Annotated in this window: 47 protein-coding genes and 2 tRNA genes (1 of these 49 cut by a window edge); 28 read left to right on the plus strand and 21 right to left on the minus strand. The window is 67.9% G+C overall.

Going from position 1 to position 57,671, the window contains the following annotated elements:
• The first annotated feature begins 53 nt into the window (after positions 1-53).
• The 9 genes from folP to phoR all read left to right on the plus strand — a co-directional run bounded on the left by folP (position 54) and on the right by phoR (position 9,785).
• The gene (gene folP, locus AB4Z48_RS23235) at positions 54-860 is read left to right on the plus strand and encodes a dihydropteroate synthase (protein ID WP_441618393.1); all 807 of its coding nucleotides are present in this window, start codon (positions 54-56) and stop codon (positions 858-860) included.
• 43 nt (positions 861-903) lie between these two features.
• Entirely contained in the window at positions 904-2,250 is a 1,347-nt protein-coding gene (glmM, locus tag AB4Z48_RS23240; protein ID WP_441618277.1) for a phosphoglucosamine mutase, read from the plus strand.
• 371 nt (positions 2,251-2,621) lie between these two features.
• Positions 2,622-3,656: a phosphate ABC transporter substrate-binding protein PstS gene (gene pstS / locus AB4Z48_RS23245; protein WP_441618279.1), complete on the plus strand. Its 1,035-nt coding sequence runs from the start codon at positions 2,622-2,624 to the stop codon at positions 3,654-3,656.
• Positions 3,657-3,923: 267 nt separating this feature from the next.
• A complete protein-coding gene (pstC, locus tag AB4Z48_RS23250; protein WP_441618281.1) occupies positions 3,924-4,889 on the plus strand; it encodes a phosphate ABC transporter permease PstC in 966 nt (321 codons plus the stop codon).
• A gap of 11 nt (positions 4,890-4,900) precedes the next feature.
• Entirely contained in the window at positions 4,901-5,788 is an 888-nt protein-coding gene (gene pstA / locus AB4Z48_RS23255; RefSeq protein ID WP_441618283.1) for a phosphate ABC transporter permease PstA, read from the plus strand.
• 96 nt (positions 5,789-5,884) lie between these two features.
• Positions 5,885-6,673, plus strand: coding sequence for a phosphate ABC transporter ATP-binding protein PstB (gene pstB / locus AB4Z48_RS23260; RefSeq protein ID WP_441618285.1), 789 nt, complete (start codon positions 5,885-5,887; stop codon positions 6,671-6,673).
• Positions 6,674-6,773: 100 nt separating this feature from the next.
• Positions 6,774-7,478: a phosphate signaling complex protein PhoU gene (gene phoU, locus AB4Z48_RS23265; protein WP_441618287.1), complete on the plus strand. Its 705-nt coding sequence runs from the start codon at positions 6,774-6,776 to the stop codon at positions 7,476-7,478.
• A 26-nt stretch (positions 7,479-7,504) separates the two neighbouring features.
• Positions 7,505-8,212 (plus strand): phosphate regulon transcriptional regulator PhoB, encoded by a 708-nt coding sequence (gene phoB, locus AB4Z48_RS23270; RefSeq protein ID WP_441618289.1) that lies wholly within the window; start codon positions 7,505-7,507, stop codon positions 8,210-8,212.
• 208 nt (positions 8,213-8,420) lie between these two features.
• Positions 8,421-9,785, plus strand: a complete 1,365-nt coding sequence (gene phoR, locus AB4Z48_RS23275; RefSeq protein ID WP_441618291.1) for a phosphate regulon sensor histidine kinase PhoR — start codon at positions 8,421-8,423, stop codon at positions 9,783-9,785.
• Between the two features lie 188 nt (positions 9,786-9,973).
• Here phoR and ppk1 read toward each other — a convergent pair whose 3' ends face one another.
• Positions 9,974-12,097, minus strand: coding sequence for a polyphosphate kinase 1 (gene ppk1 / locus AB4Z48_RS23280; RefSeq protein WP_441618293.1), 2,124 nt, complete (start codon positions 12,095-12,097; stop codon positions 9,974-9,976).
• A 143-nt stretch (positions 12,098-12,240) separates the two neighbouring features.
• Between ppk1 and ppx the strand changes: the two genes are divergently transcribed.
• Entirely contained in the window at positions 12,241-13,773 is a 1,533-nt protein-coding gene (gene ppx / locus AB4Z48_RS23285) for an exopolyphosphatase (protein WP_441618295.1), read from the plus strand.
• Between the two features lie 96 nt (positions 13,774-13,869).
• Here ppx and AB4Z48_RS23290 read toward each other — a convergent pair whose 3' ends face one another.
• The 4 genes from AB4Z48_RS23290 to AB4Z48_RS23305 all read right to left on the minus strand — a co-directional run bounded on the left by AB4Z48_RS23290 (position 13,870) and on the right by AB4Z48_RS23305 (position 16,870).
• The gene (locus AB4Z48_RS23290; RefSeq protein ID WP_441618297.1) at positions 13,870-14,724 is read right to left on the minus strand and encodes a GNAT family N-acetyltransferase; all 855 of its coding nucleotides are present in this window, start codon (positions 14,722-14,724) and stop codon (positions 13,870-13,872) included.
• 185 nt (positions 14,725-14,909) lie between these two features.
• Entirely contained in the window at positions 14,910-15,386 is a 477-nt protein-coding gene (locus AB4Z48_RS23295; protein WP_441618299.1) for a SixA phosphatase family protein, read from the minus strand.
• Positions 15,387-15,795: 409 nt separating this feature from the next.
• A complete protein-coding gene (gene infA, locus AB4Z48_RS23300) occupies positions 15,796-16,017 on the minus strand; it encodes a translation initiation factor IF-1 (RefSeq protein ID WP_017230249.1) in 222 nt (73 codons plus the stop codon).
• A gap of 776 nt (positions 16,018-16,793) precedes the next feature.
• Positions 16,794-16,870 (minus strand) — tRNA-Pro (locus AB4Z48_RS23305).
• A gap of 415 nt (positions 16,871-17,285) precedes the next feature.
• Here AB4Z48_RS23305 and AB4Z48_RS23310 point away from each other — a divergent pair.
• On the plus strand, positions 17,286-18,500 hold the full coding sequence (locus AB4Z48_RS23310) for a GGDEF domain-containing protein (protein ID WP_441618301.1): 1,215 nt from the start codon (positions 17,286-17,288) through the stop codon (positions 18,498-18,500).
• Between the two features lie 111 nt (positions 18,501-18,611).
• Positions 18,612-18,688 (plus strand) — tRNA-Arg (locus AB4Z48_RS23315).
• A gap of 123 nt (positions 18,689-18,811) precedes the next feature.
• Here the strand turns inward: AB4Z48_RS23315 and AB4Z48_RS23320 are convergent.
• Positions 18,812-19,411, minus strand: a complete 600-nt coding sequence (locus AB4Z48_RS23320) for a Fur family transcriptional regulator (protein WP_441618303.1) — start codon at positions 19,409-19,411, stop codon at positions 18,812-18,814.
• A gap of 305 nt (positions 19,412-19,716) precedes the next feature.
• Here AB4Z48_RS23320 and AB4Z48_RS23325 point away from each other — a divergent pair, with 305 nt between their 5' ends.
• Positions 19,717-20,277, plus strand: coding sequence for a helix-turn-helix transcriptional regulator (locus tag AB4Z48_RS23325; RefSeq protein WP_441618305.1), 561 nt, complete (start codon positions 19,717-19,719; stop codon positions 20,275-20,277).
• An 84-nt stretch (positions 20,278-20,361) separates the two neighbouring features.
• Here AB4Z48_RS23325 and AB4Z48_RS23330 read toward each other — a convergent pair whose 3' ends face one another.
• The 12 genes from AB4Z48_RS23330 to AB4Z48_RS23385 all read right to left on the minus strand — a co-directional run bounded on the left by AB4Z48_RS23330 (position 20,362) and on the right by AB4Z48_RS23385 (position 31,213).
• Positions 20,362-20,913, minus strand: coding sequence for a type II secretion system protein (locus AB4Z48_RS23330; RefSeq protein ID WP_441618307.1), 552 nt, complete (start codon positions 20,911-20,913; stop codon positions 20,362-20,364).
• Positions 20,914-20,915: 2 nt separating this feature from the next.
• Positions 20,916-21,338, minus strand: coding sequence for a type II secretion system protein (locus AB4Z48_RS23335; protein WP_441618309.1), 423 nt, complete (start codon positions 21,336-21,338; stop codon positions 20,916-20,918).
• A gap of 6 nt (positions 21,339-21,344) precedes the next feature.
• On the minus strand, positions 21,345-21,863 hold the full coding sequence (locus AB4Z48_RS23340; RefSeq protein ID WP_441618311.1) for a type II secretion system protein: 519 nt from the start codon (positions 21,861-21,863) through the stop codon (positions 21,345-21,347).
• Positions 21,860-24,205: a secretin N-terminal domain-containing protein gene (locus AB4Z48_RS23345; RefSeq protein ID WP_441618313.1), complete on the minus strand. Its 2,346-nt coding sequence runs from the start codon at positions 24,203-24,205 to the stop codon at positions 21,860-21,862. The genes AB4Z48_RS23340 and AB4Z48_RS23345 overlap by 4 nt, the downstream gene beginning before the upstream one ends.
• Positions 24,205-24,723, minus strand: coding sequence for a hypothetical protein (locus AB4Z48_RS23350; protein ID WP_441618315.1), 519 nt, complete (start codon positions 24,721-24,723; stop codon positions 24,205-24,207). The genes AB4Z48_RS23345 and AB4Z48_RS23350 overlap by 1 nt, the downstream gene beginning before the upstream one ends.
• Positions 24,720-25,379, minus strand: coding sequence for a hypothetical protein (locus AB4Z48_RS23355; protein WP_441618317.1), 660 nt, complete (start codon positions 25,377-25,379; stop codon positions 24,720-24,722). The genes AB4Z48_RS23350 and AB4Z48_RS23355 overlap by 4 nt, the downstream gene beginning before the upstream one ends.
• Entirely contained in the window at positions 25,376-25,924 is a 549-nt protein-coding gene (locus AB4Z48_RS23360) for a hypothetical protein (protein WP_441618319.1), read from the minus strand. Before AB4Z48_RS23360 ends, AB4Z48_RS23355 begins: the two co-directional genes overlap by 4 nt.
• Positions 25,921-26,727, minus strand: coding sequence for a hypothetical protein (locus AB4Z48_RS23365; RefSeq protein ID WP_441618321.1), 807 nt, complete (start codon positions 26,725-26,727; stop codon positions 25,921-25,923). The genes AB4Z48_RS23360 and AB4Z48_RS23365 overlap by 4 nt, the downstream gene beginning before the upstream one ends.
• Positions 26,720-28,408, minus strand: coding sequence for a GspE/PulE family protein (locus tag AB4Z48_RS23370; RefSeq protein WP_441618323.1), 1,689 nt, complete (start codon positions 28,406-28,408; stop codon positions 26,720-26,722). Before AB4Z48_RS23370 ends, AB4Z48_RS23365 begins: the two co-directional genes overlap by 8 nt.
• The gene (locus AB4Z48_RS23375) at positions 28,405-29,601 is read right to left on the minus strand and encodes a type II secretion system F family protein (RefSeq protein WP_441618325.1); all 1,197 of its coding nucleotides are present in this window, start codon (positions 29,599-29,601) and stop codon (positions 28,405-28,407) included. Before AB4Z48_RS23375 ends, AB4Z48_RS23370 begins: the two co-directional genes overlap by 4 nt.
• Positions 29,602-30,098: 497 nt before the next feature.
• Positions 30,099-30,521, minus strand: a complete 423-nt coding sequence (gspG, locus tag AB4Z48_RS23380) for a type II secretion system major pseudopilin GspG (protein WP_441618327.1) — start codon at positions 30,519-30,521, stop codon at positions 30,099-30,101.
• Positions 30,522-30,553: 32 nt separating this feature from the next.
• Positions 30,554-31,213, minus strand: coding sequence for a lytic transglycosylase domain-containing protein (locus AB4Z48_RS23385; RefSeq protein WP_441618329.1), 660 nt, complete (start codon positions 31,211-31,213; stop codon positions 30,554-30,556).
• A gap of 770 nt (positions 31,214-31,983) precedes the next feature.
• On the opposite strand from AB4Z48_RS23385, the gene AB4Z48_RS23390 reads away from it, so the two are divergent.
• From AB4Z48_RS23390 to AB4Z48_RS23430, 9 genes are all read left to right on the plus strand, one after another.
• Positions 31,984-33,630 carry a multicopper oxidase family protein gene (locus tag AB4Z48_RS23390; RefSeq protein WP_441618331.1) on the plus strand — a complete coding sequence of 549 codons (1,647 nt, stop codon included), beginning with the start codon at positions 31,984-31,986 and terminating at the stop codon, positions 33,628-33,630.
• An 88-nt stretch (positions 33,631-33,718) separates the two neighbouring features.
• The gene (locus AB4Z48_RS23395) at positions 33,719-34,309 is read left to right on the plus strand and encodes an SCO family protein (protein ID WP_441618333.1); all 591 of its coding nucleotides are present in this window, start codon (positions 33,719-33,721) and stop codon (positions 34,307-34,309) included.
• A gap of 201 nt (positions 34,310-34,510) precedes the next feature.
• Positions 34,511-37,030: a PKD domain-containing protein gene (locus tag AB4Z48_RS23400; protein WP_441618335.1), complete on the plus strand. Its 2,520-nt coding sequence runs from the start codon at positions 34,511-34,513 to the stop codon at positions 37,028-37,030.
• Between the two features lie 278 nt (positions 37,031-37,308).
• A complete protein-coding gene (locus AB4Z48_RS23405; RefSeq protein ID WP_441618337.1) occupies positions 37,309-39,309 on the plus strand; it encodes a cytochrome-c peroxidase in 2,001 nt (666 codons plus the stop codon).
• A 64-nt stretch (positions 39,310-39,373) separates the two neighbouring features.
• Positions 39,374-41,842 carry a PKD domain-containing protein gene (locus tag AB4Z48_RS23410; RefSeq protein WP_441618340.1) on the plus strand — a complete coding sequence of 823 codons (2,469 nt, stop codon included), beginning with the start codon at positions 39,374-39,376 and terminating at the stop codon, positions 41,840-41,842.
• A 178-nt stretch (positions 41,843-42,020) separates the two neighbouring features.
• On the plus strand, positions 42,021-44,249 hold the full coding sequence (locus AB4Z48_RS23415) for a multicopper oxidase family protein (protein ID WP_441618342.1): 2,229 nt from the start codon (positions 42,021-42,023) through the stop codon (positions 44,247-44,249).
• A gap of 72 nt (positions 44,250-44,321) precedes the next feature.
• Positions 44,322-44,813 (plus strand): hypothetical protein, encoded by a 492-nt coding sequence (locus tag AB4Z48_RS23420; protein ID WP_441618344.1) that lies wholly within the window; start codon positions 44,322-44,324, stop codon positions 44,811-44,813.
• A 12-nt stretch (positions 44,814-44,825) separates the two neighbouring features.
• Positions 44,826-45,791: an SCO family protein gene (locus tag AB4Z48_RS23425; protein WP_441618346.1), complete on the plus strand. Its 966-nt coding sequence runs from the start codon at positions 44,826-44,828 to the stop codon at positions 45,789-45,791.
• An 86-nt stretch (positions 45,792-45,877) separates the two neighbouring features.
• Positions 45,878-47,104, plus strand: a complete 1,227-nt coding sequence (locus AB4Z48_RS23430) for a DUF5666 domain-containing protein (protein ID WP_441618348.1) — start codon at positions 45,878-45,880, stop codon at positions 47,102-47,104.
• Between the two features lie 152 nt (positions 47,105-47,256).
• Here the strand turns inward: AB4Z48_RS23430 and AB4Z48_RS23435 are convergent, their stop codons facing one another.
• Positions 47,257-47,988: a hypothetical protein gene (locus AB4Z48_RS23435; protein WP_441618350.1), complete on the minus strand. Its 732-nt coding sequence runs from the start codon at positions 47,986-47,988 to the stop codon at positions 47,257-47,259.
• A gap of 108 nt (positions 47,989-48,096) precedes the next feature.
• On the opposite strand from AB4Z48_RS23435, the gene AB4Z48_RS23440 reads away from it, so the two are divergent.
• The gene (locus AB4Z48_RS23440; protein ID WP_441618352.1) at positions 48,097-49,038 is read left to right on the plus strand and encodes an alpha/beta hydrolase; all 942 of its coding nucleotides are present in this window, start codon (positions 48,097-48,099) and stop codon (positions 49,036-49,038) included.
• Between the two features lie 130 nt (positions 49,039-49,168).
• Here the strand turns inward: AB4Z48_RS23440 and fabI are convergent, their stop codons facing one another.
• Complete coding sequence (gene fabI, locus AB4Z48_RS23445) at positions 49,169-49,957, minus strand: enoyl-ACP reductase FabI (protein WP_441618354.1); 789 nt, start codon at positions 49,955-49,957, stop codon at positions 49,169-49,171.
• 239 nt (positions 49,958-50,196) lie between these two features.
• On the opposite strand from fabI, the gene AB4Z48_RS23450 reads away from it, so the two are divergent.
• The 5 genes from AB4Z48_RS23450 (at position 50,197) to AB4Z48_RS23470 (ending at position 57,030) form a co-directional block, all read left to right on the plus strand.
• Positions 50,197-52,077: an extracellular solute-binding protein gene (locus AB4Z48_RS23450; RefSeq protein ID WP_441618356.1), complete on the plus strand. Its 1,881-nt coding sequence runs from the start codon at positions 50,197-50,199 to the stop codon at positions 52,075-52,077.
• A 27-nt stretch (positions 52,078-52,104) separates the two neighbouring features.
• Entirely contained in the window at positions 52,105-53,154 is a 1,050-nt protein-coding gene (locus AB4Z48_RS23455; RefSeq protein ID WP_441618358.1) for a microcin C ABC transporter permease YejB, read from the plus strand.
• Positions 53,151-54,278, plus strand: a complete 1,128-nt coding sequence (locus AB4Z48_RS23460) for an ABC transporter permease (RefSeq protein ID WP_441618360.1) — start codon at positions 53,151-53,153, stop codon at positions 54,276-54,278. The genes AB4Z48_RS23455 and AB4Z48_RS23460 overlap by 4 nt, the downstream gene beginning before the upstream one ends.
• A gap of 98 nt (positions 54,279-54,376) precedes the next feature.
• Positions 54,377-56,017 carry an ABC transporter ATP-binding protein gene (locus tag AB4Z48_RS23465; RefSeq protein ID WP_441618395.1) on the plus strand — a complete coding sequence of 547 codons (1,641 nt, stop codon included), beginning with the start codon at positions 54,377-54,379 and terminating at the stop codon, positions 56,015-56,017.
• A 323-nt stretch (positions 56,018-56,340) separates the two neighbouring features.
• On the plus strand, positions 56,341-57,030 hold the full coding sequence (locus AB4Z48_RS23470; protein WP_441618362.1) for a C40 family peptidase: 690 nt from the start codon (positions 56,341-56,343) through the stop codon (positions 57,028-57,030).
• 88 nt (positions 57,031-57,118) lie between these two features.
• On the opposite strand, the gene AB4Z48_RS23475 is transcribed toward AB4Z48_RS23470, so the two are convergent.
• On the minus strand, positions 57,119-57,671 hold the 3' portion of the coding sequence (locus AB4Z48_RS23475; protein WP_441618364.1) for a patatin-like phospholipase family protein. 389 nt of this gene lie beyond the right edge of the window; the window shows 553 of its 942 coding nt (coding positions 390-942); the start codon falls outside the window, past its right edge; it ends in the stop codon at positions 57,119-57,121.

The following is a 57,671-nucleotide window of genomic DNA, read 5'->3' on the forward strand; positions in this document are numbered from 1 at the left end:
CGTATTTCCAGTGCGGGCGCTACCGCTTCGCGCTCGACCGTCGCCCGCTGGTAATGGGCATCCTCAACGTCACGCCCGACTCGTTCTCCGATGGCGGCCAGCATGCCGGGCGCGACGCGGCGCTGCGCCATGCCGAGCGCATGATCGCCGAGGGCGTGGACATCATCGATATCGGCGGCGAATCAAGCCGGCCCGGCTCGGCTGCATTGCCGCTGGACCAGGAGCTCGAGCGCGTGCTGCCGATGGTGGAGGCGCTGCGCGATTGCGGCCGGCCTTTGTCGATCGACACCTACAAGCCTGAAGTCATGCGTGCCGCGCTGGCCGCGGGCGCGGACCTGATCAACGATATCTGGGGCTTTCGCATGCCGGGCGCGCTCGAGGCCGTCAGCGAAGCGGCGGCCGGGCAGGCCGGGCTGTGTGTCATGCATATGCAACGCGACCCGCAGACCATGCAGGAACAGCCCCGCTACGACGACGTGGTCCGCGAGGTGACGGATTTCCTGGGCGAGCGGGTGGGCGCGCTGCGCGCCGCCGGCGTCGACGACGCCCGTATCACCCTCGATCCGGGCTTTGGCTTCGGCAAGACGCCGGATCATAATCTGCAGTTGCTGGGCCGGCTGCGGCAAGTGGCGGTAGAGGGGCTGCCGTTGCTGGTAGGCTTGTCGCGCAAGTCGACGCTGGGCGCCATCCTGGGCGGCCGGCCGCCGCAGCAGCGTGTCGCCGCCAGCCTGGCCGCGGCGGTCTGTGCGGTGGAGCGCGGTGCATATATCGTGCGCGTGCACGATGTGGAGCAAACCGTCGACGCCCTCAAGACATGGTGGGCGATCCGGCATGAATCGCTTTGCGCGGATGCCAGCTAGTACAAGTCGGCATCGCAAGACAGAACAACGGGAGAAAGAGCTTATGACACGCAAGTATTTCGGCACGGACGGCGTGCGCGGCAGGGTCGGCGAGGCGCCCATCACGCCCGATTTCGTGATGCGCCTGGGCTATGCGGCCGGCATGGTGCTGGCCCACGGGGCCCGGCAGCAGGAGCAGAGCCGTCCGACCGTCCTGATCGGCAAGGACACGCGCATTTCCGGCTATATGCTGGAAGCGGCGCTGGAAGCCGGCTTTACCTCGGCCGGGGTCAACGTGCTGCTGACCGGCCCGCTGCCCACGCCTGGCGTGGCCTATCTGACGCGCGCGCTGCGCCTGTCGGCCGGCGTGGTGATCTCGGCCAGCCACAATCCCTACTACGACAACGGCATCAAGTTCTTCTCCGCCGATGGCGACAAGCTGCCCGATGCGGTGGAGCAGGCCATCGAGGATGCGCTGGAAGAGCCGATGGTGTGCGTGCGCTCCGACGACCTCGGCCGCGCCCGCCGCATCGAGGATGCCGCCGGCCGCTATATCGAGTTCTGCAAGAGCACGTTCCCCTACGAGCAGGACCTGCACAAGCTCAAGCTGGTGGTGGATTGTGCCCATGGCGCCGCCTACCACATCGCGCCGCACGTCTTCCATGAACTGGGCGCGGACGTGGTCTCGATCGGCAACCAGCCCGACGGGCGCAACATCAATGCCGGCTACGGCGCTACCGCCCCCCAGAAGCTGATCGAGGCGGTCAAGGCCAACGGCGCGGATCTTGGCCTGGCCTTCGACGGCGATGCCGACCGCCTGCAGGTGGTGGACCGCGACGGCCGACTGTTCAACGGGGACGAACTGCTCTATCTGATGGTGCAGGACCGCCTGCGAGCCGGCCAGAAGGTGGAAGGCGCGGTCGGCACGCTCATGACCAATATGGCGGTCGAACTGGCCCTCAAGCGCCAGGGGGTGGAGTTCGTGCGGGCCAAGGTGGGCGACCGCTACGTGCTGGAAGAGCTGAACAAGCGCAAGTGGGTGCTGGGCGGCGAAGGCTCCGGCCACCTGCTGTGCCTGGACCGGCACACCACCGGYGACGGCATCGTCTCCGCCCTGCAGGTGCTCGCAGCGCTGCGCCGCAGCGGCAAGACCCTGGCGCAGTTGCTGGAGGGCGTTTCGCTGTTCCCGCAGACGCTGATCAATGTGCGCGTGGAGAAGGGCTTCGACTGGCAGTCCCACGCCGGCCTGAGCGCCGCGCGCGCCGCCATCGAGCCCCAGCTCGAGGGCAAGGGCCGCGTGCTGATCCGTGCTTCGGGAACCGAGCCGGTGGTGCGCGTGATGGTCGAGGCCGAGCAGGTCGAGACCGCGGAGCGGGCAGCGCAGACGCTTGCGGATTCGCTGCGCGCCTGACGGCGAGGGCAGCCAGCGCTGCGGAACTGCCGGGCGTTTGCCGGAGCAGGCAGGGCGTTAGCTGAATCGGGTGATTGGTGACGAGGCCGGGTGAGAACCCGGCCTTTGTTGTTTCCGGGGTCGCAATTAACGGCCGGGAAGGCGCGCCGATGCTGCCCGGCACCCAGGTTCCTCCGCCGGCAAGATTGCGCACTTCTTGTGATTCGTGATGCTCTCCTGGGCGGCGTTCGTCGTCCTCCCCGCGCCATCGCCAGGAGACTTGCGGCCGACTTGCAAGAAGATTTCGTGATGTCATGGAATTGTCACAGACGGGGCATACAGTTCGACGTGTCAAAAAATTGTCATTCCCCAACCATGTCTCTGGAGGACATATGAAGCTGGTCAAGACTGCCGTAGCAGGCATCGTGTCGTTGGTGGTGGCGGGCACTGCGTTCGCGGCGGAAATTACCGGTGCTGGCGCTTCCTTCCCGGCGCCCGTGTATTCCAAGTGGGCCGATGCATACCAAAAGGCAACGGGTAACAAGGTCAACTATCAATCCATCGGCTCGTCCGGCGGCATCAAGCAGATCGGCGCCAAGACCGTCGACTTCGGTGCTTCGGACGCGCCCCTGAAGGACGAGGAACTGGTCAAGCAAGGCCTGGTGCAGTTCCCGACGGTGATCGGCGGCGTGGTGCCGGTGATCAACCTGCAAGGCATCAAGCCGGGCGAACTGACCATCACCGGCGAAGTGCTGGCCAACATCTATCTGGGCAAGATCAAGAAGTGGGACGACGCCGCCATCAAGGCGCTGAACCCGCACGCCAAGCTGCCGAACCAGGACATCCTGCCGGTGCGCCGCGCCGACGGTTCGGGCACCACCTTCATCTTCACCAACTATCTGACCAAGGTCAGCCCGGACTGGAAGAATTCGGTCGGCGAAGGCACCACCGTCAACTGGCCGGGTGGTGGCACGGGCGGCAAGGGCAATGAAGGCGTGGCCGCCTTCGTGCAGCGGCTGAACGGCGCCATCGGCTATGTCGAGTACGCCTACGCCAAGCAGAACAAGATGACCCACCTGAACATGAAGAATGCTTCGGGTGCGGTGGTGCAGCCGGGTGACGACGGCTTCAAGGCCGCCGCCGCGGGCGCAGACTGGACCAAGACCTACTACCAGATCCTGACCAACCAGCCGGGCAAGACCGCATGGCCGATCGCGGGCGCGACCTTCATCCTGGTGCACAAGAGCCAGGAAAAGGCAGCGCAGGGCGCCGAAGTGCTGAAGTTCTTCGACTGGGCCTACAAGAGCGGTGCCGGCATGGCCAGCGACCTGGACTACGTGCCGCTGCCGGAAAGCGTCGTGAACCAGATCCGTGCCACCTGGAAGACCTCGGTGAAGGACGGTTCGGGCAAGGCGCTGTACAACTGATGAAGGGCTGGGCGCCGGGCCGGGTGCATGCGTGCCCGGCCCGGCGGCCGTGCCGGGGCGCCGGAAGGCACTGCCCCGGCACGGCCAGGCAGTACGGCAGCACCGCAGCACCGCATGACACGCAGTACAGCAGCATAGAAGTACCGAATACCCGATACGCGCATTCAGGGCACGGATCCTGGCAACCGCGACGCAGGGCAGGGCCTGCCGGCTGCGGCGGCGGGAGCAGCCGGCGACCCGCCACCTAAACGAACCCAATACCTCATCATGGCGACTACATCCGATCTATCCGCAGTACGGCCGCCCAGCCGTACCGGTGACATCCTGTTCGGTGGCCTGACGCGCGGCGCCGCCATCGTGACCTTGCTGCTGCTGGGCGGCATCATCGTGTCGCTCGCGATCAGCGCCTGGCCGTCCATCCAGACCTTCGGCCTGCGCTTCCTGTGGACCGCCGAGTGGGATCCACCCGCGGACGTCTACGGCGCGCTAGTGCCGATCTACGGCACCATCGTCACGTCGCTGATCGCCCTGATTATCGCGGTGCCCATCAGTTTCGGCATCGCACTGTTCCTCACCGAGCTGTCCCCGGCATGGTTGCGCCGCCCGCTCGGCACGGCCATCGAACTGCTGGCCGCAGTGCCGTCGATCGTCTACGGCATGTGGGGCCTGCTGGTGTTCGCGCCGATCTTCGGCGAGTACTTCCAGAAGCCGCTGGCCGCCACGGTCGGGCAACTGCCGCTGGTCGGCAAGCTGTTCCAGGGTGCGCCGCTGGGCATCGGCCTGCTGTGCGCCGGCGTGATCCTGGCCATCATGATCATTCCCTACATCGCGTCGGTGATGCGCGATGTCTTCGAGGTGACCCCGGTGCTGCTAAAGGAATCGGCCTACGGTGTCGGCTGCACCACATGGGAAGTGATGTGGCGCGTGGTGCTGCCCTACACCCGCGCCGGCGTGATCGGCGGCGTGATGCTCGGCCTTGGCCGCGCGCTGGGCGAAACCATGGCCGTCACCTTCGTGATCGGCAACACCAACCGGCTGGACAACCCCTCGCTGTTCTCGCCCGGCAACAGCATCACCTCGGCGCTGGCCAACGAGTTCGCCGAAGCCGGCGCGGGCCTGCACACGGCCGCGCTGATGGAGCTTGGCCTGATCCTGTTCTTCATCACTTTCGTGGTCCTCGCGCTGTCCAAGATCCTGCTGCTGCGCCTGGCCAAGAACGAGGGCGCGAAATGAGCCAAGCCACGATGTCTTCTACCTCCTCGACGATCCCGGCCGTGCGCCAGGATGCGGACGCGATGCGCGCGCGCCTGCAGGCGCGCCGCCGCCGCACCAATGTCTATGCCCTGACCGCGTCGCTGGGCGCCATGGGCTTCGGCCTGTTCTGGCTGGCGTGGATCCTCTGGACCACCGTCACGCTGGGCGTGGGCGGCCTGTCGATGGACCTGTTCACGCAGATGACGCCGGCGCCGAACACCGCCGGCGGCGGCCTGGTCAATGCCATCTACGGCAGCTTCGTGATGGTTGGCCTGGCGACGCTGTGCGGCACGCCGCTGGGTATCCTGGCCGGCATCTACCTGGCCGAGTACGGCAAGAAATCGCCCCTGGCCAGCTTCACCCGCTTTATCAACGACATCCTGCTGTCGGCACCGTCGATCGTGATCGGCCTGTTCGTCTACGCGCTGGTGGTGACCCGCATGGGCCATTTCTCAGGCTGGGCCGGCGTGTGCGCGCTGGCGCTGCTGCAGGTGCCGATCGTGGTGCGCACCACGGAAAACATGCTGAACCTGGTGCCCAACGCGCTGCGCGAGGCCGCCTTCGCGCTGGGCACGCCCAAGTGGAAGATGGTGCTGTCGATCACGGTGAAGTCGTCGTATGCGGGCATCGTCACGGGCGTGCTGCTGGCGGTGGCGCGTATCGCCGGCGAGACCGCGCCGCTGCTGTTCACGGCCCTGTCCAACCAGTTCTGGACCAGCGACCTGAACAAGCCGATGGCGAACCTGCCGGTGACGATCTTCCGCTTCGCCATGAGCCCGTTCGTGGAATGGCAGCAACTGGCGTGGGCCGGCGTGTTCCTGATCACCATCGGAGTGCTGGCGCTCAATATCGTGGCGCGCATGCTGTTCAAGAAATAAGCGCGAGAAGTCAGCGGCGGCCAATATCGCCCGTACTGCCCATAGCGCCAAATACGCCCGAACCGGCAACCTGAAAATTTCCTGCGAGAGACGAGCATGACCTCGACCGTCATCGACATTCCCGACACGACCCGCGCCAAGATCGACGTGCGCAACCTGAACTTCTTCTACGGCCAGTTCCACGCGCTGAAGAATGTGAACATGTCGATCCCCGAGCGCAAGGTGACGGCCTTCATCGGCCCGTCCGGCTGCGGCAAGTCGACCCTGCTGCGTACCTTCAACAAGATGTACGCGCTCTATCCGGAGCAACGCGCCGAGGGCGAGATCAACATGGACGGCGACAACCTGCTGACCGCCAAGCAGGACATCGCCCTGCTGCGCGCCAAGGTCGGCATGGTGTTCCAGAAGCCGACGCCGTTCCCCATGTCGATCTACGACAATATCGCTTTCGGCGTGCGCCTGTTCGAGAAGCTGTCGCGCTCGGAGATGGACGACCGCGTGGAGTGGGCGCTGTCCAAGGCCGCGCTGTGGAACGAAGTCAAGGACAAGCTCAACCAGTCGGGCTACGGCCTGTCGGGCGGCCAGCAGCAGCGCCTGTGCATCGCGCGCGGCATCGCCATCCGCCCCGAGGTGCTGCTGCTCGACGAGCCGTGCTCGGCGCTGGACCCGATCTCGACCGGGCGCATCGAAGAACTGATCGCCGAGCTGAAGGACGACTACACGGTGGTGATCGTCACGCACAATATGCAGCAGGCCGCGCGCTGCTCGGACTACACCGCCTACATGTACCTGGGCGAGCTGATCGAGTTCGGCGAGACGGAGAAGATCTTCATCAAGCCGCACCGCAAGGAAACGGAAGACTACATCACCGGCCGTTTCGGCTGATTGAGCGCGGCGCGCATAGCGCTTAGCATACGAGTAACGGCTCCAGCGGAATTTGCGCAAAATTTGCAGGATTTGCAAGATCAGCGGCCAGGAGAACAATATGTCTGACAAGCATCTGTCGACCCAATTCGACGCCGACCTCAACGCCATCAGCACGAAGCTGCTGCAGATGGGCGGGCTGGTCGAGTCGCAGATCGAGACCGCCATGCGGGCGCTTTCGGAATTCGACGCCGCCCTGGCGGACCAGGTGATGGCGCGCGAGCACCACCTCAACGCGCTGGAACTCGAGATCGACGCCGACTGTGGCAACATCATCGCGCGCCGCCAGCCCACCGCGCGCGACCTGCGCCTGGTGATGGCGATCTCCAAGACGATCACCAACCTCGAGCGCGCCGGCGACGAGGCGGAGAAGATCGCCAAGCGCACCAAGCACATCATGGAGGATGCCGGCGCGCACCAGATCAACTATTCCGAGGTGAAGCTCTCCGGCGATCTCGCCATCGCGCTGCTGCGCCAGGCGCTGGACGCGTTCGCGCGCCTGGACACCGTGGCCGCGGCCCGCATCGTCAAGGACGACAAGGCCATCGACGACGAATTCCGGGCCTTCGTGCGCAAGCTCATCACCTACATGATGGAAGACCCGCGTACCATCTCGGTCGCGCTGGACTTCCTCTTTATCGCCAAGGCGATCGAGCGTATCGGCGACCATGCCAAGAACATCGCCGAATTCATCATCTACATCGTCAAGGGAACCGACGTGCGCCACGCCTCGCGTGAGGACATGGAGCGCGAAGCGCTGAGTTAAACAGCGCCACTGCGGAGAGAAAATACATGCCAAGCAGCATTCTTGTCGTCGAAGACGAACCGGCGATCGCCGAACTGATCGCGGTCAACCTGCAACACGCCGGACACTATCCGATCCGGGCCTACAACGCCGAGCAGGCATTGTCGCTGATGAGCGACGTGCTGCCCGACCTGGTCCTGCTCGACTGGATGCTTCCGGGCAAGTCGGGGGCAACCTTCGCCAAGGAACTGCGCGGCAACGACCGCACCAAGCAGATCCCGATCATCATGCTCACCGCGCGCAGCGAAGAGCAGGACAAGGTGCTCGGACTCGAGGCCGGCGCCGACGACTACGTCACCAAGCCGTTCTCGCCGAAGGAACTGCTGGCGCGCATCAAGGCGGTGCTGCGCCGCCGTGCGCCGCAGCTGACCGACGACGTGGTCGCCATCAACGGCCTGCGCCTGGACCCGGCCACGCACCGCGTCACCGGCCACGACGAGTCGGGCATGCTCAAGCTCGACCTCGGCCCGACCGAGTTCCGCCTGCTGCACTTCCTGATGACGCACCCGGAGCGCGTGCACAGCCGGTCGCAACTGCTTGACCAGGTATGGGGCGATCACGTATTCGTCGAGGAGCGTACCGTCGACGTACACATCAAGCGCCTGCGCGCCGCGCTCACGCCCGGCGGCTACAGCAATATGATCGAGACGGTGCGGGGCAGTGGCTACCGCCTGGCGCGCGGCCCCAGTCATTGACGGCGAGCGCGCCGCGCCTGCGCAGCCGTGGTTCCTCCGTGGCGGCAGCATCCCGATGACGGCGCGGCCGGCGCGCCGGCATGACGGACGCATCCGGCGGCCCGCCATGCCGGATTCGCCAGCCTGCCACGCGCCTGTTGCCCGTTTCGTGTCACACTCCACCGCATCTCGCGCGGTCCTGCCGCCTGCCTGACCTTCTCTCGCCTTCATGAACGTCATCTGGGCCCGTTCGGCGGCCATCCTGATCATCCTGGCCCTGGCTTCGGCCGGGCTGTTTCTCTTCTCCGGCCCGGTGCCGGCGCTGGCCTTCCTGTGCGCCGCGCTGTTCGGGCTGCTGCTTTACTACCTGTACCAGATCAATCGCCTGTGGAAAGTGCTGGACGCGCCTGCCTATGGTGAGATTCCCAGCGCGCTCGGGCTGTGGGGCGAGGTGTATTACCGCCTGCACCGCCTAGTCAAGCGCTGGCGCACCCAGGTGCTGCAGGTGGAGCGGCAGCACACGCGCTTCATCCAGGCCATCCAGGCCTCGCCCAACGGCGTGCTGATGCTCGATGACGCCGACCAGATCGAATGGTGCAACGACGTGGCCGAGCAGCATTTCGGTCTCAACGCGCGGCGCGATGTGCGCCAGCGCATCACCCACCTGATCCGCCGTCCCGAATTCGTGCAGTACCTGACCTTGCAGCGCTTCGACGATCCGCTGCTGATGCGCGACCTGGGCGAGCACAAGCGCAGCGTGATCGCGGTGCAGATCCTGCCCTACGGCGAGAACCGCAAGCTGGTCCTGACCAACGACATCACCAAGCTGGAGAACACCGAGGCGATGCGGCGCGACTTCGTCGCCAATGTCTCGCATGAACTGAAGACGCCGCTGACCGTGCTGACCGGCTTTCTCGAAACGGTGCGCGACCTGCCGGTATCGGAGCAGGACCGCAACCGCTACCTGGACATGATGCTGGTGCAGTCGATGCGCATGCAGCACCTGGTCGAAGACCTGCTGGTGCTGGCCAAGCTGGAGAGCGATGCCCAGCCGCCCAGCCAGGAGCGCGTCGACATGGCTGCGCTGGCGGCGCACCTGTTGCACGATGCCGAGGCGCTGTCGCAGGGCCGTCACCAGATCACCGTGCAGATCGATCCGCAGGTGCTGATCCGCGGTGCCGAGAGCGAGCTGCTTTCCGCCTTCGGCAACCTGGTGTCGAATGCCGTGCGCTACACGCCCGAGGGCGGCCGCATCGGCGTCCGGCTGACCTACGAGAACGAGCACGCCAGCTTCTCGGTGAGCGACACGGGCCTGGGCATCGCCGCAGACCATATACCGCGCCTGACCGAGCGTTTCTACCGCGTGGACCGCAGCCGCTCGCGCGACACCGGCGGCACGGGCCTGGGCCTTGCCATCGTCAAGCATGTGCTGTCGCGCCACCACGCCGACCTGCGCATCACCAGCGAAGTGGGGCGTGGCAGCGTGTTCCGCGTGGTGTTCCCGACCGATCGCAGCGGGCATGTGCCCGTCGATTCCACGCCGGGACAATCGCAGCCGGACCCGCACGACGGCCATCCGCAGAAAGCGGCCTGAAGTGCCGCGGCGGGGCCCCGCCGGAGGAGTGTCGAAGGGAGTGTCGAAGGATTGCCGGAGCGGCTGCCGAACGCGCGGCGCAGCGCCGGCTGGTTCGTGGCGCTCCCGGTCGGCGGCCCGCTCCCCGCATCGGTTGGCCGGGTTGCCCGCACGCGCGGCGGCCATCCTTGCGCGCCGGCGCGCGGGCCTCAGGCGGCGGCGAACATCGCCAGCAGCTCGTTCTGGCTGACGTGCGGCTGCTTGGACTTGGTGTGCTTGCGGATGTAGCTTCCGTCGGGCTGCATGATCCACGCCGAGGCGTTGTCGTCCAGGTGCACGCGCAGGCTTTCCTTGATCACGCGCGCCTTGAGTGCCTTGTCCAGCACCGGGAACGCCACTTCCACGCGGCGGAACAGGTTGCGGTCCATCCAGTCCGCGCTGGACAGGTAGGTCACCTCGGCGCCGTCGGCGAGGAAGTAGTAGACGCGATGGTGCTCCAGGAAGCGCCCGACGACGGAGCGCACCGAGATGTTCTCCGACAGGCCCGGCACGCCGGGCCGCAGCGCGCAGACGCCGCGCACGATCAGGTCGATCTTCACGCCGGCGCGCGAGGCCTTGTACAGCTCGTCGATGATGGAGGGCTCCAGTAGCGCGTTCATCTTGGCGATGACGCGCGCGCGCTTGCCGGCGCGGGCGTTGCGGGCCTCGGCGCGGATATGCTCCACCAGGTTGCTGTGCATGGTGAAGGGCGACTGCCACAGGTGGTTCAGGCGGATGGTGCCCGCGGTGCCGGTGAGCAGCTGGAAGACATGCTGCACGTCTTCGCAGATCTGCTCGTCGGCGGTCAGCAGGCCGAAGTCCGTGTACAGCCGCGCGGTGCGCGGGTGGTAGTTGCCGGTGCCGAGGTGGGCGTAGCGGCGCAGCTTGAACTGCTTGCTCTTGGCGCTCGCCAGTTCACGCCGCACGATCAGCAGCATCTTGGCGTGGCACTTGTGGCCCACCACGCCGTAGACCACATGCGCGCCGGCGGATTCGAGCCGCTCGGCCCAGTTGATGTTGGTCTCTTCGTCGAAGCGCGCCAGCAGTTCCACCACGACCGTGACTTCCTTGCCGTTGCGCGCCGCGGTCATCAGGGCTTCCATGACCGGCGATTCGTTGCCGGTGCGGTAGACCGTCTGCTTGATCGCCACCACGGCGGGATCGACGGCGGCCTGCTGCAGCAGGTCCAGCACCGAGCTGAAGCTTTCGTAGGGATGGTGCAGCAGCACGTCGTGCTGGCGGATCGCATCGAACATCGGCGTGCCCGGCACGAACACCTTGACCGGCGCCGGCACGTGCGGCGGGTACTTGAGGGCAGGGCGGTCGACCAGGTCGGGGATCTGCATCAGCCGCACCAGGTTGACCGGGCCGCTCACACGGTAGACGTCCTGCTCGCCGAGCCCGGATTCGAGCAGCAGGCGGCGGGCGATCGCCGGCGGTGTGTCGGATGAAATCTCCAGCCGCACGGTGTCGCCGAAGTGGCGTGCGGGAAGCTCGCCCTGCAATGCTTCGCGCAGGTCGGTGATATCGTCCTCGGAGACGAACAGGTCGGAGTTGCGGGTCACGCGGAACTGGTAGCAGCCGTTGACCTTGATGGCGGGGAACAGCTCGTGCACGAAGCCTTGCATGAAGGACGACAGCAGCACGAAGCCGTAGGAGTAGCCCGACAGGTCTTCGGGCATGCGCACCATGCGCGGCAGCGCGCGCGGGGCCTGCACGATGGCGAGGTCGGCCTCGCGGCCGAAGGCGTCCTTGCCCGACAGCTCGATGACGAAGTTCAGGCTCTTGTTGAGCACGCGCGGGAACGGGTGGGCGGGGTCGAGCGCGATCGGCGTCAGTACCGGGCCCAGTTCGCGCAGGAAAAAGCCGCGTGCCCAGTCGCGCTGTGCCTCGTTCCAGGTCGAGGCCAGGTGGAAGAACACGCCTTCCTTTTCGAGCAGGGGGAAAATCACGTTCTGCAGCATGTCATACTGCATGGCCACGAGCTTTTGCACACGCTCGGTGACGACCTGGTAGGCCTGCTGCAGGGACAGGCCGTCGGGCGTGATGCCGGACGGGTTGTCGCGCATCTGCTCCTTCAGCCCGGCCATGCGGATCTCGAAGAACTCGTCCAGATTGCTTGAAACGATGCAGATGAACTTGAGCCGCTCCAGCAGCGGCACCTTGGGGTCAGCGGCCTGCGCCATCACGCGCGCGTTGAATTCCAGAATGCCCAGTTCGCGGTTGAGCAGCGTGCCGGGTGGGCTTGTCGACATTGGCATGACCTTCTTTTGGTAATGCGGCGACTTTTTCATAGAATCATGTCAAATTGATGACAAAGTGATTTTGTCATGATGCGGACATGAAAGAGACATATTTTCTGTCTCCGGGCGCATCGTGCCCCAGATACCGCTAACTGTGCCGCGCGTTGCGGCGCTTATCCAGATTCCCTACAGCGATGAACCAAACTCCACGCTTGCTGGCCGCCGTCGACATGGGCTCCAACAGCTTTCGCCTGATGATCGGGAGGGTGGACGAGAGCCAGACCGCTTCCGGGACGGCGAGCCAGATCTTCCAGGTCGATGCGCTGCGCGAGCCGGTGCGGCTGGCGGCAGGCCTCACACCCGACAAATACCTCGACCAGCCGGCTCGCCGGCGCGGCATCGACGCCCTGCGGCGCTTCGGCGACCGCCTGCGCGATTTCTCGGCCGACCATGTGCGCGCGGTGGCCACCAATACGCTGCGCGTGGCCAAGAACGCCTCGGAGTTCCTGATCGAGGCCGAGAGCGCGCTGGGATTCCCCATCGAAGTGATCGCCGGGCGCGAAGAAGCGCGGCTGATCTACCTGGGCGCGTCGCACGATGCACCGGCCTGCGCGGGCAACCGTCTGGTGGTGGACATCGGCGGCGGTTCCACCGAGTTCATCATCGGCAGCGGCTATGGGTCCAAGTTGATGGAGAGCCTCTATATCGGCTGCGTCTCGCATAGCCGGCAATTCTTCCCCAGCGGCAACGTCGACGAATACGCGATGAAGCAGGCCGAGCTGGCCGCGCGCCGCGAGATCCAGGTGCTGGTGCGCCAGTACCGCGCCGCCGGCTGGCAGCAGGCAGTGGGCTCGTCGGGCACGGCGCGCGCGCTGGCCGAGCTGATCGAGCTCAACGGCATGAACGACAACCCGGCGGAGCACGGCATCACGCGCGAAGGGCTCGAGCGCCTCAAGCGGGCGCTGGTCAAGGCCGAGAACACCAACCGCGTGAAGCTGGTGGGGCTCAAGGCGGATCGCATCCCGGTGCTGCCGGGCGGGCTCTCGATCATGCTTGGCGTGTTCGCCGAACTCGACATCGAGCGCATGGACGTCACCGACGGCGCGCTGCGCCTCGGCGTGTTGTACGACCTGCTGGGCCGTACGCACCACGAAGACATGCGCACGATCACCGTGGACCAGTTCATGCGGCGCTATGGTGTCGACCGCGCCCAGGCGCAGCGCGTGCAGTCGGCGGCGCTGGGCCTGCTGGCGCAGTTTCCGGAGCCGCGCAACGAACGCCGCGACGACAACCTGGCGCTGCTGGGCTGGGCCGCGGGGCTGCACGAGATCGGCATGACCATCTCGCACAGCGGCTATCACAAGCACTCGGCGTATATCGCCACGCATGCCGACATGCCGGGCTTCTCGAAGACYGACCAGGCGCGCCTGTCTACGCTGCTGCTCGGCCATGCCGGCAAGCTGGGCAAGCTGTCGGGTAGCGGCAAGTTCGTGGACTGGCGCATGCTGTTCAGCCTGCGCCTGGCCTTCGTGCTGTGCCGGCGCCGCGCCGACGAGCCGCTGCCGGAAATCGCCGTGGGCCAGCGCTCGGATGCGCTGAACGAAGGCTTCGAAGTGCGCCTGCCCAAGGCCTGGATCGAGGCCAATCCGCTGGTCGAATACAGCCTGGCGCAGGAGGCCGACGAGTGGGAGCGCATCGGCAAGCGCTACAAGGTAGTGTACGGCTGAGCGGGGAAGGGGGCGGCCGGGAGCCGCCCGCAGCCACCTGCGGGCTGGTGGCCCGGCAGGCGCGAACGGCGGCCGTCCGCGCGGGTGCTGCCAGGCTCAGGCGCCGCGATTCAGGCCAAGGAAGTGGCGCGCGTAGCGGGGGTTCATGTCGTTGACGCGCAGCAGCGTGAGGAAGTCCGCCACGTTGAAGTCGGGGTCCCATGCCGGCATGCCGCAGATGCGGGCGCCAAGCCGCAGGTAGCCCTTGATCAGCGCGGGCGGCTCCACGTCCAGCGTCTGGTTCAGTTCATCGATCGGCAGGGCCAGGCGCGGGAACGCGTGGTATTCGATCGGCGCCAGCGCGCGTTCGGCAAACACGCGGTACAGGCTGGCCGCATAGTGGCCGCCGTCGCTCATCGGCACGCTGGCGCAGCCCAGCATCGACTCGATGCCCCAGCGCTGCAGGTACTCGCCCAGGCCGCCCCACAACGCCATGATCACGCTGCCCGAGCGGTAGTCGCGGTGCACGCACGAGCGGCCCAGCTCGACCATCTTGGGCTTGAGGTGGGCCAGGCGCACGAGATCGAATTCCGATTCGGCGTACAGGCAGCCGATGCGCTTGGCCTGGTGCGGCGCCATCACGCGGTAGGTGCCGACGACCTTCAGCGTGGCGAGGTCGCGCACGATCAGGTGGTCGCAATAGGCGTCGAACATGTCGACGTCGAGTTCGGGCGTGGACGGGTTCAGGCGGGCGCCCATTTCCTCGGCGAAGACCTTGTAGCGCAGGCGCTGCGCCTCGACTACTTCGTCTTGGTGGCGCGCCCACGCCACGCTGAAAGCAGGCTGTTCATGCCCTTGGGCATGTGCTTGTGCAGGTGGCGGGCGATGAAGACGCCTCCGCGCCGAATGGCCGGCTTGGCCATTGGGCAAGGAATCGAACAGCGGCTGGGTGGGCGTCGGGAGCTCTCGCATCAGTATGTCCTTTCGGTGACGAAACTGTTGCGGTCGAATGTAGATAGGGCAGGTGACAGTGCCGTGAAGCGGTCGTGACGGTTCGGTGACTGTGCAACGCAGCGTGGGCGGTCCGGCGTGCGGTGACGCGCTCGCGGACGAACGCCGGAGCCGCTGCGGGGCCGGTGGGCTACAAGGCTACAAGGCTAGAGGAACTCGGGATTGATCACCGCGCGCAGCACCACTTGCGATTCGCTTTCGCGCGTACGCCCGGACAGCCACCATATCCCGCTCTTGCGCACGCTCCAGTTCATTTCCGATCCGGCCAGCAGGAGGCTGGCCATGCGACCGATCCAGGGCTGGTGTCCGACCACCACGATATGCTCGGCGCCCTGAGGCCAGTCGATGGCCGCCAGCACCGCGCTGACGTCCGCGCCGGGCGCCAGGTCGGGCAGGATTTCCGCGTTCTCGCGCAGGGCGGCGGCGGTTTCGCGTGTGCGCAGGGCGGGACTGCACACCACGCGCGCGCCGGCCGGCAGGTGGGCGCGCAGCCAGGCCGCGGACGCATCGGCCTGCTTGTGGCCACGGCGGGTCAGCGGGCGCTGCAGGTCGGCATTGCGGGTCAGGCCAAGTGCGGCGGGCAGTTCCTCGGCTTCAGCGTGGCGCCACAGGATCAGGTTCATGGAAGCGGAAAACTTGCGCAGGAAATGGTTGGAAACGAAGGAAAGTACGTCACGAGTATGGCAATGCGCGTACCGGCGTGCAAGGCGGGCAAACACCGGGCATGCACCGGGCATGCACCGGGCATGCATTTGCGAGCATCGCAAGCCGGCGTGACAGACATGTGACGGGGCGGGCATGCGGCAGGCGCGTGCGGCGGGGCAGGAATCAGGGCGGGGAATAAGGGCAGGGATACCGGCCAGGGAATGCTGCGAGAGGCTGGTGCCAGTGCCGCCCGAGTCCCGCGTGCCGGGATTCCGGCACATCCAGGTCGCGGCGGCACGATGCATCCCGGGGCAGGTCCGTGTTGCGCGGTGCCCTCGGAATGCGGTCAGGCGCAGCACCCGCCAGTGCGGCGGACGCTGGAAAAAATCAGGCTTTGTGGCGGAAGTTGATGCGGCCCTTGGTCAGGTCATAGGGCGACATTTCCAGCGTCACGCGGTCACCGGCCAGAATGCGGATGCGGTGCTTCTGCATCTTGCCCGAGGCATAGGCCCAGATTTCCACGCCGTTTTCCAGCGTTACGCGGTAACGATTGTCGGGGAGGGCTTCCGAGACAACGCCGCCAAATTCAATAAGTTCTTCCTTAGCCAATCTGTTTCCTTTAGGGCAGCCGGGGCTGCATGAATGTCGGTAAATCCGGTGAGGCGGATGCCGCTTGCTGCGGGCGTTTCCGCGAGGCCCGGGTGCCAGCAGTGACAAGCGCCGGCTTGCTTGGTTGCGCCGAAAAGTTGCGGGAGGCAAGCTGACCCGGACCGGCACGGCGACTGCACGTGCAAACATGGTCCACGTTAGGGAATCGCCAGGGGGCGCGTCAGAGCCCGGCTGATTGCCTTGCCGGTTGCGGCCCATGCCAAAGCGGCCGTGCTACCGTGATAGGTGTGGGGCAATGCGCGGACACGATGTTTCCGGTGGCTCGCCGGCACTGTGCCGTTATTCAACCGCGGCATCGGGCAGGGGCGCCCGGTTACAGGGCATGCTGCATTCACCCCGGGCTAACGCGCGATTATACCACGGCGACGCCGCGCCGGCGTCGCTGCGCGCCCTGCGCGGGTCGGTGCCCGAACCCGCCGAACGGCAGGAAAAGCAGGGAAAAAGTGCGCGACCGGGCTGGTGGCGGAATGAAAAGTGGCGCGGGCGGTTTGCGGTTGCGCCCCGGGCCGGTGTCCGTCCTTGTGGCATGCGAGGCATCCCGTGTTCGTGGCAATGCGGGCGCGTCACAGGCGGGGCGAGCCCGCGGGCTTCTTTCCAGGGCCGTTTCGTGTCATTCGCGTGTGGACGGGTCGGAACCCGACCGGAGCCGGTCCGGGACAAGACGAAAAAAAGGCTTAGACCTGATGGTCTAAGCCTTTGATCTCATTTACTAAAACTGGTCGGGGCGACATGATTCGAACATGCGACCCTCTGATCCCAAATCAGATGCGCTACCAGGCTGCGCTACGCCCCGAAGCGGCGAATTGTAGCCCGGCTGGGCCCCGGGGGTCAAACGTTAGTTTAGTGCGCGCCTGAGTTGCCGCCGGGCGCCGCCGCGGTGCGGTCGATGCCCCCTGCAGGAAGGGCGATGGCGCGCTTGACTTGGTCGCGAGCGCTGACATAATCCGCACACTTCGGCGGCCACGCCCCGCGCCCGGTCAGGCGCGAGGGCAGGCGGGCTGCCGGCGGACTGGCGTGAGCATGATGACAAGAGTGCGGAAGTACGAGCGTGCCCTCACAGCAGTTGCGGGGCCGAGCCCCAGGTCGCCGGGGCGCACGCGGGCGGCCCGGAGTTCAGAAGAAAGAATGGCGCAAACCCCTGGGCTGCGGGTCCCGGGGGCGCGAGGCGGCGCGCTGTGGCGCCGCCTGCCAAGTTGGACGGGGAAATCATGTTTCAGTCGCAGGTCAGTGTGCTGGTCGCGGGTCTTTTCGGGCTGCAGATGGCGGTGGTGTTCGCCGTGCTGCGGCGCACGCCGGGCATCGGCCGCGCCGGCCTCGGCGCCTGGGTGGCTGGCGAGTTGCTGGTGACGGCAGCCACCGCGCTGCTCGCCGCACAGGGCTATCTGCCGGAATGGCCGATCCTCAGCCTGGTCGATGTCGTCATGACGGCGGCGCTGGCGCTGATGGTGTATGGCGCCCGCCGCTTCTTTGACAGGTCCGGGGGCGCGGCTTCGCTGTGCATGCTGAACCTGGCGGTGCTGGGCACCACGCTCTACTTCGAACTGCAGGGAGCGCCCCCGGCCGGCCCCGCGCTCGTGTTCGCGCTTGCCAATATCTATCTTCCGCTGGCCTTGCTGCGCGTGGTGGCGCCACAGGTGCCCGCCAGGCGCGGCACCGGCCGCCTGGCGGCGCTTTCGCTTGGCCTGATCGCCGTCGGCTGTGCCGGCATCGGTCTCTACCAGGCAGCCGACCTGACCCTGGTGCCCGCCGGCCTGCTGCTGCCCAGGCGCGCGCCGCAGGAAACCTTCACCGTCCTGCAGGCGTTCGGCATCGTCAGCCTGTCGGTCAGTTTCGCGCTGATGGCCCACGACCGCCTGCGCCGCCGCCTCGAGCACCGCGCCAGCTATGACGACTTGACGGACGTGCTGTCGCGCGGCCCCTACTGGGCGGCGCTGGAAGAAGCCTGCCAGCAGGCTGACCGGCACCAGCGCCCGCTGGCGGTCGCGTTCATCGACCTCGATCATTTCAAGGCGATCAACGATCTCTACGGGCACCTGGCCGGCGACAGCGTGCTGCGCCACTTCAGCGGCCTGTTGCGCAAGACGCTGCGTGCCGGCGATTTCGCCGGCCGCCTGGGCGGGGAGGAGTTCGGCATCGTGATGCCTGACACCTCGCTCGAGCAGGGCCGCGCACTCAGCCTGCGCCTGAACACCCTGGTGCGCACCACGCCGTGTCCGTCGGAGCCGGATGCGATTCCCTATACGGTCAGCATCGGCATGGCCGAGCGGCTGCCCGGCGAGGGCGCCGACGACCTCATGCGCCGGGCCGACAATGCGCTCTACGACGCCAAGCACATGGGGCGCAACTGTGTCGCCACGCAGCCGACCGACCGCCACGCCGGGATGCCGGCAGCGCCACGCATGCGGATCTCCCAGGCCTCGTGATGCATTCCGGCGCATTGCGGCGCCTGGCCATATGTGACGCGGCGCGCGGCTGATGTAGAATACCGGCCTTCGCACCGGGCCCGGCAGCGCATCGCCGCGGCGTCCCGCGATCCGCCCTTAGCTCAGCTGGATAGAGCACTCGCCTTCTAAGCGAGCGGTCAGAGGTTCGAGTCCTCTAGGGCGGGCCAGTGTTTCCCGGGCAGCGACCGCGGCTGTAGTCCCGCGGGCTGCGCTGCCGTCTCCCTTCCTGCCTTCCGTCCCGCTTTCCTTTCCGCCTTCCTTCTTATTTTCTGCGCCCGCCGGTTTTGCAGTCAGGCGCCCTCGGCCGCCACCGGTTCCGGCGCTGGCGCGTTGCCCTCCGAGCACTGCCGGCAGGTGCCGAGCAACGCGCCACGGACCGCCGCGGGCCGCAGGCCTTTCGTTTCGAGCATGCGGCGCTGCAGGTCGAGCAGCGCGTCGTCGTGGACATCTTCGATACGCTGGCACCGTTCGCAGAACAGATGCTCGTGTGCGGGCTGGTCGTTTGGCTCGTAGTGATGGGACAACACATTGCGCCGGCTCACCGAGACGCGTCGCAACAGGCCGATGTCCGCCAGTTCGTAGATCGCCGCCTTGAACGTGGAAAGCGGGAGCCGCAGTCCTGTCGCCAGCAGCAGCCGGCACAGCGCTTCCGAGGTCCGGTGGCGGTCGCCGGCTTGCCACGCCAGCGCAAGCACGGCTGCGCGGGCCAGCGTCGGCGCGAGGTCCCGCGCGGCGATTTCGCTGCACGCCCGTGCCAGCAACGCGGGACTGAGCGTGCTGGCCTCCGCCGCGCGCATGGACTGCACCAGTGGCGTGGCGTCGTGCCCGCGGTCGCGCGCCTCGTCCAGGGCTTGCAATGCCGGTGAGGCGTCGCGTTGTCCGGATTCCATCTGTGCCTCTCCTGTACCGCTGTTGGGTTGCCGCTGTCATGCGCCTGGCGTGCGGCACGCAGTGACATCGGTTCCCAATCTACTTTTTTCCAACGCACTTTCGCTTCCGGCAAACGTCCTGACTACGCGATGACCCTATCGGCTATATGCCCTGTAGAATCGACGCCACGTGGACTGTGCGCAGAAGTTGCTGGCAGTCATGCGAACACGGACCCGGCAATGCCAATAATTCGACCGGAACCCGTGCCGTCGCCATAGCGGTTTTGGGGGAAGCTCCGCGACGCGCGGAGGGGGGAGGGTGCCAGATGAATCGAGATCACATGTCGGCCCGGCTGCTGGCGCTGCTGGGCTTTTTCCCGGTGTACCAGGTGTGGGACCTGGCCCAGCTCTACCAATCGGGCGGCGCCGTGCACTGCGTCGCCGAGGCGGTCGCCACGGGGGTCTTCCTGTGGATACTGATCATGCTCTACCGCGACCGGCAACGTGCCGGCAATCGCCTGCTGGAGTTGCAGACGCTCTCGCGCGCGCACGACCGCGCGATCGCCGAGCGCGACAAGCCGGCGCGCCAGTCGACGCATCATTTCCTGCAGCAGATACAGGAGCAATTCGAGAAATGGCGGCTCACGCAGGCGGAGAAGGACATCGCCCTGCTGCTGATCAAGGGCCTGACCCTCGACGAGATCGCCGCCGTGCGCGAGAGCCGCAGCAAGACCGTCAGGCAGCACGCGACCAATATCTATGCGAAGGCCGGCCTCGACGGGCGCCACCACCTGGCGGCCTTCTTCCTGGAAGACCTGCTTGCGCCGCCGGGCGCTCCAGATGTCGCGCCGGGGCTCGGCGTGGCGCAGCCTGCCGTCGCGCAATGACCGCGGCGCAGTGACCGCGGGCGCGGGCGTGGACGTACGCTGCGCCTCGCCAAGACGGCGGCTGCGGCAGGCATCGGCCCGACCTCAGAAGCGCGGGGGCTGCGGCGCCACGGCGCCGCGAACGGCGGCGGCCGCGGGTGCGATGGCCTCGGGCGGCACCATGAATTTCCATTCCTGGTACGACGCCTTGCCTTCGAAATCCTGGAAGCGCAGCTCGAAGTTGCCGATCTTGATCGGCCGGCCGGTCGCCAGGCTGTAGACGCCCATGATGCCGGGCCCCGGCACCGCCTGCACCATGCCCCAGGCCTCCTCGCCCGTCAGCGGGTCCACATAGAGCTTGCGCAGGTGGCGGCGCGGCGTCGGATAGCGCGGGTCCTTCAGCAGCGCCTGCAGGCTCGGCGGCGTGCGCGGCTGGCCAGGCGGAGTCGCATTGGCGTAGCTGATGAAGGCCTCGCGGAACTCGGTGCCGATCGACAGCAGTTCCTCCTCGGCGGCGCGGCGCTGCGCCACCGCGCCGAGCTGCAGCGTGGCCGCCCCGGCGACGCCGATCACGGCGACCATCAGGATCAGCCCAATATAGCCGAAGCCGCGTGCGCGCCTGGCGTTCCTGGCTTGCCTGAAGTGCCGGGCCGCCATGGCTAGCGCTGGGAGAAGGGCACGTTGCCGGCGCCGCTGCCGGGCGCGCTGCTGCGCAGGTCGTAGACGCGGCCCTTGCTGGCATCTTCCGGCGGCACGATGGTCCATCCGCTGCTGCTCCTGGCGACTGGGTCGAACGGCAGCGTGCGGAGGTATTTTTTCTCGACCAGTTCCTCGAGCGATTCCGGATACCGCCCCGTGTCGCCATAGAACTTGTCGATGGTGGCGCGCGCGGTCGCCAGGTTATCGACGAGCACCGTCTCGCGCGCGATGTCGATGCTGTGGAAGTAGCGCGGCACCGCCAGCGTCAGCAGCAGCGCGACGATGGCCAGCACCACCAGCAGCTCCACCAGCGTGAAGCCGCGGGCAGGGCGAGCGAGGCGCGGGCAGGGTAGGCGGGGGAAAAGCAGCGGCCGCGCGTCCATCGTTCGTCACCATTTCCTGTAAGGCACGCCGTTCAGGCCGGTCTGGCCCGAGCGGGTGTAGACGTCGTAGATGTCGTCGCCTTCCTGCGGCGCGTCGGGCTCGCTCGCATAGCTGCGCTTGCCCCAGGCCGCGGATTCCGGGCCGGACGTGTCTGCCGCCAGCGGGTCGCGCGGCACCCTGCGCAGGAAGTACATCTTGCTGCGGGTCGGGCTGCGCTGGTCGAGCACGCCCTCGGCCAGGATCTCCAGGTTCTTCGGGTATCCCGTGGTCCCCGCCATCTTCGGGATGCGGCCTTCGTCGCTGGCGCGCTTGTACGCGTCGATGGCGGTGCGGATATCGCGCAGCGCGCGCCGCAGCTCCTGCTCCTTGGCGCGCTGCACGCTCACCTGCGCCAGCGGCAGCGCGATGGTGGCCAGCACGCCCAGAATCGCCAGCGTGACCAGCAACTCGATCAGCGTGAAGCCGCGCGCAGACGCCGCGCCGCGCGGCGGCGGGCTCGGGCGGGCGTTGGCCGGCGCTTTCACGGCTGTACCTGCACCACATGCGGCGCCGGTGCGCGCGCGGAGATCGCGCTGCCCTTGAGCCCCACCGGCGCGGTGGTGAGCAGCTGGATGGCCGATGCATTGGTCGGGGCCAGCGCGCGGAAGTTGATGCTGGCGAAGTTGCCGCTGCCGCTGGCGCCGCTGCTGTCGGTGCGCGTGCCGGTGATGAGCAGCTGGCCCGCGCCATCGACCTTGCTGGTGAAGCTGGTCTGCGCGCCGCCCTGTCGCAGGAACCCCCCCTCGACCACGCCGCCCGCCTCGAAGACCTTGTCGTCGAACGTGATCGCGACTGGCACGCTGGTGACCGGGCGCGCGGACTGCATCGACAGCTGCAGCGTGAACGTGTCGCCGACCTTCAGTTGCTGCGCGCCTTGCCAGCTCATCTGCGCGCTGCCGGGCGCGCTGACGAGCGGGGCGGCCTGGGCCGCGGGCGGATCGGCATCGGCGTCCGGCGCGGGCTGCGCCGCGGCACCGGGATCGGCGGCGGTGCCGGCTGGCGCGGCCGCGGCCGCGGCTGGCAGCGATACGGGCATGGCCACGGCCTGCGCGGCGCCCGCGCCGGGCTGGCCGGACAGCGCGATCAGTGGTGCGCGGGCGGACGGCACGGTCAGGCCCTCGGGCCGCAGCCGCAAGCTCGTTTCCGTTCCCGCGGCGAAGGTCAGCACGGCTGGCGCGGGACGCTCGATATTGCGGATCAGGTGGGGCGTGATCGATAACACGATCTCGGTGTTCTGGTTTTCGTCGGCGGAGCTGCCGAACAGGCGGCTGAGCACCGGCAGGTCCCCGAGGCCGGGAATCTTCTTCGCGTTGCGGCGGTCCTCGTCGCTGATCAGGCCGGCCAGCACCTGGTTCTCGCCGTCGCGCAGGCGCAGCGTCGTGCTGGCCGTGCGCGTGCCGATCTGGTAGGCCACCGAGCCCGACTTGGTCGTGAGCTGGCTCACGATGTTGCTGACTTCGAGCGAGACCTTGATCGCCACGTCGTTGTCCAGGTGCACCGCAGGCTCCACGTCCAGCTTCAGGCCGACATCAATGTAGTTGATGGACTCCGATGCGAAGCCGGTAGCGGTGGATGTGGTGGTGATCAACGGCACGCGGTCGCCGATCAGGATCTTGGCCTTCTCGTGGTTGCGCGCGCGGATGCGCGGATTGGCGAGCAGCTTCGCGGAGGACTCGATGGTGCCTGCGTTGATGGTCAGCGGCCCGATGCCGGCCGCCACCTTCGAGCTGGTCAGGTTCATCAGGTCGCGCAGCGTCAGCACGCCGCCGGCGGCGGATGGGATCGGGGTCAGGCTCAGGCTGTCGGGCCAGGCCACGCCGAGCGTGGTGAGCCGGTCGCGCTTGACCTCCAGGATCTCCACCTCCAGCATGACTTCCGGCTCCGGCACGTCGTGCAGCGCCACCAGCCGCGACGCCAGCCGGATCGCCTCGGGGCTGTCGCGCACGATCAGCATGTTGAGCTTGTCGTCGACGACGACGTCGCGCGTCTTGAGGATGGTCTTGAGCGTGTTGGCCACCATCTTGGCGTCGGTGTTGGCGAGGTGGAAGGTGCGGACCATCAGCTCCTGGTAGTCCTTGAGCTTGTTCGGCGTGTTCGGGTAGATCAGCACCGTATTCTCGTTGAGCACCTGCTGCTCGAGCTGGTTCGTCAGCAGCGTGAAGAACACCACGGACTCGACCGTGCTGTTGCGCAGGAACACCGTGGCCTTCTGGTCTGTGCGCACGTCCTTGTCGAACAGGAAGTTCAGCCCGGACGAGCGCGACACCACCTCGAACAGCTGCTTCAGCGTGACGTCGCGGAACTCGATCGAGATCGGCTTCTTGTAGGCGAGCGCCAGCATCGAGTCGGCCGGGCGGCCGCCGATGTCCTCGGCAGCGCGCCGCGCGGCGCCCGCCGCGTTTTCCGTGGCGGCCACCGCGGCGCCGCGCGCCTTGGCGCGCGCCGCGTCGATCGCGCGCAATCCGGCGAGCGCGCGTTCGTTGGCGCGGTCCAGCGTCAGCGCGCGGCGGTAGATGGCATCGGCCAGGTCCGGCTTGCCGGAGGCCGCCTCGCGCTCGGCGCGCTCCACATAGCTGTTCACGGCCTGCTCGCGCGCCCGCATGTAGCCCATGCGGTACTGCACGTCCTTCGGGTCCAGGATCATGGCTTCCTGGTACTTGCCCATCGCTTCCTCCTGCCGCCCGCTGGCCGCCAGGTCCCGGCCTTCGCGATAGGCCTTGTCGGCGGCGCAGCCGCCCAGCAGCAGCGAAGCGGCGAGCAGGCACGCGGTCCCGGCCCGGCTTGCGAGGCGGGCGAGGGCGCGCGTGGATTGGTTGACTTGCGGCATCAGTCTGCCTCCCCGAGGGACAGTTTCTGCACCTGCTTGAGCGGCAGGTACGTGATGGTCAGGGTCGTCGGCGTGATCGCTTCGGCGCGATAGGTGCCATCGATCATGCTGTGTTCGCGCACGACGTAGGTGTCGCCGCCGCGCGCGAGGTAGGCTTCCCACTTGCCGTTCTCCTGCTTCTTGCCGAGGTAGGTGAAGGGCAGCGGCGGCGCAGTGGGCTTCGGCGGGGGCGCCACGGCGACGGGCGGCGGTGGCGGCGGGGGGGGCGTCCAGTTGTGGCTGTCGAAGAGCGTGCCGTCGGCGGTGTCGCCAGCCCCCAGCAGCTCGGCCCGGTTGTGCAGCGCCAGGATGACGGGCTCGCCGCCGGCCGCGCGCGCTGCAGGGGTGGCCGCCTGCGTGGCATCGGCGCGCGTCACGGCGGCGACGATATCGTCGCCACTCGGCGAGCGGTCGCCGAAGATGGCCAGCGCCGCGGCCGCGAGCAGCGCGGCACCAAGTGCGAGATGCCTGGGCTTCATGGCTGCTGAGCCTGCATGGCGACAATGGTGCCCGGCGCGGGCACCGGGGCCGGCGCGGCCACGGGTTCGGGCGCCGCCGCCGGCGCGGCGGGCATGTCCTTCAGGTGCAAGGTGAAGCGCAGCCGCGCCTCCAGCGTGCCGCTGCCGATCGCGTCGCGGCGGAACGTGATCTCGTCGAGCGAGGCGAACGGGATCGCGAGCAGCGTCTTTTCGCAGAAACGGCGGATGGCGGCGTACGAGCCATTGACCGGCAGCAGGATCTGGTAGCTGTACACGCGGCTGTGGCGGTCGTACACCGACTTGTAGTCGGCCTTGGCCAGCACCAGTCCGTTCTCCCTGGCCTTGTCGAACAGTGTCAGCAACTCCTGCTCGATGTGGCGGCGGTCGCCGAGCGCGCCGTAGAAGAGGGCAAGCCGGTCCTGTGCCGACGTGGGCACGGCCGGTTTCGGCGCGCTCTGCGCGATCCGCTGCGCCATGCGCTCGCGTTGCAGCGAGGCGTGTTGCTGCGCCACGCTGGCCTGCTCGAGCGGGACCCACCAGAGCCAGCACAGCGCGCCCGCCAGGCACAGCGCCGCGGCGACGAGCGTGCCGGCCGCGTTGCGGAACAGCGCGAGACGCGCCTGCAACAGCGATTGCCCGATCAGATGCGTGTTCATTTGTCGCTCTCCGCCCACTGCGCAAGAAACTGGAACCGCAGCGGCCTGTTGGGATCCTGTTCGTTGAGTTCATGCCGCAGCAGCACCACCGACGAGAAGAACGGCTGGCTGCCCACGCGGGCGATGTAGGCGAGCATGTCGGTGCCGTCCTTCGCTTCCGCCACGCCCTTGATGGCGTGGCGGGCTGCGTCCGGGGACAGTTCGAGCAACGCGATGCTGCCTGCGGGCGTCGCCGCCTCGACGGCGCGGAACAGGTCACGCCACGGCAGGTTCAGGCGGGACACGACGTCGTTGACGGCGGCGGCCTGCGCGACCTCCACCGGTGCGGCGTGCCGCGCCGCCTGGCTGTATCCGGCCACGCGCGCGCGCATCTGCTGCAGCTGCCCGCGCTCGAGGTCGCCTTGCCGCGCAAGTCCGGTGGCCGTCACGGCCGCGCTCGCGCATAGCGCCACCCCGGCCGCGCCGGCCAGCCACGCAGCCGGCCGGGTGCCGGCCACGAACCGCCACAGCGAGCGCGGAGCGAAATCGACCCGGCTTGCCTTCATGGCCGTGCTCCGGTGAGGGCGAGTTCCGCGCCGGCCGTTGCCTGCGCCATCACGCCGTCGAGCGCCACGCATTGCGGCGCCTGCACCCCGGCGTCGAACCACGCCGCGGGGACCTGTCCGCACAGGCAGAGCCGCGCGGGCGCCGGCAAGCCGTGGCGCAGCGCTTCGCGCGCCAGTTGCACCGCCAGCCAGGTGCGGTCAAGCGGCGCGATGGCCGGCACCGGCAGCGTGCGCACATCGGTGAGCCGTCCGTGGTCGACCAGGCCCAGCACCAGCGCGTCGTCGTCCATCACGCCGAACCAGGCCCCGCGCGGCAGGGCACGCCGCCAGCGGTTCCACGCAGCGATGAAGCGCGGCTGGATGGCGACCAGCGCGAGGCGGTGGTCCGTGGCCGCCTGGCGCAGTCCGTCCACCAGGCACCGGGGCGCGGCGCAGGCCAGGAACGCGTGCTTCGCATCGCAGTCCGCGCTGATTGCCCAGTCCTCCGCGCGGTCCGCGTAGAGCTGGCCGAAGCGCATGCCGATGGCCGCCTGGCAGTCGCGCAGCCGCTCCGTGTTGCGCGGCGGCGTGACCATGAACATGCGTGTCCAGGCGCTGCCGAGGATCACGGATGTGGGCATGCGGGTGCAGCCGGTGTCCGCCAGCGCTGCGCGCAGGCCGGACAGGGCGCCCACGTCGGGCTCGGCGCTCAGCGGCGCTTCGGCCAGCAGTTCGTTGGTCCGGCGCAGCCAGCCGCATCGGCGCACGAGCGCCACCGAGGACGTGGACAAGCCGATGCGCAGGGAGAGAGGACGTTTATTCATGGAGCGTGACCCGTTTGATTTCTTCCAGCGTGGTGTCGCCTTGCCTGACCAGGTCGAGCGCGGCTTCGCGCAGACTGCGGCTGCCGTTGCGGCGGGCCGCTTCCTTGATCTGGCGGATCGGTCGTTTGTCGATGATCAGCTCGCGCAGCTCGTCGTTGAGGATCAGTATCTCGGCGATCGCGCGGCGCTTGCTGTACCCGGTGCCGCGACAGTCGCCGCAGCCCTTTCCCTGCATGAAGCGCCAGTCCGCGACATCGGCGCGGGCGAGGAACACCTTGGCCAGCTCCGCGTCGTCGGGCTCCTGCGCCGTGGCGCAGCGCGGGCAGTTGAGCCGCACCAGGCGCTGGGCCCAGATGCCATTGAGCGCCGACACGAAAGCGTAGGGATCGATCCCCATGTGCGTGAAGCGCCCGAACACGTCGTAGACGTTGTTGGCGTGTACCGTGGTCAGGACCAGGTGGCCGGTCAGCGCCGATTGCACGGCGATCTCGGCAGTCTCGCGGTCGCRGATCTCGCCGACCATGATCTTGTCCGGGTCGTGGCGCAGGATCGAGCGCAGGCCGCGGGCGAAGCTCAGCCCCTTCTTTTCGTTGACGGGGATCTGCAGGATGCCCTGCAGCTGGTACTCGACCGGGTCCTCGATGGTGATGATCTTGTCGCGCCCGTTGTGGATCTCGGTCAGCGCGGCATAGAGCGTGGTGGTCTTCCCGGAGCCGGTCGGGCCCGTCACCAGCAGCATGCCGTAGGGCTCCTGCGACAGCATCCGCAAGGCGACCAGCGACGGCCCGTCGAAGCCGAGCGCCTCGGGCGTCAGCGAGCCATAGGCGTCGATCATGGCGCGCTTGTCGAGGATCCGGATCACCGCATCTTCGCCGTGAATGCTGGGCATGATCGACAAGCGCAGGTCGATCTCGCGCCCGCCCGCCTCCACGCGGAAGCTGCCGTCCTGCGGCACGCGGCGCTCGGCGATGTCGAGCTCGGCCATGATCTTCAGGCGCGAGATCACCTGCTCGGCGATTTCCACGCCATGGGCGGTCGCGGCATGGTCGAGCACGCCGTCGATGCGGTATTTCACGGCAAGGCCCTGCGCGGTGCACTCGAGGTGGATGTCGGAGGCGCCGGCCTTGAGCGCGTCGTAGAGCGTGGAGTCGACCAGCTTGACCGCCGGGCTGGCCGCCTCGGACAGCGCGGCGAACGACAGCACGGCGGCGGTGCGGCTGCCGTGCGCCTCGCCGTCGGCGCTGCCGACGATGGCGTCCACCGCGCGCACGGTCTCTTCCTGCTTCGACAGGTAGGCCTGGATGTCGGCCTGCAAGGCGAGCCGGTACTCGACCGGCATGCCTGCGCGCGCCTCGAGCCACGTGTGCAGGTCGGTATCGAACGGGTCGGCGATCACCGCCACGCTGTGGCCGCCGTCGTCGCGCAGCAGCACGCAGCGGCGCTGCATGGCCTTGGACAGCGGCAGCTTGTCGAAGACCGGCGCCAGCGCGAGCATCTGCGCGGTCTCCAGCACCTGCAGGCCGAACGCCTGCGCCAGGCTGCGCACGAGGTCGCGTGGCTCGGCCCCGGTGAGGCTTTCGAGCTCGCTGATGAGCGGGCGCTGCGAGCGTTGCGCCTGCCTGCGCGCCTGCTGCAGCAGCGCCGCATCGATGACGATCTGCGGATCGGCGTTCGCGTTCATGTCAGGCCCCCGGCAAGGTCGAAGATCGGCATATAGAGCAGCACGACGATGGTGCCGACGATCAGGCCGATGGCGGCCATCAGCAGCGGCTCGAACATCCGCATGAAGCGCTCGATCCACCGGCCGATTTCGCCGTCGTAGAAATTGGCGGACTGCGTCAGCATGGCGCCCAGCTCGCCGCTGCGCTCTCCGACACGGAGCATGCGCAGCGAGACGGGCGTGGTGAGTCCCTGTGCCTCGAAGGCTTCGGACAGCGGCAGCCCGGACTGGATGGCCAGCCGCGCCGCGCCGAGATTGCCGCGCACGCCCGGCGCGGCCATCGCCTGCGCGGTGTCGATGGCGGCGACGATGTTGATGCCGCCCTCGAGCAGCATGCCAAGCGTCAGGTAGAGCCTGGAGAGCCCGACGATGCGCACGCATTCGCCGAGGCCGGGCAGGCATGCCAGCAGGGCGGCGATGCCGTGGCGGGCCAGCAGCCGGCGCGCCCCCAGCCACAGCGCCGCGGCGCCGAGCAGCGCCGCCGGCGCCAGCAGCGTGCCGTGGCGCCCGGCGAACTGCCCCCAGGCCAGCAGTTGCTGCGACAGCCACGGCAGGCTGCGTCCCGCGCCCTGGTACACCTCCGCGAAGCGCGGCACGACGTAGCCGATCAGGAACGCGCTCACGGCGCCGCCCACGATCAGCAGGATCACCGGGTAGATCGCGGCGCTGGTCAGCTTGCCGCGCACGGCGTCCAGGCGCTGCTGGTAGTCCACGTAGCGGCCCAGTGCCTGCGGCAGGTCGCTGGTGTTCTCCGCCGCCTGCACGATGCCAACATAGAGCGGGGGGAACACGCCTTGCCGCTCGGCCAGGACCCGCGAGAAGCGCTTGCCTTCGCGCAGCCCGGCCAGCAACTGCGCGAGGATATCGGCCGATGCCGCATTGCCTTCCTTCTCCTGCAGCGCTTCGAGGCATTCCACGAGACTCAGCCCGGCATTGAGCAGGGCCAGCAGTTCCTGGCTGAACAGCGCCACCGAGAAGCGGCCGCGCCGGCCGGGCAGGCGCGGCCCGCCCGCGTGCGCGCGCACCGGGATGACGGCAGCGGGATAGAGCCCGCGCGCCTCCACCTGGCTGCGCACGTCCGCTTCGTCACGGGCGTCAAGCCGCAGGCGGACCATCAGGTGGTCCGCTGAGAGGGCGCGCACATCAAACTGCATGGTGTTGTCTCCACGACTTCCGGTACCGGCGGTGCCTGGCCAGCGGGGAACGCGGGGTTCCCCGGGGCTCGGCGCGCCTCGACGCCTGGACAGCCTTGCCTGCGCCGCGCATTGGCGCGCGGTGCAGGGCGGCGTGCCTAGCAGCGTGCCTTGCTGGCGGGCATGCACGCGCGTCCCGCCGGGACGGTGCGTGCGCATCCCGCGCGCCAGTGCGCGTTCGCCGCCGGCCGGAGGCAATACCGGCTGCCCTTGTGGAAACTGGATATGGTTGGCTTCATGTCACCCCCGACCCGCTAGGGTTTGTCTTTGTCTTCGCGCCGGACCCGTTCCGCCGCGTCTTGCGGCAGGCGCCCCGGCGTTGCCGGTGGCCCTGTGTTCCCCTGTCGCCGCGAGCTCAGTTGGGCACGGCTGGCTCGCCGTTGCCCACGCGCGGCGCTTTGTTTTCTTGTCTGGCAAGGCGCCCGGTGCATGCCCTGCTGCGGTGTTCCGTTCCGTCTTCAGTTGGTGATGTCGGCGTTGTCGCCGGTGCCGCCCGCCTGGCCGTCCTTGCCGAACGAGCGGATCTCGATCTCGCCGGCGGTGCCGGGCGACTTGTATTGATACGGGTGTCCCCACGGATCGGCGGGGACCGCTTTCTTCAGGTACGGGCCGTTCCACTGCGAGCCGCCGCCCGGCTTGCTCACCAGCGCAACGAGGCCTTCCTCTGTGCTCGGATAGCGCCCTACGTCCAGGCGATAGGTGTCGAGCGCCTTCTCCAGCGCGTCGATCTGCGCCTTGGCGATGGTGCGCTCGGACTTGCCGAGCTGCGAGAAGTACTTCGGCCCGACGTAGGCCGCGAGCAGCCCGATGATGACCACCACGATCAACAATTCGAGCAGCGTGAAGCCGGCGCCGGGGTGGCGGTGCGGATGCGTATTCATGGCGGCTCTCGTGGCGTCTTTCATGGCGTCCTTCACGGCTTGGCCTGGTTGCGGCTGGATTGCATGCGGGCGAGCACGGCCGGCACGTAGAGCATGGTTTCGCGGTACGGCGGGATGCGCCTGGCGTGCCTGGCCACGGCGCCCTCGCCGGCGTTGTAGGCGGCCAGCGCCAGCGCCACGTTGCCGCCGTGCAGGTCGAGCAGATACTTCAGGTGGCGGACTCCGGCCTCGATGTTCTGCGCGGGATCGGACAGCTCGGTGACGCCGTACATGGCCGCGGTCGACGGCAGCAACTGCATGACGCCGGTGGCGCCCTTGGCGGAGACGGCGGCGGGGTTGCCCCTGGATTCGACCTCGATCACCGCCTTGACCAGGGCGGCATCCACGGCGTGCTTCGCCGACAGTTGCTCGACCAGCGCCGCCAGCGGCAGGTCGCGCAGGCCCGCCGGCGCGGAGCCGTTGTCGGGGCGCGCGCCAGCGCGAGACGCGACGGCCTTGCCCGGCACGGCGGCGCGCGGCGTTTCGCCGCGCAGGTAGAGCCGGTAGCTCTTGTCGAGTGGCTGGCTGGCGAAGCGCACCTCCCCGTCCGGTCCCTCGGAGCGGTAGATGTCTGCGGCATACCCCGCTCCCGAATAGCCATAGCCTGTCTGGCCAATCGAAAAAGAGATGAGAATTTTTATTATTGGGCTCATGTCAGCTCCTCACCAACATGGCAAAAGATTAGCACGGGGATAATCCAAAAGAAAAGATGGGGCGGACCATCCTGTGGGATGAATGACAGGCGCTGTTACAAGGTTGAAAAGATTATTCCGTTGCGGATATTGGTGTCTGGCCACGCTGGATGCAACTAGAGGCCGCCATATTGAAATGTCCACACATTGCTCATCCATCTGCATGATAGCGTGGTCAGGCACAATCAATAAATTATTAGGCGTTCGCGCAAACCGGTGGGAAACCGGTGTCTCGCGAGCTAATAAAAAGGGCGAAGCGAAGAAACCGGCATTAGTTTTTATTTTAATAAAAACGAAAATGCAAACGGTTCTCGAATGGGGCGTCAAGCTCCGGCCGGCGGCGCAAGCGCCATCCGGCAACGCCTGCAGGGAAAGCCCCGGGGGGGGATCAAGGGAGAGCATGCCATGCGGCATCAGACGTGTATGAATCCGTCACGGGCGATTACGCCGTGCCGGTTCGGGGTCTTGTCATTTTTAACCATCCAAGCTGCGGAAAACCCCAGGTTGGTGCACCGAAGTCAATGGTTCCGCCGGCTCTAATTAGCGCCGCCGCGGAACAGGTCATTCCACGTAATTAAAGGGAGGCTGCTGGGCGGCAGGGGTGCGCTCGTCCGGAGAAAATGGTATCAAAACAGGATGGTAAAAAAATGAGTAAATCGGGTGGGCGGGAAAATAAACGGGAAAATAGAAGGGCATTCTTCGGGCGGGCAGCGGCCGGCGCGACAGCGGCAGTGCTTGGAGAGGGACTGGGTACGCAAGGCGCGCTGGCCAAGGACGGCGGCGATTCGCGTGGCAGCCCGGCGACACGGCCCTTTATCGAGGTATTGCCGGTGCCGCCGGTCAAGCAGCCGGTGCCGGCACTGGTCCCGGCGGCGCAGCGCGTGCCCGGCGCCGGCGAATGCGGCCGCGCGGAACACCAGCGCTGGGCCGACTTCACCGCGCAGCGGCTCTACGAGCTGCGCGTCAGGCAGGCGCTGCACTCGTTCCACCGCGACCTGCCGACGCAGCCGGTCTGGGGCTACGACGGCCTCGTGCCGGGCCCGACCTTCGTGGCCCGGTACAACGAGCCCATTGTCGTGCGCATCCACAACGACCTGCCGGCGAACCATATCGGGTTCGGCTCGCCGGAGATCAGCACGCACCTGCACAACCTGCACACCGCCTCCGAGAGCGACGGCTTCACCGGCGACTACTACAGCGCGGGCAAGGCCGGCCCCACGCTCAGCGCACCGGGCGGATACAAGGACCATCTCTACCCGAACTGCTATGCCGGGTACGATGCCTATGCCGCGACGCATGGCGACTCCCGCGAGGCGCTCGGCACGCTGTGGTACCACGACCACCGGCTCGATTTCACCGCGCCCAACGTGTACCGCGGCCTCAGCGGCTTCTATCTGCTGTTCGACGAGCTGGATTCGGGCAACGAGAACGACCCCAATCCCAATGCGCTGCGCCTGCCCAGCGGGGTTGGCGTCTACGACATCCCGCTCGTCATCCAGGACCGCCAGTTCGACGCCAAGGGCATGCTCTATTTCGATCCGTTCAATTCGGATGGCATCCTCGGCGACAAGTTCTGCGTCAACGGCAAGATCCAGCCGCTGTTCGAAGTGGAGCGCCGCAAATACCGCTTCCGCCTGCTCGACGGCGGCCCGGCGCGCTTCTACGAGTTCTACCTGACCTACAAGGGCGTCGACCAGGAGTTCACCTACCTGGCCAACGACGGCAACCTGCTGCCGGCGCCGCTGGCGATGAAATCGATCCGGATGGGCGTGGCCGAGCGCGCCGACATCGTCATCGATTTCTCCCGCTATCCGATCGGCAGCCAGCTGTTCCTGGTCAACCGCCTCGAACAGACCGACGGGCGTGGCCCGAGCGACAAGCGCTTGTCGCCGGGCACGCAGATCCTGCGCTTCGATGTGYGGGCCGATCCCAGGGTGCCCGATGCCAGCCGCGTGCCGGCCACGCCGCGCGAGGTGCCGCCGATGCCGACGGCCGCGCAGCTCAAGAAGCTGCCGACCCGCGTGTGGGAGTTCGACCGATCCAACGGCGGCTGGACCGTCAACGGGCAGCTGTTCGACGTCACGCGGCCGGCGGCCACGCCCCGGCGCGGCGCCGAGGAGGTGTGGGTGCTGCGCGGCAAGGGCAACTGGTCACATCCGGTCCATATCCACTTCGAGGAAGGCCGCATCCTGTCGCGCAACGGCAATGCGCCGCCGCCGCATGAGCGCGGGCGCAAGGACGTGTATGTGATCGGGCCCGGCGAAGAGGTGAAGCTGTTCATCCGCTTCCGCGACTACGAGGGGAAATACATGATGCATTGCCATAACGGCCAGCACGAGGACCACGCGATGATGATCCGCTTCGACATCGTGCCCTGATCCGGCGAACGGCACGCACGACGCGATACACGGCCCGGTACACAGAGCGAACGCACGCACGACCAAAACCATGGCGGAGCACGACAACATGTCTTCCAAGCGAACCCTCCTGAAAGCCCTGTGCGGCGCGGCGCTGCTGCCGGCGGCGGCGAGCGCCCGCGGCCTGGCCGTTGCCGCCAGGCACGGCCCGCGGGCCGGCTATTTTCCCAACGTCATGTTCGAGACGCACGACGGGCGCAAGGTGCGTTTCTACGACGACGTCGTCAAGGGGCGCCTCGTCGTCTTCAACATGATGTACACCGCCTGCGCCGGCATCTGCCCGCCCAACACGGCCAACCTGATGGCGGTGCAGGCCGCGCTCGGCCACCGCGTGGGTCATGACATCCACCTGGTCTCGCTGACGCTGCAGCCCGAGCTCGACACGCCCGCGGCGCTGCAGGCGTATGCGCGGCAGTACGGCATCCGGCCCGGCTGGACGTTCCTGACCGGCCGGCGCGCCGACATGGACCTGGTCAGGCGCAGGCTCGGCTTCTACGACTCGGATCCGGCGGAGGACGCGCTGCTGTCGCGCCATACCGGCATGCTCAGCATCGGCAACGAGCCGCTCGACCGCTGGTGCATGATGCCCGCGCTCACGGCGCCGCAGCAGATTGCGCACGCGGTGCGGAACATGGCGTAGTCATCGGCACAAGCGCCGCGGCTTGCAAGCGGCGCGTGCCCGCAACCTTGGCAACCGGGGATCGAAGGAGGCTTGTTGGGTCTGTGAGCAAGCGCGGTGGCGGCGATGCTGCCGGCGGCGCGAGGCAAGTCGACGGGCCCGGGGGCGGGCGGTGGCGCCCGACCGGGCGCGCCAGGGTGACGATAAGTGGAGGGCAATATCATGAACGACGCGATTGACATGACTAGGCGGCACGGGGCGGCACGTGCAGCGCTTCGCACGACGCGAGAGCGGCTGGCGTACCGGCGGCTCGGGGCCTGGCTGGCGACGATCCTGCTCCTGGTGCAGCTGTGCTGGCAGCAACAGGCGCTGGCGCAGCTGCCGCCGCCGGGCACGGCATCGCAGTTCGACATCGTGGGGTTCCTGCAGGAGGCCACGTTGAACGGGCCGAACCCGACCGCCGTCACCGGCGGCAAGCTCAAGGTCAATGGCCACGTGGTGGTCGTGCCGGACCACACCATCGTGATGCTTCCGGCGAACGCGCTGACCTGGAAGGAGCTGTTCGACCAGGCGCCGGCACCCTACACGGGCGTGTCGAGCGGCATGGCGCTCGCCGACTCGCCGCAGCCGCTGACCACGTATGAGGTGCACGTGATCGGCAATCGCGTCGGCGACACCTATATCGCCGGGCTGATCTTCCTGTCGCAACAGGACCTGAATGCCGGCGCGGGCTATATCAATTACATCGATTACGCCGCCGGCGAGATGTACGTGGGCGGCAAGCTGACACTCGACCTTGCCACCGGCGTGCCGCAGAACGTGCTGTCGGCCGGCAATCCGGGCACGCGCGTGCGCATCAACGATCCCGACGGGAAGTACGGGCGCGCGGGCAGCCCCGACAAGCGCTTCACGCTCGATCCTGACAACCCGACCATCCGCAGCGCCACCGGCTTCCCCATGTGCCTGCCGCGGACCAACCCCAATGATCCGCAGGCCATTCCCGATGCGCTGTGCCCGCAAGGCAACCGGCCCAAGGACGTGGCCGGCAACTTCGTGCCGGCCTTCACCATGCCGGCGCCGGCTGCGCTGGCGCCGGGCCAGCTGCCCGACCCGCGCATCATGGCGCCGTTCCAGGTCGGCGACTACGTCAACTTCGCCGGCACACTGGTGACCGACAGCGGCACCAGCGGCGCGTACCCGGGCGGCAGCGCCGGCACCTACGTGTCCGCGCATACCGTGACCAACAACGTGGCCATCTATACCGCGCCCGGTACCAACCCGGCCTACGTCGCGGTGGAGGTCACGATCATCGGCACGGGCGGGCTGACCGTGATCGGCGCGGGCGAGGCCGCGATCCGCACGCGCTTCGAAGGGATGACCACCGACCCGAGCCGCAACATCCATCTCTACGGCATCGACGTCAACACCGACGGCTCGACCACCGATCGCGACTGGGGCACGATCGCGGTCGACCCGGGCCCGCCGAACGGCGCGGTACAAGGCCGCTGGCGCTTCCGCCCGCCGTGCACCGCCGTCACGGCGACGGTCAAGGCCTGCACGCCTCCCGCGGGCGGCAACTTCATCCCCCCGACGCGCGAGGTGCGCGCCGTGATCGAAGGCGCGTGGACGCCCGCGACCCGGCAGGCCGACACCGGCGGCGCCAACGGGCTGATGGCAGGGCAGTATCGCGCGCCGATCCTGGAATACATCTTCCCGGAGAACGTGCCCGGCACGCCGCCGCCGCCCAACAACTTCGAGACGATCCCGTTCCTCGCGCAAGGCGGCTACACGTCGTCGGCCGGCACCATCGTCGGGCAGCTCAACCCGTGGCCCGGCGCGCAGGCACCGGGCACCTGCACGGCGCCGGCCGCCAATGCCGGCACCGACTTCAGCGTGGCCTCGGGCGCGCGGGCGGTACCGCTCACCGGCAGCGCGACCGGCACGGGGCCGTTCACCTATGCCTGGCAGGCCGTGTCGCCGCCGGGCACGGTGATCACCAACCCGACCTCGCCGAACCCCACGTTCGACGCGCCCGTCATTGCAGCCGGCGGCGCCGCGCAGACGATGACGTTCCGGCTGACCGTCACCGGCTGCAAGAACCAGACGGCGACGTCCACCGTCACCGTGACGGTGCTGCCGCCGAGCCACCCGGTGCCGGTGATCAACCCGATCGCGCCGGTCACCGTCAACTCGGGCGTGCCGGTCACGCTGACCGCCAGCAGCAGCGGCGCAGCGGGCACCACGTACACGTGGACGCAGACGGGCGGCCCGGCGCAGGCGTTCTCGCAGCAACCGGCGGGCTCGGCGTCGATCCGCTTCACGCGGGCAATTCCGCTCGGGCAGATCACGCGCGACGTGCTGACCTTCACCGTGACCGCGAACGACGGCGGGCAGGTGTCGCAGCCGGTCAGCGTCACGGTGACGGTTGTGCCGGTGCCCGACGTGGTGACCGTCACCACGGCTGAGTACCGCACGTCCAAGCAGCGACTCGACCTGACGGTCACGTCGTCCATCGTGAACCCGAACCTGGTGTTGACGCTGCAGCCGTACCGCACCACCACGGGCGCGCTGTTCGACCCCGGCACGCTGGGCGCGACGCTGGCCAATACCGGCGGCGGCACCTACACGCTGGTCCTGGTCGGCGCGCCGCAGCCGGCGGCGCCGCCGGCCACGCCGCTGACCGTGAAGTCGAGCATCGGAGGCACGAGCCCGCAGACGGCACTGACGCGGATACGCAACTAGTACGCAAAGGGCATGGCCGGGATGCGGTTCGCGCCGCATCCCGGACCACCAGCCCGCCTTGACAAGCATTGCGCCAGGGCGCGCCGCGCGCGGCGCACACCTGGTGGACACGGGGAGAGAGGGTCATGAGCCAGCACCAGCCCGGAGACGGGGTAGGGGGAGCGTTGCCCGAAGCTGCGCGGGCAGCGCCAGCGGCAGCGACAGCGCAAGCCTTCGGGGAAGCGGCGGCACAGGCCGCGCAAGAACATTCGGGGGCGCGCCGGCGGGCAGCCCGGCGCGTGGCGCGGTGGCTCGTCGCGGGCGCGGCAGGCGCGTTGCTGGTGGTGCCACTGGTCGGCTCGCACCTGCTGCATGCCCAGTCGTCGACGCAGATATTCCCGGTGCAGCGGCCGCTCGGGTCGCTCAAGACGGTGCCGGTGCCGGGGCCGACTGACCAGGAGCTGGCGGAGTTCGTGCGCGACAAGACCGCCGCGGTCCAGCTCGGCAAGGCGCTGTTCTGGGATGCCCGCGTGGGCAGCGACAACCGCACCGCCTGCGCCACCTGCCACTTCCATGCCGGCGCGGACAACCGCATCACCAACCAGATCAACCCCGGACTGCTGGCCGGCGACACCGCGTTCCAGGCGGGCGGCAACTATGCCGGCCCGAACTACACGCTGCGTGCGGCCGATTTTCCGCTGACACGCCATGGGGACATCGACGATGCGGGGACCATCGCCGCGGACGTCAACGACGTGGTGTCATCGCAGGGCGTGTTCACGGCGAAGTTCGATGCCGTGCGCGCCAATGCCAGGCCAGACGACTGCACCGTGGTCACCGATTCGGTGCTGCACGGCGGCACCGGCTTCGACCTCAACGGCGTGAACACCCGGCGCGTGGAGCCGCGCAATACGCCGAGCGTCATCAACGCGGTTTTCAACTTCCGCAATTTCTGGGACGGCCGGGGCAACAACGTGTTCAACGGCGGCGACCCGTTCGGCCTGCGCAACACGCAGCCGCTGGCGTGGAAGTTCGATAAGGGTGTGCTGCGCAATGTCGCCGTCTCGCTGTCCTCGTCGTCGCTGGCCTCGCAGGCGTCGGGCCCGCCGATGAGCGGCAACGAAATGAGCTGCCAGGGGCGGGCGTTCGTGGAGCTGGGGCAAAAGCTGCTCAAGGAGCGCCTGCTGGCCGATCAGGACATCTCGCCGCGCGACAGCGTGCTGGGCGCCTACGCGCTGCGCGCGCCGACGTACGCGGAGCTGATCAGGAAGGCGTTCCGTCCGGAGTTCTGGTCCGCGCCGGTCATCCTCAGCCTGCCGGGCTCGCACGCACTGAACTTCAAGCCGATGGACCTGCAGCGGCAGCGCCGCCGGGACGACAATGACTTCGACTTGCGGCGCTTTCGCGGCAACCTCGTCACCACGCAGATGGAGGCCAACTTCGCGTTGTTCTTCGGCATCGCGGTGCAGATGTACGAGGCCACGCTGGTTTCCGACGATACGCCGTTCGATCGCTTTGCCGAGGGCGACCGCACCGCGCTGACCGCGCAGCAGATGCGCGGGCTCATGCTGTACCAGGAGCGCGGGCGCTGCATCAGCTGCCATGGCGGCCCCGAGACCACCAACGCGGCGTTCAGCAACGTGCAGAACCAGCGCGTGGAGCGCATGACCATGGGTGACGGCGCCGTGGGCATCTACGACACCGGCTTCTACAACATCGGTGTGCGGCCGACGCGGGAGGATATCGGCCTCGGCGGCAACGATGCGTTCGGCAATCCGCTGTCGGAAACGCGCATGGCGCAGCTCGGCAAGGGCGCGCTGCTGGGCAACGGCTTCGGCAGCAGCCCGTTCCCGCAGGGGCAGCGCATCGTCGCGGACGGGGCGTTCAAGGCGCCGGGCCTGCGCAACGTCGAGTTCACCGGGCCGTACTTCCACAACGGCGGGAAGTCCACGCTGATGCAGGTGATCGACTTCTACAACCGGGGCGGGGATTTCGCCTACGCCAACCGCGACGACTTCGATTTCCATGTGGGCCCGATCGGCCTGAGCCAGGCCGAGAAGGAGGATCTTGTGTCGTTCCTGCTGTCACTGTCGGACGACCGGGTGCGGTACAGCCGCGCGCCGTTCGACCATCCGTCGATCTGCATGCCGAACGGTCACCAGGGCGGTTCGCGGTCCGTGGCGCAGGACGTCCGCAAGGGGACCGCCATCGACCTGATGCAATGCGTGCAGGCGGTCGGGGCCGACGGCACGCGCAAGGGTTTGCAGACGTTTCTGGGGCTAAGTCCGTTCGCGCACTGAATTGCGGCGTCGAGACCGCGTCATGCAGAACGTTGCGCTGAATGGCAAATGGGGAGGCCATCGTATGTCGGATCCAATCGAACCAACCGGCGGCGCGGGGGCGCGCCGGGGCAGTGGCCGGGGCGTGGTCGGGGCGCCGTTCGCGCTGCTGTGGCTGCTGGCGCTGGCCGTGCTGGCGGCGCTGGCGATGCCTGCCCGCGCGCAGGCGCCGGCGCCTGGCGTCGACGCGCAGTTCGACGTACTGGGCTATATCCAGGAGGCCACCCTCGACGGCTGCGGCGACGCGCTGTGCGGCGGCAAGATGCGGGTCAACGGCCACACCATCGTCATTCCCGCCAATACCATCGTGATCCTTCCGGCCAACGCGCTGACCTGGAAGGAGCTGTTCACACAGGCGCCGGCGCCGTACACCAACGTGGCCACCGGCATGGCGCTGGCTGACCTGCCGGCGCCGCTCAGCGGCTACGAGGCGCACGTGATCGGCAACCAGGTGGACGATGTCTATATCGCCGGCCTGGTCTATATCTCCCAGCAGTCGCTCAACAGCGGCACGGGCTTCATCAACTACATCGACTACGCGGCGGGCGAGCTGCGCGTGGGCGGGCGGCTGGTGCGCGACGGCGGCGGCGTGCCGCAGAACGTGCTGGACGCCAGCAAGCCCGGCACGCGCGTGCGCATCAACGATCCGGGCGGGCGCTTCGGGCGCGCCATGTCGCCGGACCGGCGCTTCACGATCGATGCCGACAACCCGACCATCCGCAGCGCGACCGGCTATCCGATGTGCGTGCCGCGCGTGGACGCGTCGCGCCAGGCCGACGATGCGGCGTGTCCGCAGGGCAACCGGCCCAGGGACATCAGCGGGCAGTTCTCCACCAACTTCACCATGCCTGACCCGGCGGCGCTGGCGGCCGGGCAACTGCCGGACCCGCGCATCATGGCGCCCTTCGAGGTGGGCGACCATGTCACCTACTCCGGCACGCTGGTCGGCGACCGTGGCGCTCAGGGCCCGTACCCGCCGACCGACGCGACCTATGTGTCGGCGCACACGCTGGTCGCCAACATCGGCATCTTCACGGCGCCGTTCACGGACCCCGCATATGTCGCGATCGATGTGACGATTCTCGGCAACGGCGGCATCTCGGTGCCGGCGAACCAGGAGGCAGTGGTGCGCACGCGCTTCGAGGGCGTCACCACCGACCCCAGCCGCAATGTCCTCCTGTACGGCATCGACGTCGCGCCCGACGGCACCACGAGCGAGCGCGAATGGGGCATCGTGGGTGTCGATCCCGGCGCCCCGACCGGCACCGTCAAGGGCCGCTGGCGCTTCCGCCCGCCATGCACGGGCCTGGTCGCCACGTTCAATTTCTGTTTCGGCCCGCTCGAGGAGAACACGTTCCTGCCGGCCACGCGGGAAGTGCGCGCCGTCATCGAGGGTGCGTGGACGCCGGCCACCAGCACGCCGCTGAAGAATGGCCTGATTGCCGGGCAGTACCACGCGCCGATCCTCGAATACCTGTTCCAGGAGAGTTTCCCCGGCGTGACGCCGCCGCCGATCAGCTTCGCGACGATGCCCTTCCTGGCCAGGGGCGGCTACAGCTCGTCGAGCGGCGTCGTGGCCGGGCCGCTCAAACCCTGGCCGGGATCGGGCCAGCCGGTGTCATGCACGGCGCCCCGGGCCAGCGCCGGCGCCAACATGACCGTGCAATCGGGCGCAACCAAGGTGCAGCTCAACGGCACCGCGAGTGGCTCCGGGCAGCTTGCCTACGCATGGACGCCGCCGAAGGGCGTGACGCTCGCACCGTCCGCCTCGGTCCTCAACCCGACCTTCACCGCGCCCACGGTGACGGCCACCAACACGCTGCTGTTCACGTTGACCGTGACCGGCTGCGACGGCCTGCAGGCCACCTCGGCGATGACCGTCACTGTCACGCCGCCGCAGGCCGCCGTGCCGTTCGTCAGCCCGTTGTCGCCCCTGACGGTGCCTTCGGGCTCGACGGTGGTGCTGACCGCCAATGGCACCGGCGCCCACAAGCTCAGCTACACGTGGACGCAGACCGGCGGGCCGCCGCAGGCATTCAGCCAGCCCAGCGGCAGCGCGAGCATGACGGTCAGCCGCGCGTTGCCGGTCGGCCAGTCCGCCAGCGACGTGCTCGCGTTCACGGTGATCGCCACCGACACGGTCACCAACGCGAAGTCCGCGCCGGTGACGGCCACCGTCACGTTCACGCCGGCGGCGGACACCGACACCATCACCGTGGCCGAGTACCGCATCTCGCGGCAGCGGCTCGACGTGACGGCGGTCTCGTCCGTGGCCAGCCCGAAGGTCGTCCTCACGCTGCAGCCATACCGCACGACCAGCGGCAGGCTGTTCGACCCGGCCACGATGGGCAACACGATGACCAACAACGGGGGCGGCAACTACACGCTGTCGCTGGTCGGCGCGCCACAGCCCGGGCCGGGGGAGGGCCTGGTCGTGAAGTCGAACCTGGGCGGCAGCAGCCCGCCGACGCCGTTGACGCGCGTGCGCAACTGACGCTGCGCGCAGTGGGATGCAGTACCCGGGAGGCTGCCGCGGCGGGCCTCCCGGCGACCACGGGCGGAAGGCGCACATGTGCGCGCCTTACCGGCCGGGCGCAGGAAGCGGCAATGCTTGTACGGGGAGGGCCGGCGCATGCGCCGGAAAAGTTCGACACCGAGACGGAGAGGAAACCATGCTGTATCTACCCAGTAACGCACCGGCAGAAGAGGTCCGCAAGGCCGAGCGGGCACGACGGAACCGGCTGGAGATCGTACAGGCACTGTCGCACGGGAAGGTCACGCGGCGCGAACTGCTCAAGTGGGGGCTGATCACGGCGACCGGCATGCTGGCGAACAAGCATGGGCTGAACCCCTTCGTCGGGCAGGCGTGGGGCAAGGGCGGCAGCGGCAGCAGCGGCAGTGGCAGCGGCGGCAGCAGCGGGTCTCCCACCGGCATCGCAGCCAGCTCGCTGTTTGGCGCGGCGCCGTTCAGTCAGCCCATGCCGCGCATGGACGTGCTGCCGCGCAAGCCGGTTTCGGCGCTGAGTCCGGCGCCCACGCACGAGGCCAACACCACGCTCCAGGCGGTGCCGGCGGTGCTGGGCGGCGGCTTCGGCCCGGTCGAAGGCCGCCCGCCCGGCCCGATCTGGGCGCACCAGGGCTGGGACATTCTTCCGCCCCAGGTCGCCTACGAGGTGGCCACCAGCGGCCTTACGCACAACTTCGCCTACAACCCTGGCGTCGACTCGCGCCTGAACTGCGGCATCGATCCGCTGCATTCGGTACAGACGTGCTTCCACCCCAGCATGCCGGACCAGTCGGCGACCAAGTTCTGGACCTTCAACGGCACGTTCCCGCCCAAGCTGGTGCTGGCCCGCTACGGCGAGCCCATCTTGTACCGCCACCACAACGCGCTGCCGGCCGACCGCACGCAAAACGGCGGCTTCGGCCTCCATACGCTGTCGACGCACGAGCACAACGGCCACCATGGCGCGGAGAACGACGGGTTCACCGGTGCATTCTTCTTCCCGGGCCAGTTCTACGACTATCACTGGCCGCTGGTGCTCGCCGGCTTCCGCTCGATCAACACCACGGCCAGCGACCGGCGCGCCGGCAGCCCGGACGGCAACGGCGGCATCACGAAGATCCCCGGGGACTGGCACGAGACCATGAGCACGCACTGGTTCCACGACCACATGTTCAGCTTCACATCGCAGAACGTCTACAAGGGCGTCGCGGCGATGATGAATATCTACAGCGCGCTGGACCGCGGCAACGAGTCGATCAACGACGGGGTGAACCTGCGGCTGCCGAGCGGGCGCGCCAAGGACTGGGGCAACCTCGACTACGACGTCAACCTGATGCTGGCCGACAAGGCGTGGGACCGCGACGGCCAGATGCAGTTCGACATCTTCGACCTCGACGGCTTCCTGGGCGACCAGCCCACCGTCAACGCGGTGTACAAGCCGTACTTCGAGGTCGAGCGCCGCAAATACCGCTTCCGCATCCTCAACGCCTCGGTGTCGCGCTTTTTCAAGCTGATGCTCAGCGACGGCTCGCCGATGATCCAGATCGGCAACGACGGCAACCTGCTGCCGCGCCCGGTCGTGCTGTCGCAGCTCGACGAGATGGGCATCGCCGAGCGCTACGACATCGTTATCGACTTCTCGCGCTATACCAATGGCGCGCGCGTGCAGCTGGTCAACCTGGCCGAGCACGACAACGGCAAGCGCGTGGCGCATGACCTCACGCTGGGCGAGGCGCTGTCGGGCAAGTCGAAGGACACGTGCGTGGGGCCGATGCTCGAGTTCCGCGTGGTGCGCGATCCGCCGCAACCCGACCTCAGCCAGGTGCCGGCCACGATGATCCCCAACCCCGACCTGTCGAAGATCCCGGTGGCGCGCGAGCGCACCTTCATCCTCGGGGACGGGGCGAAGCAGACGACCGGGAAGTCCGCTTCGGGCTTCTTCGGCCCGTGGGGCATCCGCGTGGATGGCGGCGACACGCTGGCGGCGGACTACGGCCGGGTGTCGGCGGCGCCAAAGGCCGGCACGCGCGAGATCTGGAACCTCGTCAATGCTGGCGGGGGCTGGGACCACCCGCTGCATATCCATTTCGAGGAGGGGCAGATCCTCGAGCGCGATGGCAGTGCGCAGAAGGTGCCGGCCTGGGAACAGGGCCGCAAGGACGTCTACCGGCTGCACCCGAGCGGCAAGCTCAAGATCACGATGCAGTTCCGCGACTGGGGCGGCATGTTCATGGAGCACTGCCACAACACGGTTCACGAAGACAACGCCATGTTGCTGCGATGGGAGATCGATGACTCGGGCTCGCCGTTCCTGCGTCCGTTGCCGACGCCGATCCCGACACCGCAGGGGGTGACGTTCCAGGATCCGGTCGAAGTCCTGAAGACGGCGCTCTAGGCAAGGGGCGGACCGGGACCCCGGCGGCGCCGGGGTCCGCGGCGGTGGCATGCAGCGTAACGGAGGGACATCATGAGGCAGGAAAGAAGGGGCGGGCCCGGAAGGGCCGGGATCGGCATCGTGGCGCTCTGGCTGGGGCTGGCGGGCGCGGTGGCCGATGCCGGCGCGCAGCCGGCCGAGGAACCGCAGACCCACTCGTCCGCGGTGCGGGTGGCCGGCAAGATGCCGGAGGCCGACGAGAACGTCGTGTTCTCGGGCATGGCGACGATCGACACCACGTTGATCGTCGCGCCGCCGGCGGCGCCGGTGGCGGAGATCGCGYTCGACTTTTCCGCGGTGTCCGCGCGCGGGGAAAGGAGCGGCATCGCATACCGCGTGGACAGCCCGACCAGCCTGCAGCGCAGGCTGACCCTCGGCGAGACCATCGAGGTCAGCTTTCCGTACTACCCGGAGGGCGAGCCGCTCGCGGCCCGGTCGGCGACCGCTTCGTTCAGGCTGCTCACTAGCGGCAAGACGTCCCGGGCGATCGTGGTGGGCACCGCGCGGCCGGGGCCGGCGAACTGAGGAGGGCGCGACATGCCGACCAGCCAGTACCTGCGCCGCGCCGCGGCAGCGTGGTGGATGTTGTGGACGACGCTGTGCATGGCGGCGCTCGGCGCCGCCATGCCGGCGCGCGCCCAGACCCCGTGGGGCGCGGACTATTTTCCGAACGTGGAGCTGAAGACCCAGGACGGCAGGACCGTGCGCTTCTATGACGACCTGCTCAAGGGCAAGGCGGTGGCCATCAACCTGGTCTACTCGAGCTGCGAGAACATCTGCCCGCTGGAGACCGCCAAGCTGGTAGAGGTGCAGAAGCTGTTCGGCGAGCGCATGGGCCGTGACATCCATTTCTACTCCATCGCCATCGACCCCTGGGACACGCCGGCGGAGCTGAAGTCCTACGCGAAGAAGTTCGGCGTGGGACCAGGCTGGCTGTTCCTGTCGGGCAAGGAAGCGGACATCCGGCTGATCGCGCGCAAGCTGGGCCTGTCGCGCGCCAACGATCCGGAGACGCGCGACGGCCACAGTGCCACGCTGATGGTCGGCAACGTGCCGGCGGGGCAGTGGATGCGGCATTCGGCCATCGACAACCCGCAGTTCCTCGCCACCGCCATCACCAACTTCATGGGCTGGAGCCGCCCCGCGCCGGCGCAGGCGCCCGCGGTGGACTACGCGCTCGCCAGGCCGGTGCTGATGGGGCGTGGCGAGGTGCTGTTCCAGAGCCGCTGCGCTGCGTGCCATACGGTCGGCCATGGCGACCGCCTCGGCCCCGATCTGCAGGGCGTCACCGCGCGCCGCATCAAGCCATGGCTGACCCGCTACGTGACCGAGCCGGACAAGATGCGCGCCGAGGGCGATCCGACGGCCGTGCGCCTGTTCCGGCAATACAACGAGCTCCGCATGCCGAACCTCGGGCTGGGCGGCGAGGACGTGGCCGCGTTGCTCGGCTATCTCGAGACGCGGGACAGGGCCAACAGCGCGGTCAGGGCCGCCGTGCCCTGACGCGCGAGCCGGGAACGACCACGGTGCTGCGGACCGCGCCCGCGGCACGGTGGACTCGATGTAGTGCAACAGAGAAGGGGACCAAGATGACGATGACTCGCTCGAAGCGCCGCCTGCCGGCGCGACAGATCTGCCTGGCCGCCGCCGCCGGCTTCACGGCGCTCCTGGTGGCCTGCGGCGGGGGCGGGGGCGGCGGCGACAGCGGCACGCCTGCCGCGCCGGCGGCGACCACCACCGCGACGACGTTCAGCGGGCCGATCTCCGGATTCGGGAGCATCTTCGTCAACGGCGTGCGCATCGACAACAGCGCGGCCTCCATCACGCTGGACGACGACAATCCGGGCGGGCGCGACGACGATCTCAGGCTGGGCATGGTGGTGGAGGTCCAGGGCCAGCGCGACAACGCGGGCGCGACCGGCCGGGCCACCAGCATCGCGTCGCGCAGCTTCGTGCAGGGCCCGGTCTCGACCGTCAATGCCGGGGCCGGCACGCTCACCGTGTTCGGCGTCAGGATCACGGTCACCCCGTCGACCGTGTTCGACGGCAGCGGCCTGAGCGGACTGGCCGCGCTCGCGCCGAACGACATCGTCGAGGTGCACGGCCTGCCCGACGCCACCGGCGCCAGCCTGAAGGCCACGCGCATCGAACGCAAGGCCGCGGGCAGCGAGGCACGGCTGACCGGCATCGTGCAGAACGCCGCCGCCAGCACCTTCACCATCAACGGCATCACGGTGCAGTTCACCCCGGGCGTGCTTGCCAACCTGCCCGGCGGCGTCGTCAACGGCGCCACGGTCCGCGTGAAGGGCACGCTCGCCACGCCGACGGTGATTGCCGCGACGCGCGTGCGCGGCACCAGCCTCGTCCCGGCCATCGTCGCGGGCCAGCGGGCAGAGCTCGAAGGCGCCATCACGCGCTTCACGTCGGCGACGGACTTCGAGGTGTCCGGGCTGCGGGTGACCGTGCCGGCGACGGCCGTGGTCAGCGGCACGCCGGTGCTTGGCGCGCGCGTGGAGGTCAAGGGCACGGTCGCGGGCGGGGTGCTGAGCGCCACGCAACTCGAGGTCGAGGACGAGGCGCACGAAGCCAGCGAAGCCAACGAGCTCCACGCCGTGGTGGCGAGCATCGACAAGGCCTCGCTCACGCTGACGCTGCGCAGCGGCACGCTGGCCGTGCAGTGGAGCAGCGCGACGGCGTTCGACGCGGCGACCCTGCCGCGCGGCGCGGAGAGCCTGCTGGTGGGACAGCGGCTGGAGGTGCGCGGCAAGGTGGCCGGCAATGTCGTGCTCGCCAGCCGCATCAAGGTAGACAACTAGGCAAGGCAGCATCCGGCGGGGAAGGCGCGCGGCGGTCAGCCGCCTGCGCGCGTCCGGCCGCCGGGTGCCGGTCGGACCGGTACCACGGCTGACCTGGACCGGGTATCTTTGACCCGCGTAGCGAACACCCCCCTGCTACGCGGGCTTTTTTTTCAGATCGGGTTATTCATGGCTGGCGACGGCTTCCTGCTCCTGGCTTGCGTGCCGCCGGGCGCCGTGTGCGCCGGGCGGGGCGGACTGCGCAGGGCGGGGCCCGCGGCCGGCGCGGCGCGGCTGCTCCCGCGCGCGAAGGGGATGCCGTGCGGAAACCAGTAGACGGTGGCGGCGCCGGATGCGAAGCCGCCTAGCCCCGGGTAGCCGGCCCCGGCGTAGGCAGTCCGGCGCACAGGGATGCCGGCCAGCGCGTCCGTGTTCTCCACGAATTGCCAGCTGCTGTCAGCACGCCTGCAGGCAATGCCGATGACCTGCCAGGGGGCATTGTCGATCACGGCCTGTACCGACACCTGGTCGCAGGGGGACCCGACGACCCAGCCCCGCCCCGGGATCGGCGCGGCGGTCGGGACGGTGGTCGGCACGGTCATCGGGTAGTGCAGCCCGTCGGCCATCGGGGCGGCCATCGTGTCGGCCCAGGGTGGAGCCATCGAGTCCGCCAGCGGCGCGGCCATGGTATCCGCCAGCGGGGCGGACCACTGCCCGTGCGCCTGATTCGCCACTCCACCTGCGCCCAGGCCAAGGGCGACGCACATCGCTACCAGCGCTCCTGCTTTCCTCGTCATGATCTCCGCCTCCCGCCCCTGGCCGGATTGCGCGTCCGTCTCTCCGGTAGTCGCCCCGCCGGCCATTGCCGCGCCGGCCGCGCCGATATCGCCCTCGATTTCTTTCACTCTAGGGCACCGTCGTGCGGCCTGCCCGCCATTTACGGCGGCCGGCGTGCGGGCAGCGGCGGCCAGTCAGGACTAAGATCTCATCAGCGGGCTGCCTGCGGTTGCGGCATGCGCGGTATCGACATCCTGGCCGATCTCATGTCCAACTTCTCAAGCGCCGCCGGAACCGGCGGCACCGGGGCCGGTGGCACCAGAAAAGTGCGCTACTGGCTGGCCGGCGGGGCCTGTGTGCTGCTGGCCGCCGCCGTGGCGCGCCATGCGCTGTTCCTGGCCGTCGAGAGCGACGCGTTCGAGCCCAAGCCGGCCAGCGCCGCCGACGCGCTCACGCCCGACCGCCTGGGCGCGCCGTCCCGCCAGTTCGCGTTCGCCAGCGGCGAGCGCATGCTGCGCGCGTCGTGCGTGCTGGCGCAAAGCGCCGAGGCACCGGCGCTGCTGATCTATCACGGCGACGAGGAAAATCTCTCCGACTGGGCCAGCGCGCAGGCGCTGCTGTACCGCAACGGCATTGCCTCGTGCGTGTTCGACTACAGCGGCTACGGCGCCAGCGGCGGCAAGCCCGGCGTGCGCAACCTGCGGGAAGATGGCCTGGCGGCCTACAGCCAGTTCCTGGCGGCCACGCCGCAGGCTGCGCGGCGCTATGTGATGGGGTTCTCGCTGGGCTCCGGCGCGCTGCTCGACGTGGTCCAGGCGCTGCAGCCGGCGCCGGCGGGCATGGTGATCGCTGCCGGCTTCACATCGGCGCGCGAGGCGGCCGTGGTCACGGGGCGCGTGCCCGCGTGGATGGCGCGGCTGCTGCCCGAGCCATGGGACAACGAGTCCCACCTGCGCGAATCCCGGCTACCCGTGCTGTTCGTCCACAGCCGCGCCGACGAAGTCATTCCGTTCGCGCATGCCGAGCGCCTGGCCGGCGCCGCGGCCGGCACCAGGCGCCTGGTGGCGCTCGACGGCCTGCCGCACGACGCCGCCATCGAACCCGAGCGCCAGGATCCGTTCTGGGCGCCGATCGTGGGTTACCTGCGCTCAGGCTCCCTGGAAGGCAACGGGGGCTAGCGATGCGGCCCGGGGCAACCTCCACAGTCCACCGGGAACTGCCAAAAGGAACAAAAAAAGGACGCCGGCCCAAGCCGCACGTCCTTTTCCGAGGCAATGCCAGGTATCTCCCGGCAGTACCGCTTCCGGCTTACGCTTCCGCGGGCAGGCTCGCGCCAACCGTGTTGAAACCGGCGTCCACGTACGTGATCTCGCCCGTCACGCCGCTGGACAGGTCCGACAGCAGGAAGGCGGCCACGTTGCCGACTTCCTCGATGGTCACGTTGCGGCGCAGCGGCGCGGCTTCCTCGAAGTGGCCCAGCAGCTTGCCGAAGCCCTTGATGCCGGAGGCGGCCAGGGTCTTGATCGGGCCGGCGGAGATGCCGTTGGCACGGATGCCGCGCGGGCCGACCGATGCGGCGAGGTAGCGCACGCTGGCTTCGAGCGAAGCCTTGGCCAGGCCCATGGTGTTGTAGTTGGGCACCGTGCGTTCCGCGCCGAGGTAGGTCAGCGTCAGCAGCGAGGCCTTGTCCGACAGCATCGGCAGGGCGGCCTTGGCCAGGGCGGGGAAGCTGTAGGCGGAGATGTCGTGGGCCACCCGGAACGCTTCGCGCGACAGGCCTTCGAGGAAATCGCCGGCGATCGCCTCGCGCGGGGCGAAGCCGATCGAGTGGACCAGGCCGTCGAGCTTGTCCCAGTGCTTGCCCAGTTCGGCGAAGGTATTGGCGATCTGCTCGTCGCTGGCGACATCGCATTCGAAGACGAGGTCGGTGCCGAATTCCTTGGCAAAGTCGTTGATGCGGTCCTTGAAACGCTCGCCGACATAGGTGAAGGCGAGTTCCGCGCCTTCGCGTTTGCAGGCCGATGCGATGCCGTAGGCAATCGAGCGGTTGGACAGCAAGCCGGTGATCAGGATTCGCTTACCTGCCAGAAATCCCATAGGTTCTCCAATGATGTTCGAGGCGGACGGGCACGGTTCGTGCAATGGCGTCCGGGGTTGCGGCGCGCACCGCGCGGTGGCTGCGCTGCGGCAGGCTGACGGCCGGCATGGCTGCGGCGCCGCGTACTGGAATGTCCGGATGGCTGGACGCCATCCGATCCAAGGTAAAATTGTCTCATAACTTGACCGCGCCGCCGACGGCCGCGGACTGTCCGATTCAGGTGGAGGACCCAAACCGGATGCATATTCGCGCACGTAGACCGCTTCAGGCGGCATGGCAGCGCTTCCGCACGATGTCGGTGCTGGGCTGTGGACTGTTAGCCCTGGGTGCCGCGGGTTTTCCCCTATCAGCTGACGCAGCCCATGGCTTCGCACAGTATGGTGAACTCAAGTATCCGGCCGATTTCACCCATTTCGACTACGTCAATCCCGACGCGCCGCGCGGCGGGACGCTGACCCTCGCCAATCCCGACCGGCGCACCAGTTTCGACAAGTTCAATCCGTTCACGCTCAAGGGTACGTCGGCCCCCGGCGTGAATTCGTTGATGTTCGAGTCGCTGCTGATCCCCAGCGCGGACGAGACCGCCAGCGCCTACGGCCTGCTGGCAGACGACGTCACCGTGGCTCCGGACGAGCTGTCCGTGACGTTCCACCTGCGCCCGAAGGCGCATTTCAGCAACGGCGACCCGGTGCTGGCGAGCGACGTCAAGTATTCCTACGAGATGCTGATGAGCAAGGCGTCCAGCCCGGGCTACCGCAGCATGTGCACGGACGTGAAGGCGGTCACGGTAGTGGGCCCGCACACGGTGCGCTTCGATTTCAAGCAGCGCAATATCGAGCTGCCGCTGATCGTCGGCTCGCTGCCGGTGTTTTCCAGGAAGTGGACCGCCACGGTGCCATTCGAAAAGCTGACCTTCGAGGAGCCGGTGGCAAGCGGCCCCTACCTGGTCGACCGCTACGACGCGGGGCGCGGCATCACGTTCAGGCGCAATCCGGCGTATTGGGGCAACGATCTGGCGGTGCGGCGCGGCACCTTCAACTTCGACCGCGTGGTCTATCGCCTGTACAAGGACGAGACCGCGAAGCTGGAAGCCTTCAAGGCCGGCGAGTTCGACGCCATCGTGGAGTACAAGGCCAAGAGCTGGGCCAAGAGCTACGAGGGCAAGCGCTTCTCCAACGGCGACCTGATCAAGACCGACTTCCCGCACCGCAACGGGGCCGGCATGCAGGGCTTCGTGATGAATATGCGCAAGCCGATGTTCCAGGACGTGCGGGTCAGGCAGGCCCTGATCCTGGCGCTGGACTTCGAATGGCTGAACCGCCAGCTCTTCTATGGCGCCTACCGCCGGCTCGACAGCTGGTTCTCCAACAGCGAACTGGCCGCCAGCGCCACGCTCGATGGCCAGCCCGGTCCCGGCGAACTGGCGTTGCTGGAGCCGCTGCGCTCGCAACTGGCGCCGGAAGTGTTCGGCCCCATCGTGACGCAGCCCACCACCAATCCGCCGCGCTCGCTGCGTGACAACCTGCGCGACGCGCGCAGGCTGCTGGCGCAGGCCGGCTGGACCTACGAGGATGGTGCGCTGCGCAATGCCAAGGGCGAGCCGTTCGTCTTCGAGTTTCTCGACGACGGCGGCGCCATGAGCCGCGTCATCACCACCTATGTGCGCAACCTCGAAAAGCTGGGCATCGAGGTGAACCAGCGCACCACCGACTTCGCGCTGTACCAGAAACGCCTGGAGGACTTCGATTTCGACATGGTGTCGATCCGTTTCCCGGATTCCCAGAGCCCGGGCAACGAGCTGCGCGACCGCTTCAACAGCGAAGCAGCCACCACGCCGGGATCGGACAACCTGTTCGGCCTCAAGTCGCCGCCGATCGACCGCCTGGTCGACAATGTGCTGCACGCCCATACGCGCGAGGAACTGGTCAATGCCGGGCGGGCGCTGGACCGCGTGCTGATGCACGGCTACTACATCGTGCCCAACTGGTACAGCGCGTCGCATCGCGTGGCATACCGCAAGGAACTGATCTACCCGGAACGCCTGCCGTATTTCTACACGGCCGAAGGCTGGGTCCTGAGCAACTGGTGGCGTACCGACACCAAGCCGGCTGCCCGATAAGCGCGGACTGGAACAGAAGGAACCGAGATGCTCATTTACCTCCTCAAGCGCGTCCTGCTGATGATCCCGACCCTGATCGGCGTCATCACCCTGACGTTCGTGGTGATCCAGTTCGTGCCCGGCGGCCCGGTCGAGCAGATGATGATGGAGCTCAAGGGGCGGGGCGGTGGCGGCGAGGCCAGCGGCGGCGGCGCGGAATATCGCGGCCGCCGTGGCGTGGACCCGGACAAGATCAAGGAAATCCAGGCGCTCTACGGCTTCGACAAGCCGCCGCTCGAGCGCTACTTCATCATGCTCAAGCGCTTTGCGCGCTTCGACCTGGGGCAGAGCTACTTCCAGCACCGCAGTGTGTGGGAGCTGGTGAAATCCAAGATGCCGGTGTCCATCAGCCTGGGTTTGTGGACCTTTTTCCTGACTTACCTGATATCGGTGCCGCTCGGGATCTCCAAGGCGATCCGGGCGGGCAGCCGGTTCGATGTGGTCACCAGCATGGTGGTGCTGGTGGGCTATGCCATTCCGGGCTTCGTGCTGGGCGTGCTGCTGCTGGTGTTGTTCGGCGGCGGCACCTTCGTGCAGTGGTTCCCGCTGCGCGGGCTGACTTCCGATGACTGGGACCAGCTTTCGATGATGGGCAAGGTGATGGACTACCTGTGGCACCTCGTATTGCCGATCACCGCCTCGGTGGTGGGCAGCTTCGCGGTGATCACCATGCTGACCAAGAACGCGTTTCTCGAGGAAATCCGCAAGCAGTACGTGCTGACCGCGCGCGCCAAGGGGCTGGCCGAGCGCCGCGTGCTGTGGAAGCATATTTTCCGTAACGCGCTGATCCCGCTGGTGACCGGTTTCCCGGCGGCCTTCATCGGCGCGTTCTTCACCGGCTCGCTGCTGATCGAGACCTTGTTCTCGCTCGACGGGCTCGGCCTGTTGTCCTACGAGGCAGTGCTGCGGCGCGACTACCCGGTCGTGCTCGGCACGCTCTACCTGTTCACCCTGATCGGGCTGGTCACGCGGCTGATCTCCGATGTCTGCTACGTGATGGTCGACCCGCGCATCCACTTCGAGGCCGTGCACCGATGAAATTCCGCTCGCGCACGCTACCCAACGGCCTGCCCCATTCGCCGTCGCCGCGCCAGCGCGCCTGGCAGCGCTTTCGCCGCAACCGGCTGGGCTACTGGAGCCTGATCCTGTTCGTCGCCATCTTCGTGCTCAGCCTGTTCGCCGAAGCCTTGTCGAGCGACCGGCCGCTGGTGGTGAAGTACAAGGGCGAATGGTATTTCCCCATCGTCAAGGTCTATCCGGAGACGACCTTCGACGGCGACTTCCCCACGCGCACGGATTATCTCGATCCGTTCATCCGCAACCGCATCACCAGCAACGGTAACTTCGCCGTCTTCCCGCCCAACCGGTATTCCTACGACTCGCTCAACTACTTCTCCAAGGAGCCCAATCCGGCGCCGCCTTCGGCGGAGAACTGGCTGGGCACGGACGACCGGGGCCGGGACGTGCTGGCGCGGCTGCTCTACGGTTTCCGCGTGTCCGTGCTGTTCAGCCTCGCGCTGACGCTGATCGGCGTGCTGATCGGCACGCTGAGCGGTGCGCTGATGGGCTTCTTCGGCGGGCGCTTCGACCTGATTTCCCAGCGCGCCATCGAGATCTGGAGCTCCATGCCCGAGCTCTACCTGCTGATCATCTTCGCCTCGATCTTCACGCCCAGCCTGGCGTTGCTGATCATCCTGCTGTCGCTGTTCGGCTGGATGGGCTTGTCCGACTACGTGCGCGCCGAGTTCTATCGCAACCGCTCGCTAGACTATGTGAAGGCGGCGCGTGCGCTGGGCCTGTCCAATGTGCAGATCATGTGGCGCCATATCCTGCCCAACAGCCTGACGCCGGTCATCACGTTCCTGCCGTTCCGCATGAGCGCGGCCATCCTGGCGCTGACCAGCCTCGATTTCCTCGGGCTGGGCGTGCCACCCACCACGCCCAGCCTCGGCGAGCTGCTGGCGCAGGGCAAGGCCAACCTCGATGCCTGGTGGATTTCCCTTTCGACCTTTGCCGTGCTGGTGCTGACCCTCTTGCTGCTTACCTTCATGGGCGACGCCCTGCGCGACGCCTTCGATACTCGCCTGGGCCTGGCGCAGTTGCGCGGCCGCGTGGAGCCGAAGGCGCCCGAAGGCTCGCCGGCCGCGGAGGTGACGCCATGAGCGCGCTGCCACAAGCCGGCGCCGCGAATGGCGCCTCGAATGGCGCCAAGAACGGCAAGAAGCCCCGCCCCGAAAGGGGCGCTGCCGGCGGCCCCCTGATGTGCATCGAGCGGCTTTCCGTCACGTTCGGCCACGGCGAGGATGCCACGCGCGCGGTGCGCGACGTCAGCTTCGACCTGCGCGCAGGCGAGCGCTTCGCGCTGGTGGGCGAATCCGGCTCGGGCAAGACCGTCACGGCGCTGGCCATGCTGCGGCTGGTGGAGGATGCGCGCTACCAGGGCGCGGTGCGCTTCGAGGGGCGCGACCTGCTGCAGGTGTCGGAGCGCGAGATGCGGGGCATCCGTGGCGGCGACATCGCCATGATCTTCCAGGAGCCCATGACGGCGCTCAACCCGCTCTACACGATCGGCAACCAGATCGTGGAGACGCTGGCGCTGCACGAGGGCCTGGACCGCCGCGCGGCGCGCGAGCGCGCCGTGGCGCTGCTCGAGCGCACCGGCATTGCCGACGCCGAGCACCGTTTCGACAGCTTCCCGCACCAGCTTTCGGGCGGCCAGCGCCAGCGCGCCATGATCGCCATGGCGCTGGCGTGCCGGCCGAAGCTGCTGCTGGCCGACGAGCCCACCACGGCGCTCGACGTGACCATCCGCGTGCAGATCCTGGAGCTGCTGCGCGACCTGCAGAGCGAGTTCGGCATGGCGGTCATGCTGATCACGCATGACCTCAACCTGGTGCGGGCCTTTGCCCAGCGCGTGGGCGTGATGGAGAAGGGCGTGCTGGTGGAGGTGGGCGAGACCGCCGAGGTCTTTGCCGCACCCCGCCATCCCTATACCCGCAAGCTGATCGACAGCCGGCCGCGCCGCGAGGTGCTGCCGCTGGTGCCGCTGTCGCCGGTACTGCTCGAAGCCCAGCGGCTGTGCGTGAACTACGCGCGCAAGCGGCGCGGCCTGGCCGGCTGGTTCGGGCGCGACCATCTTGCTGCCGTGAAGGATGTCGATTTCACGCTGCGCGAGGGCGAGACGGTTGGCATCGTGGGCGAATCGGGATCCGGCAAGACCACGCTGGCGCACGCCGTGCTGAACCTGACGCGGCGCACCAGCGGCGAGATCCGTTTCCTCGGCCGCAGCCTGGACGATGTCTCGCGCCGCGAGCGCAGCACGCTGCGATCGCGCCTGCAGGTGGTGTTCCAGGATCCGTTCGGTTCGCTTTCGCCGCGCATGACCATCGAACAGATCGTGGGGGAGGGCCTGGCCCTGCACCAGCCGGGGCTGTCGCGCGACGCCATGCGCCAGCGCGTCACCGAGGCGCTGCGCGAAGTGGGCATGGACCGCACCGCGCTGGGTCGCTATCCGCATGAGTTCTCGGGCGGCCAGCGCCAGCGCGTGGCGATTGCGCGCGTGCTGATCCTCAAGCCCCAGGTGCTGGTGCTGGACGAGCCAACCTCGGCACTCGATGTCTCGATCCAGCAGCAGGTGCTTGCGCTGCTGACGCAGTTGCAGCGCAAGTACAACCTCAGCTACCTGTTCATCAGCCACGATCTCGCCGTGATCCGGGCGATGGCGCATCGCGTCATCGTGATGAAGTCAGGCGAGGTGGTCGAGGCGGGGGAAACCGAGGCCGTGCTGGGTGCGCCGCAGCACGCTTACACCCGCAAGCTGATGCTGGCAGCCGAGATTGGTGCGGCGGATCCCGCGGCGCCGCAAATTGGTGCAACTGAATTCAGGGTGTCACCGGATTGACTCGCGCCTGACTCGCGCCTGACATAACGAAAACAAGAAAGCAGATGCGACTTTTGTCGTATGGGCTTGATTCCAAAGCCTTTTAGGTGGATTTTGTAACGTACTTTGACATGTGAATGACAACCTTATACCATCCGGCGAGAACTAATTTTGGGGGTGGTTCGCGCGTCGCTTGTAGATTGCGCGGGTGGTCTGCGTCACATGATCACGCTGGTCCGCTTATTGCGTGCCACATTTACCCCGTTGAACTACCCCGTTGAATTCGAGCCCGCCCGGCGTGTCGTCCCGGGCCTGGTAAAGAGAACGATTGATCAGGAGAACCAATGCAGCGAACGGTGCTTCATTCCCTGGCGCGCGCCGCCGTTGGAATAGCCATTGCCTGCGGTGCTGCTCTGTCGAATGGAGTGCTGGCTGATACGGTCTTCAAGGACCCTGACGCCCGCATCGATGCACGTGCCGAGCTGAGCTCGGACCCGCATCCGGAAGGCAAGCGTGGCTTGCTGTCCTCGATGATGAGTTCCACCAGCCACGTTGCCAGCAAGGCTGGCGACCTCGTCATGAATGCCCTCGGGCTGATTGGCGTGCGCTACCGCTTCGGCGGCAACAGCCCGGAATCGGGCCTGGACTGCAGCGGCTTCGTCCGCTACGTGTTCAATGACACCTTTGGTTTCATGCTGCCGCGCCGCTCGGTGGAAATGAGCCAGGTCGGCATCACGGTGGCGGCCAACGACCTGCGTCCCGGCGACCTGGTGTTTTTCAACACCATGCGCCACACGTTCTCGCACGTCGGCATCTATATCGGCGACAACAAGTTCGTGCATGCTCCGTCCACGGGCAGCAAGATCCGTGTCGACGACATGCGCGCCTCGTACTGGGTGACGCGCTATAACGGTGCCCGCCGCATCGACGACAAGCCGCAGGATGGCGTGGGCGCCGGCAACCTCGGCAATATGGTCGAGACGCTCAAGCGTTTCGATCCCAACGCCGGCGGCCGTTCGCTCTACGGCGGCTGAGCCTGGCCGGGTGCGCCCGGCTCCGGACAAAAAAAGGACTGCCATGCAGTCCTTTTTCATTTGCGCCGGCCGGCGGCCGTTGGCGGGATTACTGCGCGGCCACCGTGCCGGCAGGCCTGAGGCGCGCCTGCGCCAGCTTGTCGCGCAGGCCTGCCATTGCCGCCGCCATGGCCTGCTCGCCGGCCAGGATGGCGCGGTTGCGCGCGGTGAAATCGCTGCCGCCCATGTCGGGCAGGTCGGGGCGGATCACCACGTCGGCGCGTGCCAGCGCCATCTTGTTGATCGACTGTCCCATGATGGCCGTGGTCTGCAGCAGCACGCCGCTCTGGCCACCGTTCTTCTGGCTGGACGGATCCGCCGAGATATTCACGGCGATCACGAAATCCGCGCCCATGGTGCGTGCCGAATCCACCGGCACCGGCTCCACCAGCCCGCCGTCCACATAGTCATGGCCCTGGATCGAGACCGGCTGGAACACGCCCGGCACGCTGCTCGAAGCACGCACCGCCTGGCCAGTATTGCCGCGCCGGAACAGGATGCCCTGGCCGGTCTTGAGATCGGTGGCGACGATGCCCAGGGGCAGCTTCATGGCCTCGATGGGGCGGTTGCCGATCAGCTTGTTCACATAGTTCTGCAGCGCC

It is taken from the genome of Cupriavidus sp. 2TAF22 (assembly GCF_052115045.1).
Taxonomy (GTDB): domain Bacteria; phylum Pseudomonadota; class Gammaproteobacteria; order Burkholderiales; family Burkholderiaceae; genus Cupriavidus.

Bases quoted from the DNA above. Each gene is read 5' to 3' on its own strand.
- folP (WP_441618393.1), top strand. From the start codon at position 54: ATGGGCATCCTCAACGTCACGCCCGACTCGTTCTCCGATGGCGGCCAG.
- pstS (WP_441618279.1), top strand. From the start codon at position 2,622: ATGAAGCTGGTCAAGACTGCCGTAGCAGGCATCGTGTCGTTGGTGGTG.
- pstC (WP_441618281.1), top strand. From the start codon at position 3,924: ATGGCGACTACATCCGATCTATCCGCAGTACGGCCGCCCAGCCGTACC.
- pstA (WP_441618283.1), top strand. From the start codon at position 4,901: ATGTCTTCTACCTCCTCGACGATCCCGGCCGTGCGCCAGGATGCGGAC.
- pstB (WP_441618285.1), top strand. From the start codon at position 5,885: ATGACCTCGACCGTCATCGACATTCCCGACACGACCCGCGCCAAGATC.
- phoU (WP_441618287.1), top strand. From the start codon at position 6,774: ATGTCTGACAAGCATCTGTCGACCCAATTCGACGCCGACCTCAACGCC.
- phoB (WP_441618289.1), top strand. From the start codon at position 7,505: ATGCCAAGCAGCATTCTTGTCGTCGAAGACGAACCGGCGATCGCCGAA.
- phoR (WP_441618291.1), top strand. From the start codon at position 8,421: ATGAACGTCATCTGGGCCCGTTCGGCGGCCATCCTGATCATCCTGGCC.
- ppk1 (WP_441618293.1), bottom strand. From the start codon at position 12,097: ATGAAAAAGTCGCCGCATTACCAAAAGAAGGTCATGCCAATGTCGACA.
- AB4Z48_RS23290 (WP_441618297.1), bottom strand. From the start codon at position 14,724: ATGCGAGAGCTCCCGACGCCCACCCAGCCGCTGTTCGATTCCTTGCCC.
- AB4Z48_RS23295 (WP_441618299.1), bottom strand. From the start codon at position 15,386: ATGAACCTGATCCTGTGGCGCCACGCTGAAGCCGAGGAACTGCCCGCC.
- AB4Z48_RS23310 (WP_441618301.1), top strand. From the start codon at position 17,286: ATGTTTCAGTCGCAGGTCAGTGTGCTGGTCGCGGGTCTTTTCGGGCTG.
- AB4Z48_RS23320 (WP_441618303.1), bottom strand. From the start codon at position 19,411: ATGGAATCCGGACAACGCGACGCCTCACCGGCATTGCAAGCCCTGGAC.
- AB4Z48_RS23325 (WP_441618305.1), top strand. From the start codon at position 19,717: ATGAATCGAGATCACATGTCGGCCCGGCTGCTGGCGCTGCTGGGCTTT.
- AB4Z48_RS23330 (WP_441618307.1), bottom strand. From the start codon at position 20,913: ATGGCGGCCCGGCACTTCAGGCAAGCCAGGAACGCCAGGCGCGCACGC.
- AB4Z48_RS23335 (WP_441618309.1), bottom strand. From the start codon at position 21,338: ATGGACGCGCGGCCGCTGCTTTTCCCCCGCCTACCCTGCCCGCGCCTC.
- AB4Z48_RS23345 (WP_441618313.1), bottom strand. From the start codon at position 24,205: ATGCCGCAAGTCAACCAATCCACGCGCGCCCTCGCCCGCCTCGCAAGC.
- AB4Z48_RS23350 (WP_441618315.1), bottom strand. From the start codon at position 24,723: ATGAAGCCCAGGCATCTCGCACTTGGTGCCGCGCTGCTCGCGGCCGCG.
- AB4Z48_RS23355 (WP_441618317.1), bottom strand. From the start codon at position 25,379: ATGAACACGCATCTGATCGGGCAATCGCTGTTGCAGGCGCGTCTCGCG.
- AB4Z48_RS23360 (WP_441618319.1), bottom strand. From the start codon at position 25,924: ATGAAGGCAAGCCGGGTCGATTTCGCTCCGCGCTCGCTGTGGCGGTTC.
- AB4Z48_RS23365 (WP_441618321.1), bottom strand. From the start codon at position 26,727: ATGAATAAACGTCCTCTCTCCCTGCGCATCGGCTTGTCCACGTCCTCG.
- AB4Z48_RS23375 (WP_441618325.1), bottom strand. From the start codon at position 29,601: ATGCAGTTTGATGTGCGCGCCCTCTCAGCGGACCACCTGATGGTCCGC.
- gspG (WP_441618327.1), bottom strand. From the start codon at position 30,521: ATGAATACGCATCCGCACCGCCACCCCGGCGCCGGCTTCACGCTGCTC.
- AB4Z48_RS23385 (WP_441618329.1), bottom strand. From the start codon at position 31,213: ATGAGCCCAATAATAAAAATTCTCATCTCTTTTTCGATTGGCCAGACA.
- AB4Z48_RS23395 (WP_441618333.1), top strand. From the start codon at position 33,719: ATGTCTTCCAAGCGAACCCTCCTGAAAGCCCTGTGCGGCGCGGCGCTG.
- AB4Z48_RS23400 (WP_441618335.1), top strand. From the start codon at position 34,511: ATGAACGACGCGATTGACATGACTAGGCGGCACGGGGCGGCACGTGCA.
- AB4Z48_RS23410 (WP_441618340.1), top strand. From the start codon at position 39,374: ATGTCGGATCCAATCGAACCAACCGGCGGCGCGGGGGCGCGCCGGGGC.
- AB4Z48_RS23415 (WP_441618342.1), top strand. From the start codon at position 42,021: ATGCTGTATCTACCCAGTAACGCACCGGCAGAAGAGGTCCGCAAGGCC.
- AB4Z48_RS23425 (WP_441618346.1), top strand. From the start codon at position 44,826: ATGCCGACCAGCCAGTACCTGCGCCGCGCCGCGGCAGCGTGGTGGATG.
- AB4Z48_RS23430 (WP_441618348.1), top strand. From the start codon at position 45,878: ATGACGATGACTCGCTCGAAGCGCCGCCTGCCGGCGCGACAGATCTGC.
- AB4Z48_RS23440 (WP_441618352.1), top strand. From the start codon at position 48,097: ATGCGCGGTATCGACATCCTGGCCGATCTCATGTCCAACTTCTCAAGC.
- fabI (WP_441618354.1), bottom strand. From the start codon at position 49,957: ATGGGATTTCTGGCAGGTAAGCGAATCCTGATCACCGGCTTGCTGTCC.
- AB4Z48_RS23450 (WP_441618356.1), top strand. From the start codon at position 50,197: ATGCATATTCGCGCACGTAGACCGCTTCAGGCGGCATGGCAGCGCTTC.
- AB4Z48_RS23455 (WP_441618358.1), top strand. From the start codon at position 52,105: ATGCTCATTTACCTCCTCAAGCGCGTCCTGCTGATGATCCCGACCCTG.
- AB4Z48_RS23460 (WP_441618360.1), top strand. From the start codon at position 53,151: ATGAAATTCCGCTCGCGCACGCTACCCAACGGCCTGCCCCATTCGCCG.
- AB4Z48_RS23465 (WP_441618395.1), top strand. From the start codon at position 54,377: ATGTGCATCGAGCGGCTTTCCGTCACGTTCGGCCACGGCGAGGATGCC.
- AB4Z48_RS23470 (WP_441618362.1), top strand. From the start codon at position 56,341: ATGCAGCGAACGGTGCTTCATTCCCTGGCGCGCGCCGCCGTTGGAATA.